This is a genomic window from uncultured Bradyrhizobium sp., from assembly GCF_964252615.1.
Classification (GTDB): Bacteria; Pseudomonadota; Alphaproteobacteria; order Rhizobiales; family Xanthobacteraceae; genus Bradyrhizobium.
This window is the reverse complement of the sequence record NZ_CAXUNQ010000030.1, coordinates 1-55,991: the sequence shown is the minus strand read 5'-3', so window position 1 is coordinate 55,991 and position 55,991 is coordinate 1. Positions and strand designations below refer to the sequence as shown.

Annotated in this window: 49 protein-coding genes; 31 read left to right on the top strand and 18 right to left on the bottom strand. The window is 62.6% G+C overall.

Going from position 1 to position 55,991, the window contains the following annotated elements:
* Nucleotides 1–553: 553 nt before the first annotated feature.
* Nucleotides 554–790 carry a hypothetical protein gene (locus ACFE72_RS15605; protein ID WP_375414018.1) on the bottom strand — a complete coding sequence of 79 codons (237 nt, stop codon included), beginning with the start codon at nucleotides 788–790 and terminating at the stop codon, nucleotides 554–556.
* 167 nt (nucleotides 791–957) lie between these two features.
* Between ACFE72_RS15605 and ACFE72_RS15600 the strand changes: the two genes are divergently transcribed.
* The 6 genes from ACFE72_RS15600 (at nucleotide 958) to ACFE72_RS15575 (ending at nucleotide 7,572) form a co-directional block, all read left to right on the top strand.
* Nucleotides 958–1,647: a GntR family transcriptional regulator gene (locus tag ACFE72_RS15600; protein WP_375414017.1), complete on the top strand. Its 690-nt coding sequence runs from the start codon at nucleotides 958–960 to the stop codon at nucleotides 1,645–1,647.
* 676 nt (nucleotides 1,648–2,323) lie between these two features.
* On the top strand, nucleotides 2,324–3,646 hold the full coding sequence (locus ACFE72_RS15595; RefSeq protein ID WP_375414016.1) for a KamA family radical SAM protein: 1,323 nt from the start codon (nucleotides 2,324–2,326) through the stop codon (nucleotides 3,644–3,646).
* 138 nt (nucleotides 3,647–3,784) lie between these two features.
* Entirely contained in the window at nucleotides 3,785–5,626 is a 1,842-nt protein-coding gene (locus tag ACFE72_RS15590) for an FAD/NAD(P)-binding protein (RefSeq protein WP_375414015.1), read from the top strand.
* Nucleotides 5,626–6,705 (top strand): methyltransferase domain-containing protein, encoded by a 1,080-nt coding sequence (locus ACFE72_RS15585; protein WP_375414014.1) that lies wholly within the window; start codon nucleotides 5,626–5,628, stop codon nucleotides 6,703–6,705. Before ACFE72_RS15590 ends, ACFE72_RS15585 begins: the two co-directional genes overlap by 1 nt.
* Nucleotides 6,706–6,723: 18 nt before the next feature.
* Nucleotides 6,724–7,116, top strand: a complete 393-nt coding sequence (locus tag ACFE72_RS15580) for a cupin domain-containing protein (RefSeq protein ID WP_375414013.1) — start codon at nucleotides 6,724–6,726, stop codon at nucleotides 7,114–7,116.
* A gap of 66 nt (nucleotides 7,117–7,182) precedes the next feature.
* Complete coding sequence (locus ACFE72_RS15575; RefSeq protein WP_375414012.1) at nucleotides 7,183–7,572, top strand: cupin domain-containing protein; 390 nt, start codon at nucleotides 7,183–7,185, stop codon at nucleotides 7,570–7,572.
* A gap of 136 nt (nucleotides 7,573–7,708) precedes the next feature.
* Here the strand turns inward: ACFE72_RS15575 and ACFE72_RS15570 are convergent, their stop codons facing one another.
* Nucleotides 7,709–8,293 carry a TetR/AcrR family transcriptional regulator gene (locus ACFE72_RS15570; protein ID WP_375414011.1) on the bottom strand — a complete coding sequence of 195 codons (585 nt, stop codon included), beginning with the start codon at nucleotides 8,291–8,293 and terminating at the stop codon, nucleotides 7,709–7,711.
* A 98-nt stretch (nucleotides 8,294–8,391) separates the two neighbouring features.
* Between ACFE72_RS15570 and ACFE72_RS15565 the strand changes: the two genes are divergently transcribed.
* The 4 genes from ACFE72_RS15565 to ACFE72_RS15550 all read left to right on the top strand — a co-directional run bounded on the left by ACFE72_RS15565 (nucleotide 8,392) and on the right by ACFE72_RS15550 (nucleotide 13,482).
* Nucleotides 8,392–9,609, top strand: coding sequence for a YbfB/YjiJ family MFS transporter (locus ACFE72_RS15565; protein WP_375414010.1), 1,218 nt, complete (start codon nucleotides 8,392–8,394; stop codon nucleotides 9,607–9,609).
* A gap of 42 nt (nucleotides 9,610–9,651) precedes the next feature.
* Nucleotides 9,652–10,056, top strand: a complete 405-nt coding sequence (locus ACFE72_RS15560; RefSeq protein WP_375414009.1) for a GFA family protein — start codon at nucleotides 9,652–9,654, stop codon at nucleotides 10,054–10,056.
* Nucleotides 10,057–10,285: 229 nt separating this feature from the next.
* Nucleotides 10,286–12,160, top strand: coding sequence for a molecular chaperone HtpG (gene htpG / locus ACFE72_RS15555; RefSeq protein WP_375414008.1), 1,875 nt, complete (start codon nucleotides 10,286–10,288; stop codon nucleotides 12,158–12,160).
* Between the two features lie 161 nt (nucleotides 12,161–12,321).
* Nucleotides 12,322–13,482: a DUF3095 domain-containing protein gene (locus ACFE72_RS15550; RefSeq protein ID WP_375414007.1), complete on the top strand. Its 1,161-nt coding sequence runs from the start codon at nucleotides 12,322–12,324 to the stop codon at nucleotides 13,480–13,482.
* A gap of 4 nt (nucleotides 13,483–13,486) precedes the next feature.
* On the opposite strand, the gene ACFE72_RS15545 is transcribed toward ACFE72_RS15550, so the two are convergent.
* The 3 genes from ACFE72_RS15545 to ACFE72_RS15535 form a co-directional block, all read right to left on the bottom strand.
* Nucleotides 13,487–13,927: a DUF2147 domain-containing protein gene (locus ACFE72_RS15545; RefSeq protein ID WP_375414006.1), complete on the bottom strand. Its 441-nt coding sequence runs from the start codon at nucleotides 13,925–13,927 to the stop codon at nucleotides 13,487–13,489.
* A 97-nt stretch (nucleotides 13,928–14,024) separates the two neighbouring features.
* Entirely contained in the window at nucleotides 14,025–15,398 is a 1,374-nt protein-coding gene (locus ACFE72_RS15540; RefSeq protein ID WP_375414005.1) for an MATE family efflux transporter, read from the bottom strand.
* A gap of 101 nt (nucleotides 15,399–15,499) precedes the next feature.
* The gene (locus ACFE72_RS15535; protein ID WP_375414004.1) at nucleotides 15,500–16,027 is read right to left on the bottom strand and encodes a GNAT family N-acetyltransferase; all 528 of its coding nucleotides are present in this window, start codon (nucleotides 16,025–16,027) and stop codon (nucleotides 15,500–15,502) included.
* 105 nt (nucleotides 16,028–16,132) lie between these two features.
* Between ACFE72_RS15535 and ACFE72_RS15530 the strand changes: the two genes are divergently transcribed.
* From ACFE72_RS15530 to ACFE72_RS15485, 10 genes are all read left to right on the top strand, one after another.
* A complete protein-coding gene (locus ACFE72_RS15530; protein WP_375414003.1) occupies nucleotides 16,133–17,374 on the top strand; it encodes an MFS transporter in 1,242 nt (413 codons plus the stop codon).
* Between the two features lie 87 nt (nucleotides 17,375–17,461).
* Nucleotides 17,462–18,061, top strand: a complete 600-nt coding sequence (locus tag ACFE72_RS15525; RefSeq protein WP_375414002.1) for a superoxide dismutase — start codon at nucleotides 17,462–17,464, stop codon at nucleotides 18,059–18,061.
* 213 nt (nucleotides 18,062–18,274) lie between these two features.
* Nucleotides 18,275–18,649: a fluoride efflux transporter CrcB gene (crcB, locus tag ACFE72_RS15520; protein WP_375414001.1), complete on the top strand. Its 375-nt coding sequence runs from the start codon at nucleotides 18,275–18,277 to the stop codon at nucleotides 18,647–18,649.
* A gap of 61 nt (nucleotides 18,650–18,710) precedes the next feature.
* Entirely contained in the window at nucleotides 18,711–18,902 is a 192-nt protein-coding gene (locus ACFE72_RS15515; protein WP_375414000.1) for a hypothetical protein, read from the top strand.
* Nucleotides 18,903–18,904: 2 nt separating this feature from the next.
* Complete coding sequence (locus ACFE72_RS15510; RefSeq protein WP_375413999.1) at nucleotides 18,905–19,663, top strand: metal ABC transporter ATP-binding protein; 759 nt, start codon at nucleotides 18,905–18,907, stop codon at nucleotides 19,661–19,663.
* Nucleotides 19,663–20,538, top strand: a complete 876-nt coding sequence (locus ACFE72_RS15505) for a metal ABC transporter permease (RefSeq protein WP_375413998.1) — start codon at nucleotides 19,663–19,665, stop codon at nucleotides 20,536–20,538. Before ACFE72_RS15510 ends, ACFE72_RS15505 begins: the two co-directional genes overlap by 1 nt.
* A complete protein-coding gene (locus tag ACFE72_RS15500) occupies nucleotides 20,535–21,431 on the top strand; it encodes a metal ABC transporter solute-binding protein, Zn/Mn family (RefSeq protein ID WP_375413997.1) in 897 nt (298 codons plus the stop codon). The genes ACFE72_RS15505 and ACFE72_RS15500 overlap by 4 nt, the downstream gene beginning before the upstream one ends.
* A gap of 49 nt (nucleotides 21,432–21,480) precedes the next feature.
* Entirely contained in the window at nucleotides 21,481–22,527 is a 1,047-nt protein-coding gene (locus ACFE72_RS15495; protein ID WP_375413996.1) for a CobW family GTP-binding protein, read from the top strand.
* On the top strand, nucleotides 22,527–23,546 hold the full coding sequence (locus ACFE72_RS15490) for a WD40 repeat domain-containing protein (RefSeq protein WP_375414021.1): 1,020 nt from the start codon (nucleotides 22,527–22,529) through the stop codon (nucleotides 23,544–23,546). Before ACFE72_RS15495 ends, ACFE72_RS15490 begins: the two co-directional genes overlap by 1 nt.
* A 79-nt stretch (nucleotides 23,547–23,625) precedes the next feature.
* The gene (locus ACFE72_RS15485) at nucleotides 23,626–23,961 is read left to right on the top strand and encodes a hypothetical protein (RefSeq protein ID WP_375413995.1); all 336 of its coding nucleotides are present in this window, start codon (nucleotides 23,626–23,628) and stop codon (nucleotides 23,959–23,961) included.
* A gap of 74 nt (nucleotides 23,962–24,035) precedes the next feature.
* On the opposite strand, the gene ACFE72_RS15480 is transcribed toward ACFE72_RS15485, so the two are convergent.
* From ACFE72_RS15480 to ACFE72_RS15465, 4 genes are all read right to left on the bottom strand, one after another.
* The gene (locus ACFE72_RS15480) at nucleotides 24,036–25,469 is read right to left on the bottom strand and encodes a homospermidine synthase (protein WP_375413994.1); all 1,434 of its coding nucleotides are present in this window, start codon (nucleotides 25,467–25,469) and stop codon (nucleotides 24,036–24,038) included.
* A 76-nt stretch (nucleotides 25,470–25,545) separates the two neighbouring features.
* The gene (locus ACFE72_RS15475) at nucleotides 25,546–26,136 is read right to left on the bottom strand and encodes a GNAT family N-acetyltransferase (protein WP_375413993.1); all 591 of its coding nucleotides are present in this window, start codon (nucleotides 26,134–26,136) and stop codon (nucleotides 25,546–25,548) included.
* Nucleotides 26,137–26,431: 295 nt separating this feature from the next.
* Nucleotides 26,432–27,574 (bottom strand): type III PLP-dependent enzyme, encoded by a 1,143-nt coding sequence (locus ACFE72_RS15470; protein ID WP_375413992.1) that lies wholly within the window; start codon nucleotides 27,572–27,574, stop codon nucleotides 26,432–26,434.
* 1,043 nt (nucleotides 27,575–28,617) lie between these two features.
* Entirely contained in the window at nucleotides 28,618–28,875 is a 258-nt protein-coding gene (locus tag ACFE72_RS15465; protein WP_375413991.1) for a hypothetical protein, read from the bottom strand.
* 285 nt (nucleotides 28,876–29,160) lie between these two features.
* Between ACFE72_RS15465 and ACFE72_RS15460 the strand changes: the two genes are divergently transcribed.
* The 3 genes from ACFE72_RS15460 to ACFE72_RS15450 all read left to right on the top strand — a co-directional run bounded on the left by ACFE72_RS15460 (nucleotide 29,161) and on the right by ACFE72_RS15450 (nucleotide 33,060).
* Entirely contained in the window at nucleotides 29,161–31,251 is a 2,091-nt protein-coding gene (locus ACFE72_RS15460) for a M3 family metallopeptidase (protein WP_375413990.1), read from the top strand.
* An 80-nt stretch (nucleotides 31,252–31,331) separates the two neighbouring features.
* A complete protein-coding gene (locus tag ACFE72_RS15455; protein ID WP_375414020.1) occupies nucleotides 31,332–31,934 on the top strand; it encodes a DUF1007 family protein in 603 nt (200 codons plus the stop codon).
* 109 nt (nucleotides 31,935–32,043) lie between these two features.
* Nucleotides 32,044–33,060: a nickel/cobalt transporter gene (locus tag ACFE72_RS15450; protein WP_375413989.1), complete on the top strand. Its 1,017-nt coding sequence runs from the start codon at nucleotides 32,044–32,046 to the stop codon at nucleotides 33,058–33,060.
* Between the two features lie 42 nt (nucleotides 33,061–33,102).
* On the opposite strand, the gene ACFE72_RS15445 is transcribed toward ACFE72_RS15450, so the two are convergent.
* Nucleotides 33,103–33,501: an MAPEG family protein gene (locus ACFE72_RS15445; RefSeq protein ID WP_375413988.1), complete on the bottom strand. Its 399-nt coding sequence runs from the start codon at nucleotides 33,499–33,501 to the stop codon at nucleotides 33,103–33,105.
* An 82-nt stretch (nucleotides 33,502–33,583) separates the two neighbouring features.
* Between ACFE72_RS15445 and hemH the strand changes: the two genes are divergently transcribed.
* The 3 genes from hemH (at nucleotide 33,584) to ACFE72_RS15430 (ending at nucleotide 36,215) form a co-directional block, all read left to right on the top strand.
* Nucleotides 33,584–34,621, top strand: a complete 1,038-nt coding sequence (hemH, locus tag ACFE72_RS15440; protein WP_375413987.1) for a ferrochelatase — start codon at nucleotides 33,584–33,586, stop codon at nucleotides 34,619–34,621.
* A gap of 147 nt (nucleotides 34,622–34,768) precedes the next feature.
* Nucleotides 34,769–35,761, top strand: a complete 993-nt coding sequence (locus ACFE72_RS15435) for an SPFH domain-containing protein (protein ID WP_375413986.1) — start codon at nucleotides 34,769–34,771, stop codon at nucleotides 35,759–35,761.
* A gap of 7 nt (nucleotides 35,762–35,768) precedes the next feature.
* Nucleotides 35,769–36,215, top strand: coding sequence for an NfeD family protein (locus ACFE72_RS15430; protein ID WP_375413985.1), 447 nt, complete (start codon nucleotides 35,769–35,771; stop codon nucleotides 36,213–36,215).
* A 108-nt stretch (nucleotides 36,216–36,323) separates the two neighbouring features.
* Here ACFE72_RS15430 and ACFE72_RS15425 read toward each other — a convergent pair whose 3' ends face one another.
* Nucleotides 36,324–37,340: an SIS domain-containing protein gene (locus ACFE72_RS15425; RefSeq protein ID WP_375413984.1), complete on the bottom strand. Its 1,017-nt coding sequence runs from the start codon at nucleotides 37,338–37,340 to the stop codon at nucleotides 36,324–36,326.
* Between the two features lie 285 nt (nucleotides 37,341–37,625).
* Between ACFE72_RS15425 and ACFE72_RS15420 the strand changes: the two genes are divergently transcribed.
* Complete coding sequence (locus tag ACFE72_RS15420; RefSeq protein WP_375414019.1) at nucleotides 37,626–39,359, top strand: outer membrane beta-barrel protein; 1,734 nt, start codon at nucleotides 37,626–37,628, stop codon at nucleotides 39,357–39,359.
* A gap of 117 nt (nucleotides 39,360–39,476) precedes the next feature.
* Here the strand turns inward: ACFE72_RS15420 and ACFE72_RS15415 are convergent, their stop codons facing one another.
* Both ACFE72_RS15415 and galU read right to left on the bottom strand, forming a co-directional pair.
* Complete coding sequence (locus tag ACFE72_RS15415) at nucleotides 39,477–39,725, bottom strand: hypothetical protein (RefSeq protein ID WP_375413983.1); 249 nt, start codon at nucleotides 39,723–39,725, stop codon at nucleotides 39,477–39,479.
* Between the two features lie 135 nt (nucleotides 39,726–39,860).
* Nucleotides 39,861–40,736 carry a UTP--glucose-1-phosphate uridylyltransferase GalU gene (gene galU / locus ACFE72_RS15410; RefSeq protein ID WP_375413982.1) on the bottom strand — a complete coding sequence of 292 codons (876 nt, stop codon included), beginning with the start codon at nucleotides 40,734–40,736 and terminating at the stop codon, nucleotides 39,861–39,863.
* 249 nt (nucleotides 40,737–40,985) lie between these two features.
* Here galU and ACFE72_RS15405 point away from each other — a divergent pair, with 249 nt between their 5' ends.
* From ACFE72_RS15405 to ACFE72_RS15395, 3 genes are all read left to right on the top strand, one after another.
* On the top strand, nucleotides 40,986–42,344 hold the full coding sequence (locus tag ACFE72_RS15405) for a lytic murein transglycosylase (RefSeq protein WP_375413981.1): 1,359 nt from the start codon (nucleotides 40,986–40,988) through the stop codon (nucleotides 42,342–42,344).
* Nucleotides 42,345–42,503: 159 nt separating this feature from the next.
* Entirely contained in the window at nucleotides 42,504–44,138 is a 1,635-nt protein-coding gene (locus ACFE72_RS15400) for a DUF459 domain-containing protein (RefSeq protein ID WP_375413980.1), read from the top strand.
* Between the two features lie 172 nt (nucleotides 44,139–44,310).
* Nucleotides 44,311–45,198, top strand: a complete 888-nt coding sequence (locus tag ACFE72_RS15395; RefSeq protein ID WP_375413979.1) for a TauD/TfdA dioxygenase family protein — start codon at nucleotides 44,311–44,313, stop codon at nucleotides 45,196–45,198.
* Between the two features lie 131 nt (nucleotides 45,199–45,329).
* On the opposite strand, the gene ACFE72_RS15390 is transcribed toward ACFE72_RS15395, so the two are convergent.
* From ACFE72_RS15390 to ACFE72_RS15370, 5 genes are all read right to left on the bottom strand, one after another.
* On the bottom strand, nucleotides 45,330–46,787 hold the full coding sequence (locus tag ACFE72_RS15390) for a glutamate synthase subunit beta (protein WP_375413978.1): 1,458 nt from the start codon (nucleotides 46,785–46,787) through the stop codon (nucleotides 45,330–45,332).
* Between the two features lie 147 nt (nucleotides 46,788–46,934).
* Complete coding sequence (gltB, locus tag ACFE72_RS15385; protein ID WP_375413977.1) at nucleotides 46,935–51,683, bottom strand: glutamate synthase large subunit; 4,749 nt, start codon at nucleotides 51,681–51,683, stop codon at nucleotides 46,935–46,937.
* 478 nt (nucleotides 51,684–52,161) lie between these two features.
* The gene (locus ACFE72_RS15380) at nucleotides 52,162–52,803 is read right to left on the bottom strand and encodes a hypothetical protein (protein WP_375413976.1); all 642 of its coding nucleotides are present in this window, start codon (nucleotides 52,801–52,803) and stop codon (nucleotides 52,162–52,164) included.
* 523 nt (nucleotides 52,804–53,326) lie between these two features.
* The gene (locus ACFE72_RS15375; protein WP_375413975.1) at nucleotides 53,327–53,623 is read right to left on the bottom strand and encodes a hypothetical protein; all 297 of its coding nucleotides are present in this window, start codon (nucleotides 53,621–53,623) and stop codon (nucleotides 53,327–53,329) included.
* Between the two features lie 241 nt (nucleotides 53,624–53,864).
* Nucleotides 53,865–54,344: an Hsp20 family protein gene (locus ACFE72_RS15370; protein WP_375413974.1), complete on the bottom strand. Its 480-nt coding sequence runs from the start codon at nucleotides 54,342–54,344 to the stop codon at nucleotides 53,865–53,867.
* Nucleotides 54,345–54,542: 198 nt separating this feature from the next.
* On the opposite strand from ACFE72_RS15370, the gene ACFE72_RS15365 reads away from it, so the two are divergent.
* Complete coding sequence (locus ACFE72_RS15365; protein WP_375413973.1) at nucleotides 54,543–55,490, top strand: alpha/beta hydrolase; 948 nt, start codon at nucleotides 54,543–54,545, stop codon at nucleotides 55,488–55,490.
* Nucleotides 55,491–55,991 lie beyond the last annotated feature (501 nt).

Sequence of the window (55,991 nt, the reverse complement as noted above, 5' to 3'; positions counted from 1 at the left end):
CGAACGCAAGGCCGGATTAGCTTAACCGGGTGTCCATCAAACCGGCAGCAGCTCAACGGGCGACATTTCAACCGGGGCCATCGCACTCCCACCAGCCGCTGAAGCTCGGTGCCTCCGGCTATGAGGGGGGTCTTCGCACGGCTTACCCGACCCCGCTATCGTGCGGCCCTGTCCGGCAACCCGCAGCGCCATTCTTACGGCTCATCTCTGTTATCATCCGCTCCGTCCACCCAACGAAATGGCGGATAACTTCAATAAGTCTCCGGTTCCCAAGTCGGATCCACTCCACTTACTATCGACCTTGCTAGTTCAGCCGATCATCGTTTGTGGATAATTGTCGCTCCCAGCAGTGCTCCGCACTTTGCGGCAAGTACGAGCGCAAATTCAGGTCGGCTGGAACGCTGACGTCTGGAGAATGTCGGTGCGGACCGTCTCCAGCGCGTCACCCGACAGCCTGTTCATTAAGCCCGGAGCCGACAATGAACATACACTCGACATCGAAGATCGACCGCGCCGGACTGATCCACGTCATGTTTCGCGATCTAGCCAAACTTCATTCGAAGAACACGGCCATAAGCTTGAGAAAATGCCCTGCCACGTCGTCGATGAGATCGGCCGTTGTCGAGCGTCGGCGCCGGAGATGATGACAGCCGAGATTCCTGGTTCGTCGACGGCAAGGCGGGCTCTTCTCGTATCCGCGGGCGAGCGCGTTGAAGATCTCCAAATCCAAGCCTGCGATCCTACGCTGCTGGAGATCGCCCCTCCGTCTTGCTGTTTCGAGGAAATCCATGGTCCTTCAGGGGCAGTTGAAATTCTGCGCGGTTCTACGAATGCAGACTAGCTGCCGTTTGGGCCGTTCCTGCGCGCAAGAAAATGGGCTTCTGGCTCTCTTTGCAGTGACTACAGAGGACTTATCTAGAACGGTCGAACTGTTCCAGGAATGCGCCGGAGGAGCGGGTGCAGAGTCCAGATAGATCGCTTTCGAAGCGAAGAGCAAAGGTTTATCCGGCGTTACGCGAGATGTGCCTCGACTATAGGTTCTGGCCGAGGCAACAACTGCACATCGAGGAACTGGCAGGCGTTCTTTCCTCGAGCGCTACTCCCGTGCGGGAAGCCTTAGCGCGGCTCGCCGGCGAAGGACTGATAGAGGCCGTGCCTAACCGCGGCTACGTTGCCAAGACGCTGTCTGAAGACGAAATGCGAGGCAGTCTTGACTTGCTGTTCACGCTCTTGAAGGAATCCATCACACGTTCTCCGCCGGAACGCTGGATATCCGGAATGGGTGGCCGACCTTCCGAATTACCGGAAGACGCGGACGCCACCTTTTCGTTCGTCAACGACACGTTCACGCTCATTGCTCAGCTGTCCGATAACGAGGTGCTGTTCGAACACATTCTACGGTTGATCGAGCTTACGCGCTTCGTTCGGCGGCTGGACATGGAAGATCCAAATGCGGTCGCGATGACGCGCCGGTCGGTTATCGGCTTGAGGGAGAACCTCGCCGCCGGGGATAGTTGTTCCGCCCTTCAAAATCTACATGAACAGAATCGTGACGTTCAGCAACGTCTTGCACATGTCGTCAAGGAAGGGCGCGCTCGATCGATATCGCAGAAGCGCTCGCTGACGCCGCGAATGTCGACGGCGTGACTTCCAGGATAGAATCGATCGAAACCGCCGGCGCGTCATGTCGGGTTGCCCTCAATGCGCCAATCCTTTGCACGAAATGTTGACTGTCGTGGCATCGATTGAAAGACGGGTGTTCGATAACGATGCGTGCAGCGGGCGAGCCCTGCGCCTTGCAGATAATAAGGACCGGATTCTGCGCGGCGGGGCTCTTTCCAGGCGCGATGAAGATAAGAAATTTTGAAGCCAAACGAAATCAAACACAAAAATATATTTGCGCAGATATGAGCGCGTAACAAAGTAATCTATTGTGCGAAATATCGCTCAAAATCGTATCGGCAAAGATAGTTTTAAATATCACTTTTGATTCAGGTCCCCCTGCCGTAGCGTCTGGCTCGTCAACCTCTAGTAGAGCAGATAAATGCAAGACGTCGTGGTTCGCAACTCCGAACAATTCAGCATGCAATTGAACAACCTAAGCTGGCCGGTATTGCCCGCTCAGCCGATTTCCCCGCATGGCACCGACGCCGGTACGGAAGGAAACGGCTTCGAACCCTCGTCGAATCACCTGGCACTCTGCGCTCCGCAGTCGTCGCTGCATCAGAGCATCTATCGCCTCGATTTTTCGTAACCCCGACTGCTTTGTCGTCCAACAAAACCCGTTCCGGTTATTGGTTGATGAGACTTAAGGGTGCGAAAAATGGCAACGAGCTATGATAAATTTGTCCCCTATACGCGTTCAACTATTCATAAAATCCCGCAATGGGAGACTTTGACTAAGGATCAGAGGGAAGCGATCTCCCTGATTTCTCTTGTTCTACCGTTCCGGGTGAATTCTTATGTCGTGGACACGCTCATCGACTGGACCAATATTCCGGACGATCCCATTTTTCAGTTGACCTTCCCGCAGCCGGGGATGTTGCACCCCGACGAATTTGAGCAGTTGCGCGCGATGGCCGATCGCGGCGGGGCGGATCTGGCACATCTGATCCGGCGTATCCGTCACCGTATGAATCCGCATCCTGCCGGTCAATTGACCCATAACGTCCCGATGCTCGACGGCAAGCTGCTCGAGGGCGTTCAGCACAAATATCGCGAGACGGTGCTGTTCTTTCCCTCTGCCGGACAATCATGTCATGCCTATTGCACGTTCTGTTTCCGCTGGCCGCAATTCGTCGGCATGAACGAATTGAAATTCGATGCCCGGTCCTCACATCAATTGGCGGCCTATCTGCGCCAACACCGCGAGGTGACGGATGTTCTGATCACGGGCGGCGATCCGCTGGTAATGAATACCCGATCATTGGCCGGCTACATTGAACCGCTGCTCAGCCCAGATCTGGATCATGTGCAAACAATACGGATCGGCACGAAGGCGTTGTCCTACTGGCCGCAGCGCTTCGTGACCGACCGAGACGCTGACGACCTTCTGCGCCTGTTCGAGCGGGTGCGCGCTGCAGGCAAAAATCTGGCGTTGATGGCTCATTTCAACCATCCGAATGAACTGGATCCGGAGATCGCGCAAACAGGTCTGCGGCGGATTGCGAACGCAGGGGCTGTGGTCCGCATGCAGGCGCCCGTCATCCGGCACATCAACGAGAACCCCGACGATTGGGCGCGCATGTGGACGTTGGGCGTACGCCTTGGCGCGGTCCCCTATTATATGTTTGTTGAACGAGACACCGGGCCGAACGACTATTTCCGGCTGCCGCTTGTACGCGCCTACGAGATTTTCCAGGCGGCATACCGCCAGGTGTCGGGTCTGGCCCGTACCGTCCGCGGACCGTCCATGAGCGCTTTCCCGGGCAAGGTATTGATCGACGGCGTCGTAAGAATCAACGGCCAACAATGCTTCGCCCTGCAGTTCCTGCAAGCCCGCGACCCCTCGATCGTTCGCCGGCCGTTCTTTGCCAAGTTTGATCGGAATGCGTACTGGCTGGACGACCTGCAGCCGGCGTTCGATGCCGAACCGTTTTTCTTTGATGCAAAGGCGGGCGAGGCCCATGACCAGGCGGCCGAATGAGCACCGCAAGCGTGCCCATGCTCCCGCACGTAAGGCGTTCGCTATGCGGCGTACCGCGCACTACGACCGCAAAAACAGCGGGAATTTCTTGGCGGGGATCCGTTTCATGCGTCCAAGATCCGGTTGAGGGAGACCCATATGAGTAGCTTTCAACTGGCTATCATTGGCGGCGGTCCCCGTGCCCTGACAATCCTGGAGCGGTTGCTGGAACACAAGGAGCGGATGCCTCGCAATGCAATGCTCAATGTGCTGGTCATCGATCCGGGTAACCTCGGCGAGGGGTCGCATCCCACGGATCAAGCCAACCATCTGCTGATCAACACCCTCGCATCTCAAGTGACGATGTATCCTCCACGCATTGCTGGCGAAGCGGATACAGGGACGTCATTGCTCGATTGGGCTGCTGCCCAAGGCTATCGGCGGTTTGCAGACGAATACCGCATCGCGAGAGAACCGCAGGAGGAATCCTTAAGCGAGCACCTGCCGCGTCTGCTCCTCGGCAGGTTTCTGGCTGCCTTCGGCCGAGAGGTGATTTCGGCGCTGCCCGGCAACATCCGCGTTCAGCACGTGCGGGCAAGGGCAACCGATATCCGGTACGAGGGCGGCGATTATGCAATCGAACTTGATAACGAACAAACCCTCCTTGCAAGCCATGTCATACTGGCAATGGGACACGGTCATCGCGCGCCGACAGCGGACGACCGGCGGCTGGCGACGTTCGCCCAAGCCGGGCGTGCCGCCAATCCCCATCTCGCTTACTATGCTTCTCCTTATCCGATCAGCGAGCTGGACACCATCGCAGATGGCAAACGCGTCGCGATTCAAGGTCTCGGCCTCACCGCTCATGACGTGGTTTCAGCGCTAACGATCGGTCGCGGGGGCGTCTATCGAGAAGACCATGGCAAAATGGTTTACCGGCCTTCCGGGCGTGAGCCACGCCTGTGGCTCTGCTCCCGACACACCTTGCCGTTCGCAGCTCGTGGCATCAACCAGAAGGGCCGAACAGGACGTCACATCTGCCAGTTCTTCACGCGTCAGGCCGTGAAGCACGTCGCCGGGAAGCGGCATGCGCAGATCGATTTCGAAAGCCAACTGTTACCTTTGGTCATCAAAGAAATGGCCTACGCCTATCGTGTCGCGGAAGGTGGTGAGCCCATCGACGCAAGAGGCTTTGAACCGACACCCGAGGAGGTCCGGTTAATAAGGCGGATTCTCTGGCCGCTGGAAGACCTGAAGTTCAGGTCGTCGACCGAGTTCCGTAACTGGTTTCTGGCCCGGATAAAGGAAGATCTCCAGGAAGCGTATCGGGGCAACTGCACCAGCGGCGTCAAGGCCGCAACCGATGTGTTGCGCGACGCCCGCGAGGGCTTTCGCGAAGCGGTGGAATTTGGTGGTCTGACACCGGCGTCGCACCGCTATTTTCTCGAACAATTCAATCCGATCATCAACCGCGTTTCGTTTGGCCCGCCATTGCGCCGCAACGAAGAATGGATTGCGCTGTTCGAAGCAGGCATCCTCGATGTCGCCGGAGGACCGGTCACCAGAATCGAGACGCCGGAAGATGATTGCGTTTTCCACGTTGCTTCCGACTGCTCCGGCTATATCGGGGTGGACGCCGTAATTTCGGCACGGCTGGACAATTACTCGCCTCTTACCGATTGCGCTCCTCTGTCGGCCAAGCTTCTGCGGCGCGGGTTGGTGAGACCGTTCATGAACGGCGAATATCATCCAAGCGGCATCGACATCGACGCGAACCTGCGCGTCAAGGATGCCGGGGGTACGGTTCAGCGCAGGTTATGGGCCGTCGGATTCGTGGTCGAGGGGCCACATTTCTATACACATGCCTTGCCGCGGCCCGGCATTGCGTCGAGACAGACGGCCGACGCCGAGCATATCGCGCTCGCGCTATACGACGACATCGTTGCGAATGCCCCCATGCGGCTGGGTGTGACGACTGATCCCCAACAGGAGGTGGCGTGATGACTACCAGTATTGCGACGGACAAGAAGATCGTGGCGAAGCTGCCGGGCACCAGACAGGAGAGACATACTATGCCAAGGCCGGTTGATAATGCTTTGTCAGGCCGCGTCTATATAGGCGACCTTACATTTGATGATTATCTGAAGGAAATTCGTCAGAGTTATCCTGGTCTATATGATCTCCTCGAACCAACGCGCATCGAGGCGGGAGCAATCGATGCATACATCAAGGAAATGGAAAGAGTGTCCTGGGAATTCGAGGACAAGGACGTAGGCGGCCGCGGCGTAGCGTACATTCGGGCGCAGGAGAGTTTCGACAACCGAAGGGTCGGGATGGAAACTCTGATAAAGTGCTTCTCTGCATCTTATAGCGACGTGCCCGGCCCTGAGTTCCGGATTCTTGACGTACTGGGCGGCGGCGGCACCGTCGCGCGCTTCTTGTCGACCTTGGAAATACCTACCCCTTCCATCATCACCGCCGATCTCTCCAAATTAATGATCGGCGCCTGCCGGGCGAAACATCTGCCCTATATCCGTCAATCCGCAGCCAGAAGTCTGTTTCGCGATAATGTGCTGGATGGCGTTCTGATTGCCTATGGCAGCCAACTTCTGAGTTTGGAGGTTCGGCAGCTCGCCGTTTCCGAAGCGCATCGTACACTCAAGCCTGGGCACCGGCTCGTGTTGCACGCCTTCGAGGTAGGTGAGCATGTCGCAAGATTTTTTGACGAGGTGGTGCATCCGTATTCGCGCACTGGCCATCCCCACGAACACTTCACTCGTCCGGGCATCCTGGATATTTTTACCCGAGCCGGCTTTCGAGATCTCAGACTATTCGAAATAAGCGATCCGTTCATTTTGCGCGGGCAGACGCCCGATGAGGCAAGACGCAACGCGATCATGCACCTGTACCGTATGTACGATCTCGTCAAGGTCGCAAATGCCGAAGCCGATATCGAGTCGGCGCTCGGGCCTCTCATTACAGATACCCTCGGGCCCATCTCGATCTCACGTGATCAGGATAATTACGCCGCCCGGATTCCGCGTACCACATTGGTAGCGGTGGGTACCAAGAGTCAGTGAAGGAGCAAGGAGAAACACATGCAAAATGTCAAATTGAGCGCAGAAGCGATCGCAAGGGCCCATGTCGAACCGACACACGTGCAGGGAGGCATCACGCGCTGGATGTTGCAGAAGGTCGACTTTCCGGAAGGGTGCACGATCGACACCAGCATCATCGAGGTCCAGGCCGGTACCAACGCGGCCCCGCACACCCATCCCGGCGTCGAGATCGGCTACGTTCTCGGCGGCAACTTCTACCTGTGCATCGAGGGCCGGCCCGATCAGCCCCTTGGCGTCGGCGATTCCTATTCGATCCCGGCCGGCGCCGTGCATTACGCCAAGGTTCCCGGCGACAAGACGCTGAGGGTGCACTGCGCCTTTATCGGGGAGAAGAACAAGCCTCTGGCCACGGTGGAGGCGCCGGCCCACTAGCGGGGAATTCGGGCGGAGATCAAAAGAGAACGATCTCCTTCCCTTCAAACGAGCAAGGAGAAACACATGCAAAATGTCAAATTGAGCGCAGAAGCGATCGCAAGGGCCCATGTCGAACCGACACACGTGCAGGGAGGCATCACGCGCTGGATGTTGCAGAAGGTCGACTTTCCGGAAGGGTGCACGATCGACACCAGCATCATCGAGGTCCAGGCCGGTACCAACGCGGCCCCGCACACCCATCCCGGCGTCGAGATCGGCTACGTTCTCGGCGGCAACTTCTACCTGTGCATCGAGGGCCGGCCCGATCAGCCCCTTGGCGTCGGCGATTCCTATTCGATCCCGGCCGGCGCCGTGCATTACGCCAAGGTTCCCGGCGACAAGACGCTGAGGGTGCACTGCGCCTTTATCGGGGAGAAGAACAAGCCTCTGGCCACGGTGGAGGGCAAGGCGTAGTACGGCCTCCGATGCATGGCCGGCGCAAGCAATTGCGCCGGTTTCGGCGCGTGGCCGGACCTGCGTAATGAACACGCTCTGTCCGTCCGAATTTGACGCTCGGACGGCATCATGTCGCCGCGCGTCACCCTTCCGGTTACGCTTCGGCACCGCCAATCAGGACGACAACAAAGGCCGCGGCGACGTCCTTCAACTGCTTGCGGCTGTATCCAGCGCGCTCCATCACGGCCAGTCCTCTCGTGAAGGTAACGACGACCCGAGCAAGTCGATTTGCGCCGAGCGCCGGCAGCCGGTCGGGGGCAGAGCTGATTGCTTCGCTGATGAGCCGCTCGAGTCGGCCGAGCATACCTTGCACGCGCTGGCGCACTGCTGTGCTCGAAATAGCCGCATCGAGCGCAGTGCGCGTTGTCAGGCAACCTCGCGGAGGTGAACCGCCGGTCATATTCACAACGATCACGTCGAAGAAATTGCGGAGCCTGTCCGCAGCGCCGCCCTCGGCCAACGCATTGCCGGCCGCTTCCAGGAATTCCTCGGCGTACTGGTCGAACGCGTGCAGGAAAATCGCTTCCTTGTCACCGTAAGCATTGTAAAGGCTGCCGCGCTGGACGCCGGTCGCAGTGGCGAGATCCTGCATGGTAGCGTCGTGCAAACCCTTCCGCCAGAACACATCCAGTGCGTTGGCGATCACGTCCTGTTCGTCAAACTGACGCACGCCCACCATCCGGCTCACTCCATCGTTTATTGTTGACATTGTTGTCAAGATTGACATTATTGTCAAGGATCGTGTTACCGCCATACCGAGCGTATCCGGGACTTGAAATGACCGATTTCATCGCGAAAGTCGACGACGCTAGAAACGATATCTGGAGGGAGATCGTCACGGCGCTGGGGTTATCCATCGCTGCAGCGGTCGCATTGGGGTTCTCTCGTTTTGCCTACGGGCTGCTGCTGCCGCCGATGCGCGCGGATCTGGGATGGACGTATGTTGAAGCCGGCGCACTGAACACCGCGAACGGAGCCGGTTATATCGTGGGCGCGCTCGTCGCAGCGTGGACCGCCAAGCGGTGGGGCACAGTGCGTGCCTTTATCGCAGGTTTCGCGGTGAGCGTCATGGTTTTGCTGCTGACCGCGGCGACCCCTAGTTTCTCCGTCCTCTTCGCATTGCGAACCGTCGGAGGCATTTCGACTGCGATCACCTTCATCCTGGGTGCCGGATTGGCTGCTGCAATCTGCCCCATGCAGGATCCTCGCCGGCGCGGCAACCTTGTCGTCCTGTATGTTGGGGGCGTAAGCATCGGCCTCGTCCTGGCAGGCGCGGCCATACCGATCATTCTGCAGGGCGGCGTGGAGCGGTGGCCCGAGGGCTGGGTTGTGCTGGGCCTCATGGCTGCCGCCGGATTGCCTCTAGCCTGGCGGGCTGCCCGCAACGTGCCCGAGCCGGTGGGCCGCAGCTTGGCCATGTTGAAAATTCACGAATTCCGTCAACTGGCGCCCACGTTTATCGGCTACGGGCTCTTCGGAGCCGGCTATGTAGGCTATATGACGTTCATCATGGCCTTGTTGCAGAAGCAAGGCGGCAGCAGCGGGCAGATGATCTGGTTCTGGCTGGTTCTGGGGCTTGTTTCGGGCGTCTCTACTCTGCTGTGGGGAAGAGTTCTTGGAACGTTTCACGGCGGTCGCGGGCCGGCCCTGGTATTCGCGACGGCCATGGTCGGCGCCCTGCCGGTTCTTGTCTACCCCGGTCCGACAGCGATGTTCGTGTCCGCGGTCCTTTTCGGGGGCAGCTTTCTGGCAGGCCCGGCAGCAATCACCATCGTGGCGCAGCGCCAGTTGCCTGCTTCGTCCTGGACGGCGGCGATCTCCCTGCTGACCGTCGGATTCGCATTCGGACAGACCGTCAGCCCGATTCTGGCGGGAGCGATTTCCGACGCCACGGGAAGTATCGCCGCAGGCTTCTGGGTCTCCCCCATTCTGTTGGGCTTGGCCGCGTGCGCAAACTTGCTGCAACGTCCGCCGCCAGCCGTAAGCGCGATGTGATGAGGTGGTTCCAATCACAATGATCGTTCAGGAGAAGACATCATGCAGGAGCGAGAAGGCGGTTGTCTGTGCGGCGCGGTGCGTTACGTATTGAAAAGCGAGCCGCGAGGCATCGCAATATGTCATTGTACGCACTGCCAGAAGCTGAGCGGAAGCTTGTTCTCCCTCAACCTCGTCCTCAGAGAAGCGGACTATGAGCAGTCCGGTGAAACCGTGACCTATGTGGACATGGGCGATAGCGGCCAGCCGGTATACCGCCATTTTTGCGGGAACTGCGGCTCGCCTATCCTTGCCAAGACCGCATTGATGCCTGGAAAGGTCGTGGTGAAGGCGGGCACTCTCGACAAGTTGGAGGGGTTACAGCCTCAAGCGGAAATATATACCGATCATGCGGTGGAATGGCTGACGCCGGTTCCCGGTGCCACGCGTTTTCCGCAGAATGTTTGATGGGGATGGCAGGTACGCGGCCGCCGCCGGCCCCGTGCCACCGCGGTTGTCCCGTATGGGTGCCGTTGAGATGCCGCCGCCAGAAGCTCGCGGAACGCCATCGAGCGGAAATTCCAAAAGCGAATAGCGCCACGGGTTGACGCGGCACGCCGGCTTGCGGCACCCGGGGCTTGCCATCGGGTACGGCACCGTTATATCGGGATTTCCGCCGCAACTTCGAGCGAGATCAATGACGTCTGCCGCCACCGCCACCGTCGAATCCCAACCATTTCAGGCCGAGGTCGCCGAACTGCTCCATCTGATGGTGCATTCGGTCTACTCGGAAACCGACATTTTCCTGCGCGAACTGATTTCGAACGGCTCGGATGCCTGCGACAAGCTGCGCTATGAGGCGATCGCCAATCCCGGACTGATCGATGACGGTTCACAACCGAACATCCGGATCGCACCTGACAAGAAGGCCAACACGCTGTCGGTCATCGACACCGGCATCGGGATGGATCGGCAGGAACTGATCGACAATCTCGGAACCATTGCGCGTTCCGGTACCCGATCTTTCCTTTCCCGCCTTACCGAAGCCAAGGACGGAGCCGGCCTGATCGGTCAGTTCGGCGTCGGTTTTTATGCGGCGTTCATGGTCGCTGACCGCATCGTCGTCACCAGCCGCCGCGCGGGAACGGATCAGGCATGGACCTGGACATCATCCGGCGGCAGCGGATTTGAAATTGCGCCCGCGAGTGAAGAGGACGCCGGGCGCGTCGCCCGCGGAACAGAAATCGTTCTGCATTTAAAGCCGGACGCGGCGAAATATCTGGAAAGCCATGAGATCGAGCGGATCGTCACCGCCTATTCGGACAATATCCAGTTTCCGATTCTCCTGGTGCCGGAAGAGGGTGAACCGCGCCAGATCAATTCCGCAAGCGCGCTGTGGCAGCGCTCGAAATCGGAAGTAAAGCCTGAAGATTACACGCAGGCTTACAGGGCGATCGCCGGCGCGTTCGACGAGCCGGCCATGACCCTGCATTATCGCGCCGAAGGCCGCCAGTCCTACGCGGTATTGCTGTTCGCTCCGTCCACAAAGCCGTTCGATTTGTTTGAACCGACCCGCAAGGGGCACGTAAAGCTCTATGTCCGCCGGGTGTTCATCGCCGACGATGCGGATTTGCTGCCGGCCTATCTGCGGTTTATCCGCGGCGTGGTCGACAGCGAGGACCTGCCCCTCAACATCTCGCGCGAAATGCTGCAGAACAATCCGCAACTGACCCAGATCCGCAAGGCGGTCACGGGCCGCGTGGTCGGTGAACTGGAAAGCCTGAGTGAGAAGGAGTCCGAAACTTTCGCAAAAATATGGGATGCGTTCGGTCCGGTGATCAAGGAAGGAATCTATGAGGATTATGAGCGGCGCGAGAAACTGCTGGCGCTGTCACGCTTCACCACGACCACAGGCGAGAAACGGTCGCTGAAGCAATACGTTGAAGATCTTAAACCCAACCAGACCGAACTTTATTATCTTGTCGGCGACAGCATTGAACGCCTGAAGTCGAATCCCAAGCTGGAATCGGCAAGCGCCCGCGGCATCGAGGTGCTGCTGCTGACCGATCCGGTCGATGCGTTCTGGACTTCGGCGCCAACCGATTTTGGCGGCAAACCGCTCAAATCGCTCAGTCAGGGCGACGTCGATTTCGGGCTGGTCCCGCTCGTCGAGGAGAGCCCCGGCGAGGAAACGTCCGGCGCCGATGAAGCCGCCACCGTCGCCGTGATCAAGGACACCCTGGGCGATCGCGTATCCGACGTGCGCGCGTCGCAGCGGCTGACCACCAGCGCGTCGTGCCTTGTTGCGGGAGGTTTTGGACGGGATCGCCAGCTCGAGCGATTATTGGCTCAACAGAATAAAGGCTTTGGCACCAAGCCAATTCTCGAGATCAACTTGCGTCACCCGCTGGTCGCCGCCATCGCGACCAAAAAGGATGCCGCCGCCGATCTGTCGTTTCTGCTGCTCGAGCAGGCGCAGATCCTCGACGGGGAACTGCCGGAAGATCCGGCCGCATTCGCAAGCCGGCTCAATCGGCTGGTTCTACAAGGCGTATCCGGGGAAAACGGCTAATTCGTCGTTCCGATCGCCTCTTCGTACGAACCCGCAATCCAGACGCCGTGCATTACCTCTGGATTCAGGGTTCGCCGTTTCGCGACGCCCCGGAATGATGGCTGAACCGGATCTCAGAACCGACCGTATCTGCTAGACTGCTTCAGAACCGGAATCATCTCATGGAGACGACCAAGCCCGGTAGCCGTGACACCTTTTATGCGAGCATTCCGGTCTTTCACGGCTTTGGCAGCCTGATGGATCCAGCGCTGTATGCGCCGTTGCCCGACGATTGGAGCATCGGAATCGCCGACATCGTGGAATCGACGAGGGCCATTGCGGAAGCGCGCTACAAGGCGGTCAACATGGCCGGCGCAGCGGTGATTGCTGCGGTCACCAACGCGCTTGATGGACGCGAGTTTCCGTTTGTGTTCGGCGGCGATGGCGCAAGCTTTGCGGTGTCGCCGGACGATCTCGACCGCGCCCGCGACGCGCTCGCCGCTACCGCGGCCTGGGTGAAAGACGACCTCGACCTCTTGATGCGGGTTGCACTGGTACCGGTGGCCAGTGTTCGGACGCAGGGCCTCGACGTTCGCGTCGCGCGGTTCGCGCCGTCGGCTAACCTGTCCTATGCCATGTTCTCCGGCGGCGGATTGGGCTGGGCTGAGACTGCGATGAAGCGCGGTGAGTTTTCTGTGGCGCCTGCGCCGTCCGGCACCCATCCCGATCTCACCGGTCTGTCGTGCCGGTTCGAGGAAATTCCCTCGGTGCATGGGCTGATCCTGTCGGTGTTGATCGTGCCTGCAACCGGCGCGGACCAAACGGCCTTTCGCAGGCTGATCGAAGATGTCATTGCGCTGGTCGAACGCAGCCCCGACGCCGGCCGGCCAGTCCCGCCGGGCGGCCCCGGCATTCGCTGGCCACCGGGCGGAGCCGAGCTTGAGGCGCGCGCAATGCGCGGAGGATCGCTGTTCAGGCGCCGTGTCATCGTGCTTGCGAACGGATTGTTCGCCTATCTGATCATGCGCTTCGGCATCAGCGTCGGCGGCTTCGTTCCAAAAACCTATGTGCGACAGGTGGTCGAGAATTCCGACTTCCGTAAATACGACGATGGGCTGCGCATGATCCTGGATTGCACGCCGGAGCTGGAGCGCGCGCTGACGCAGCGGCTGGCGTCGGCCGCCTCGGCCGTCATCATCAGATATGGGCTGCATCGGCAGGATGCCGCGATGATGACCTGCTTTACGCCGTCAGCGCTTCGCAGCGATCACGTACATTTCATCGATGGCGCACGCGGCGGCTATGCGTCGGCGGCAACGGCGCTGAAGGCCATGCCGGCTTGATTCATCAGCGCCGGGTTCGGGTCCAGGTTTCGCCGCCGCACAGTGCGCCGACGCAGCCCTCGACCCTTAGCGAGTCGGGACCCGATACCGAGACATTGCTGACATAGGTGCCCCCATCGTCGGCGTTGTAGATGTGGCCCGACCACCTGTTCGGGCCTGATGCCCGCATGTCGGTGAACAGTGGAAGGCCGATCATCGGACGCGTTGCCAAGGCCCGATTGGGATTCTTGTCGTCCACCATCGGCTGCCCGGTCGCGGGGTTGACGGGGTCTCTCAGCCAAACCACCACTCCGCAAATCTGTGCGCCACATTTGCTGACGCGTACCTTTGCGTCGCCGGCCTGGGTCAGCCAGATGCCCGACGGATCGCTTATCTGCGCGCTGGCGCCAGGCGCATTGAAGAGCGCGATCAGGAGCGTGACGAAAAAACCGAATCTTGCAGTCATGACAGTCCCTCGACAATCCGGCCTGCATAACAAACGCCCGTAATTCTGCAATGCCTATCGGCGGGCAAGGAGGAAGGTCGAATGTTGATAAACCGGCTCACTTGCCCCAGCCTGTCAGGCGAATCGACGCCGCGGTTGAGAGTCCGAACACAACCATCGCGCCGCCCACGAGTGCGAACAGGGTCCATGCCGGGGCATTCGAAGACGCAAGCCACCAGCCGCCGATTGCGACGATCAGCAGCCTCCCGGTAGACGCCAGCACCGGACCACCGACTTTCGCAGCACCCTGCGAAGAAAAATAGAGGCACACCCCCACTCCGAAAAATCCGAAGGCCGGGCCTGCCCATGTGAAATAGGAATAGGCCGCGGCAGTAACGCCGGGATCGCTGGTGAACAACGACACCCATAGCGACGGTTTCGAGGCCACGACCAAACCGACCAGGCCAACGGTCAGGCCGGATGCCGCGCCGGCAGTCCAGGCCACGCGACGGGCACGCGCGACGAGGCCGGCTCCGATCGCCATGCCGACCATCGGCACCGATGCGACGCCGAACGCGAATGCAATAGGAATCAGCAGGAATTCCAGACGCGAACCCATGCCGTAACCGGCCAGCGTCTCGTCACCGAAGCCCGCGATGATCTTCGTGAAGATCAGGATGGTGATGACGGTCTGCAGCGGCGACAGGCACGATACCGCGCCGACTTTCAAAATGTCGAAGAACATGCCGCGCTGGAACGTGAAGCCCGAGAAATTCAAGCTGAGGCGACTGCGGCCGCTGAGGAGATACCAGATCAGGAAGGCTGCGCCGAGTGTGAAGGCTATGAGTTGGCCTGCCGCGACGCCCGGCATCCCGAGCTGGGGCGCGCCGAACAGCCCGAGACCGAACGTTCCGCCCATCAGGATCTGGCAGGCAGCGACGCCGATGAGCGTCGCCGAAGGGATTCTCATATCGCCGGTGCCGCGTACCACCGAGGCCAGCGTGTTGACCAGCCAGATCGCAACGGCGCCGGAAAACAGCACCTGGGAATAGCCAGCCGCCTCCTCGAGTACGGCGCCACGGCCACCGAGGGCCGAAAAGAAGGCGCGGCCGAACAGCAGCATCATCACGGTGAAGAAAATGCCGCCGCATGCGCCGATCATGGCTGCGTGAAGTGCCAGGATTGCCGCACGGTCCCGATTGCCGGCGCCGAGCGCGCGGCTGATGGCGGACGAAACCCCGCCGCCCATCGCGCCGGCCGACATCATCTGCGTCAGCATGGTGAAAGGAAACACGAGTGCAATCGCCGCCAGCGGCACGATTCCGAGCCGGCCGATATAAGAGGTTTCGGCTACCGCGACCAAAGCGCTGCCGAACATCGCGATTGTATTGGGAATTGCAAGCTTCAGCAGCGTCGGAAGTATCGGCGACGTCAAGAGACTGTTGGCGGGAACGGCCTTGAAGGGAACGCCGAGTGGGGCATCGATGGTCATGGCGATTTTTACCGGACAGTCCGCGCAACGAATAGAGAATAAATTATGACCAACATATTATGGGTACCGGGCCTGATCCGCCAGCAGGGCCGGCGCATTCGTCACCACGGCAATCCGCATAGGTCGATAACGCCAGTTCGCGGCGAGCGTTTGATGTGGAATATAAAGGGCGACATGGCCTCGAATCGGATGCGCCCCTCCGGCTGTTCGGCGTAGACCTCTCCACCAAACGGATGCCAGCCGCGCGACTGATAAAACGCGAAATTGTGCGGCTCGCAGAACAGCAGGGCGAATTCTACCGCTTCGTGGTCGCGCAGGGTCTGGACCGCGGCATTCAGAGCGATGCTGGCATAGCCCTGGCGGCGGCGGTCCGGGCGTGTCGCCACGCCGCCGACGCCACCGATATGAAGCTTGCGTCCGTTCCAGGTTATGTCGCGAAAATAGATGCCCACATGGCACGCCAGTCCGTCGGCGGGCGTCTCAACCAGCACGCGCAGATCGGCGTTCGCCCACTTGATGTGACGCCACGGCGACGTGGCCATGATCTCCGGCGACCAGACTGTCTTGAACAGCGGTTCTGCCGCCGGCCACGATGTGCTTCCGTTTAAAACATCGATTTCGATGCTCATTTGCTCTCACTCCTGCGCACAGTGCATTCCCTTAATACGCGGCTTGCGGATGGCAAGGCATCGATTTCAATGCCAGACTGTACCAAATCGATGCGAGGGATCGCCATGACCGCGGCACCACTCGGCACGCTCCGGCGCTGGTCCATTCTGGGCGGCGTGGCCATTTTGTTGAGCCTCGCCATGGGGATGCGGCAGAGCTTCGGCCTGTTTCAACCGTCGATCATTCACGATACGGCGATTACCGCCGCCGACTTTTCGCTGGCGACGGCGCTGCAGAACGTGGTGTGGGGCGTCTCGCAGCCTTTGGTGGGATGGCTCGCCGACCGTTTTGGCGCGCGCTACGTGATGTTGAGCGGCGTTCTGGTCTACGCGGCCGGTCTGGCGATCATGATGATCGCGACGTCGGCGCTGATTTTCACGATCGGCGCCGGTCTCTGCATCGGCCTCGCGTTGTCGTGTACCGCCTCCAGCATGACGATGACGGTAACGTCGCGCACGGTGGCAGCGGCCGAACGCAGCGTCGCCATGGGCGCGGTATCGGCCGTAGGATCGCTCGGTCTTGTGATTGCCTCGCCGCTCGCGCAGACGCTGATCTCCGCGGCGGGTTGGCAAGTGGCGCTGATCGGCTTTCTCGGATTGGCCTCGGTCATGTTGCCTGCGGCAATTTTCGCCGGCCGCGCCGACGCAATAGCAATCGAAAAGTCCGACAACGGCGATCAATCGATCGGCGCCGCGATCCAATCCGCGCTCGGCCATTCCGGCTTCATCGTGATGGCTATCGCCTATTTCGTTTGCGGTTTGCAGCTTGTGTTCCTCACTACGCACTTGCCCAACTATCTGTCGATCTGCGGGCTCGATGCATCGCTCGGCGCAACCGCGTTGGCCATCATCGGCCTGTTCAACGTTATCGGCTCCTACAGCTTCGGCTGGCTCGGCGGGCGCTATCCGCGGCAAATATTGCTGGGCGGTATCTACATCATCCGTTCGATCGCCATCGCCGCCTATTTCACGTTCCCGGCGACGCCGGCCTCCACCATGGTGTTCGCTGCGGTAATGGGCTCGCTGTGGCTCGGCGTGGTGCCGCTGGTCAACGGGTTGGTGTCCCAATTATTCGGGCTGCGCTTCATGGCAACCCTGACCGGGATCGCGTTCCTCAGCCATCAGGCCGGATCATTCACTGGTGCATTGGGTGGCGGCGTGATCTACGACAGGCTTGGCAGCTATGATCGTGCCTGGCAGGCCGCGGTCATCGTCGGATTGATCGCCGGAGCATTCCAGATGCTGATGAATGTCCGCCCGCCGCGGCGCCGCGAAGCCATTGATCGTGGGCTGCCCAGTGCGGCGTGACGGTTCATATTGCTGTATGTAACGCAGATGGAACCTTCTATAAGGGTTCCTGTTAAGTTATCGTCTCCCATCATTGCGGACATTCCCATGACCTTCACGCTTCCCGATCTCCCTTATGCCCACGACGCCCTCGCGCCCCATATGTCCAAGGAAACCTTGGAATATCATCATGATAAGCATCATCAAGCTTATGTCACCAACGGCAATAACGCGATCAAGGGTACCGAATTCGAAGGCAAATCCCTTGAAGAGATCGTGAAGGGCTCGTTCGGCAAGAATCCGGCGGTCTTCAACAACGCCGGCCAGCACTATAACCATTTGAACTTCTGGAAATGGATGAAGCCCAACGGCGGCGGCGACAAGCTGCCGCCCAAGCTCGCCAATAAAATCACCGCCGACCTCGGCGGGCTTGAAAAGTTCAAAGCCGATTTCACCGCCGCCGGCATCGGTCAATTCGGTTCAGGCTGGGCGTGGCTGTCGCTGAAGAACGGCAAGCTCGAGATCTCGAAGACACCGAACGGCGAGAATCCGCTGGTCCATGGCGCCACGCCGATCCTTGGCGTCGATGTCTGGGAGCACTCTTACTACATCGACTATCGCAATCGCCGTCCGGATTACCTGAAGGCTTTCCTCGATCATCTGGTGAATTGGGAAGAAGTCGATCAGTCGCTCGCGCGTGCCAGTTGACATTCGTTGCCGGGCCTTAACCCGGCAATCCATTCGCTTGATGGTTTGCAACGGAGGCGGCCGGCGTGATACGCCTGCAACAGATACGAAGGGCGGCAGTTGCGGCTGCTGCCCTTTTCGTTTGCGCGAGGGTCTGTGACCCTTGCAGTGACCGGATGCTTGCGGCAAACCTCGACAACGGCTGACCTGCCGCTGTCGGTTGAGCAAAGCGTGATGAATTATATTCTGGTTTTTATCGGCGGCGGCGTCGGATCGACACTGCGCCACATCATCAACGTCGTCAGCGCGCGCGTTCTCGGAACGGCCTTTCCCTATCACACGTTTATCATCAACGTCACCGGATCGATCGTCATGGGCCTGATTGCAGGCTATCTGGCGTTCAAGGGCGATGCGGCGCAGCCCTGGCGGCTCTTCCTGATGACCGGCATTCTCGGCGGCTACACCACGTTTTCGGCTTTCTCGCTGGACGCAGCGCTGCTTTATGAGCGCGGCGAGGTCGGGCTTGCAGTGTTGTACGTGCTTGGATCGATGGCGCTGTCGATTGCAGGCCTGTTTGCCGGCCTCGCACTGGTACGGCATTTCGCTTGACGTGTCCGTACCTCGGACCTCCTACGTGGACATGCGTTATGTTATAATATAACATTTACAGATGGCTCGCCACTCTCATCGCCGGGGAGGTGATAACCGGCACGCCCATGGTCATACCCATGGGCCAACGGTGCCGCATCCGGCGCAAACGGCATCGTGGTCGATTCTGCGCATGACGCTGGTTACGCGGCTTGGCGCGGCGCTTGCGGTCAGCGCCGGCCTGTGGGCGGTCGTGCTGATGGCGATGAGGTAAGCATGGCCGCGGAACTGCAATTCCGCGACGTCACGCTGGGCTACGACCGGCACCCGGCGGTGCATCATCTTGACGGCGAGATCGCATCGGGCACGCTGCTCGCGATTGTGGGTCCGAACGGGGCCGGCAAATCCACGCTGTTTCGCGGCATTGTCGGCATTCTCAAGCCATTGGCAGGCTCGATCGGGCTCGGCGACATCGAGGCACGCGACATCGCTTACCTGCCGCAGACGGCGGATATCGACCGCAGCTTTCCGATTTCCGTATTCGATTTCGTCGGCACCGGGCTGTGGCGCAGCACCGGCCTGTTCGGCGGCATGGGCAAGCATGCGCAGCAGGGGATCACCCAGGCGCTGGCGGCGGTCGGCCTCAACGGCTTCGAGAATCGCAGCATCGGCACGCTGTCCGGCGGGCAGATGCAGCGCATGCTGTTCGCGCGCGTGCTGCTGCAGGATGCGCGCGTAATCGTGCTCGACGAACCGTTCAACGCCATCGACGCAAAGACCTCGGCCGACCTGCTGGCGCTGGTGCGGCGCTGGCACTCCGAGAAACGCACGGTGCTGGCGGCGCTGCACGACATGGATCTGGTGCGTGCCAATTTTCCCGACACCCTGCTGTTGGCACGCGCGCCGGTGGCATGGGGTCCCACCGCGCAGGTGCTGACGGCGGAGAATCTGAAGGAAGCGCGGCGGATGTGCGAAGCCTTCGACGACGGCGCCGCCGCATGCGCGGTGGACGCCGCGGCTTCGCAGGCCGCCTAATGCCGGCGATTTACGACGCGCTGATCGCGCCGTTTACCGAGTTCGAATTCATGCGCCGCGCGCTGGCCGGCATTGTCGCGCTGGCGCTTGGCGGTGCGCCGATCGGCGTATTCCTGATGCTGCGGCGGATGAGTCTGGTGGGTGACGCCATGGCGCACGCAATCCTGCCCGGCGCCGCGATCGGCTTCCTGCTCTCTGGACTGAACCTGTTTGCCATGACATTCGGGGGATTGATCGCTGGCTTTACCGTAGCGATCCTCGCCGGCGTGGTCGCGCGCACGACCGAGTTGAAAGAAGACGCGTCTTTGGCGGCATTCTATCTGGTATCGTTGGCGCTCGGCGTCACCATCGTGTCGATCAAGGGCACCAACATTGATCTGCTGCACGTGCTGTTCGGCAACATCCTGGCGATGGACGACCAGACTTTGCTAATAATCGCGTTCAACGCCACCATCACGCTGATCGTGCTGGCGGTGATTTACCGTCCGCTGGTGATCGAATGCGTCGATCCGGTGTTTCTGCGCACGGTGAGCGGCGCCGGCGCGCCGGCGCATCTGGCGTTTCTCGCGCTCGTCGTCATCAACCTCGTCAACGGTTTTCACGCGCTCGGCACGTTGCTGGCGGTGGGCCTGATGATCCTGCCTGCCGGCATCGCGCGGTTCTGGTCGCGCGACATCACCGGCATGATCTGCATCGCCGTCGCAAGCGCGATGCTGTCAGGATATGCGGGCCTGGTGCTGTCATTTCAGACCAAAGTGCCGTCGGGTCCCGCGATTATCCTGGTTGCGGCTGTATTCTACGTTTTTTCGATTTTGTTCGGCAATGTCAGCGGCTTACTGCGGACAATGTTTCCCCGCCGGCATCTTGAGGCATGACAAGGGCGAACTGGCGGCGGTTTTGTGTCCTGGCAATCGGCGCGCTCGCGATTTCCGTCGGCGCTGCGATCCCCTTACAGGCGCAGGACAAAATCGATGTCATCGCGAGTTTTTCGATTCTGGGCGATTTCGCAAGCAACGTCGGCGGCGACCGCACCCGCGTCACCACCCTGGTCGGCGCCGACAGCGACGTGCACGTCTACACGCCGGCGCCGGCGGACGCAAAAAAAATTGCGGGTGCGAGGCTCCTGATCATCAACGGCCTCGGCCTCGAAGGCTGGCTGCCGCGGCTGGTGCAATCGTCCGGAGGCAAGGCCGCGATCGCCACGGCGACCACGGGCATTCCGGCGCGCAAGTCAGGCTCCGGCGCCGACCCGCACGCGTGGCAGTCGGTCGCCAATGCGAAGATATACGTGACCAATATTCGCGACGCGCTTGCAGCCGCCGATCCGGCAGGTGCGGAAATCTACCGCGCCAATGCCGACGCCTATCTCGCCAACCTCGACGCGCTGGATCGCGAGGTGCGGGAAGCGATAATGCAAATCCCCTCGGCGCGGCGCAAGGTCATTTCCACCCACGACGCGTTCGGTTATTTCGCCGATGCCTACGGGGTCGCATTCATCGCGCCGCAGGGTGTTTCGACCGAATCCGAGGTCAGCGCACGCGACATCGCGGCCGTCATTATTCAGATCAGGGCGGGAAAAATCCCAGCGGTCTTCCTTGAGAATATCGTCGATGTCCGGCTGATGCGCCGGATCGCCGAGGAAACGGGCGCGAGGATCGGCGGAAGGCTCTATTCCGACAGCCTGACCGGTGAAAAGGGCGATGCCCCCACTTACATTGAGTTGGTCAGGCACAATATAAAGGTGCTGACGAGCGCGCTGACGAATTAGGGCAGGGGCCTCCCTGCTGCCGGTGCGTTCCATCCCGCCCGGAGTGATCATGCCCGAACTGACGTCCCAGAAAATTCCCGTGACGGTGCTGACCGGCTATCTCGGCGCCGGCAAGACCACGCTGCTCAACCGCATCCTGTCGGAAAACCACGGCAAGAAATACGCCGTCATCGTCAATGAATTCGGCGAGATCGGCATCGACAACGACCTGATCATCGGCGCCGACGAGGAAGTGTTCGAGATGAACAACGGCTGCGTCTGCTGCACGGTGCGCGGCGACCTGGTCCGTATCCTTGACGGACTGATGAAGCGCAAGGGCAAGTTCGACGCCATCATTGTCGAAACCACGGGCCTGGCCGATCCGGCGCCGGTGGCGCAGACCTTCTTCGTCGATGAAGACGTGCAGAAAAACGCGCGGCTCGATGCCGTGGTGACGGTGGCGGACGCCAGATGGCTGAGCGAGCGCCTGAAGGACGCGCCGGAGGCCAAGAACCAGATCGCATTCGCCGACGTGATCGTGCTCAACAAGACCGACCTCGTCTCCAAGGCGGAACTCGCCGAAGTCGAGGCGCGGATTCGCGGCATCAACCCTTACGCGAAATTGCACCGCACCGAGCGTTGCCAGGTCGCGCTGTCCGACGTGCTGGAGCGCGGCGCATTCGATCTCGACCGCATTCTCGAGATCGAACCGGATTTTCTCGAAGCCGGAAACGGGCACGATCATGACCACCATGGCCACGATCATCACCACCACGATGACGGCCATGCGCACGGCGGGCTGAAGCACTACCACGACGAAGACATGCAATCGCTGTCGCTGCGCTCGGTCAGGCCGCTCGACGCCGCCAAATTCATGCCATGGCTGCAGCACCTGGTCGCCAGCGAGGGCCAGAAGATCTTGCGCTCCAAGGGTATCCTGGCCTTCCGCGGCGACGATGACCGCTATGTGTTTCAGGGCGTTCATATGATGCTGGAAGGCGACCATCAGCGCGCCTGGAAGGACGGCGAGCCGCGCGAAAGCCGCCTCGTCTTCATCGGCCGCGAATTGCCCGAGCAGATGATCCGCGAGGGCTTTGAGAACTGCATCGCCGCGTGATGACAGCGTTCGATCCGCCCGGACAATCCGCCTCCATCGTTTCGGTCACCGACCGGGTGCGGCCGGTTGCGATCGGCGCGGCTGTCATTGCCGTGTATTTCCTGGGCGAGAAGGCGGTCTTTGTCGGCGCCGAGGAAAGCGTCGCGCTGGTCACCGCCGCGGGCGAAATCTCCCGCGTCGCGGTGCATGGCGGCGGTATCTTATGTGCAGCGTCGGATGGCGGCCGCATCGTCATGGGCGGCGATGACGGCAAGCTCGTCGGGTTTGACCATCAGAGCGGTGTAACGACGCTCGCCATCGACGGGAAACGCCGCTGGATCGACAATGTCGCGGTCCATCCCGAGGGCGCCGTGGCATGGTCGGCCGGCAGGACCGCGGTCGTGCAAAACCCCAAGGGCGAGCAGAAATCCTTTGAGGTCCCCTCGACCGTCGGCGGGCTTGCGTTCGCGCCGAAGGGCATGCGGCTTGCGATCGCGCATTACAATGGCGTGACGCTGTGGTTTCCCAACATGGCGGGAAGTGCGCAATTCCTGGAATGGGCCGGCTCGCATCTCGGCGTCGTGTTCAGCCCGGACAACAAGTTCCTGGTGACCGCAATGCACGAGCCGGCGCTGCACGGCTGGCGGCTGGCCGACAACCGTCACATGCGCATGACCGGCTACCCCGGCCGGGTGCGTTCGCTGTCCTGGAGCGCGGGTGGAAAATCGCTCGCCACCTCCGGCGCCGACACCGTCATCGTGTGGCCGTTCGCCGGCAGGGACGGCCCGATGGGCAAGGAGCCCACGATGCTGGCGCCGTTGCAGGCCCGCGTTACTGCGGTCGCATGCCATCCGAAGCAGGATATTCTCGCCGCCGGCTACAACGACGGCACGATCCTGATGGCGCGGATGAACGATGGCGCCGAGATCCTGGTGCGCAGGAACGGCAGCGAGCCGGTGGCGGCGCTGGCATGGAATGCCGCGGGTACGATGCTGGCGTTTGCCGCCGAAGACGGCGATGCGGGGTTGCTGGAACTGTAGCGGGATCTGGCTGGCGTCGCGCCGGGAACTTTGTGTTCCCGCCTCCGTTGAATCCGCGGACAAGATCAGGGTGAGAATCATGACCCCGGACCAAAAAACACGCGCTTACCGGAAGGAATTGCTCCTCGCGGGCGTGATGGTCACGGCGGGGCTTATTATGTCGGGAGCCTCGCTGGTGGCATTGGCGAAGCCCCACCACGCGCAGATAGCGCAGGCCACGCAGCCGCTGCAGTCCACGCCGGGCGCGGAAAGCAAACCGTCGGCGCCTGCCGAGCCTGCAACGACCGGCACACGGCCGGGCGACGTTTCACCGGAGCCAGCGCGTCCGGTTCCCGAGGCGCAGAAGGCCGGAGCAAATCCGGCGCTGCCGCCCGCGCCGGCCGAGAAAACCGCCGCGCCGATCAAGGAAAGATAGCAGGTAGGGCAATAGCGAAGCGTAGTGTGCCGCTTTCGGGTCGCAACGGGCGGATTACGCCCCGCTGATCGGTCTTATCTGACCAGCACGTTTTTGAACTGCCAGGGATCGCTGGTATCAATGTCTTCCGGAAACAGTCCCGGGCGATCGGTCAGCGGCGTCCAGTCGGTATAATATCCTTTTACCGGCCCTAGATACGGCCGCTGGATTTCAAGGCAGCGCCGGAAATCCATCTCGTCAGCTTCGACGATGCCTTCGTTCGGATTTTCCAGCGCCCACACTATGCCGGCCAGCACCGCCGAGGAAACCTGCATGCCGGTGGCGTTCTGGTAGGGCGCGACCTGCCGGGTTTCCTCGATGGAGAGCTGCGAGCCATACCAGTAGGCATTCTTGGCATGGCCATAGATCAGCACGCCGAGTTCGTCGATGCCGTCCTCGATCTCGTTCTCGTCCAGGATGTGCCAGTCCGGCTGCATCCGCCCCGTAGCGCCGAACATCTCGTGCAGCGACAGCACGGCGTCGTTGGCCGGGTGGTAGGCGTAATGGCAGGTCGGGCGGTAGACCACGTGCTGGCCGTCGCGCACGGTGAAATAATCGGCGATCGAGATCGACTCGTTGTGGGTGACCAGAAAGCCGTATTGCGCTTTTGGTGTCGGACACCACGAGCGCACGCGGGTATTGGCGCCGGGCTGCAAGAGGTAGATCGCGGCCCCGCAGCCGTGCTCGTGCGTGCGGCCATTGTCGGGCATCCATTTTTCATGGGTGCCCCAGCCGAGCTCGGCCGGCTGCATGCCCTCGGAGACAAAGCCTTCCACCGACCAGGTATTGACGAACACGTTCATCAGCTTCGGCTTCTTGGAGCGCTGGGTGTCGCGTTCGGCGATGTGAATGCCCTTGACGCCGAGCCTGTGCGCAAGCTGGCCCCAGCCTTCGCGGCTCTTCGGCTCGTTGAACTCGGTATCGGTGTCACGGGCGATGTCGAGCAGCGCCTGCTTGACGAACCACGACACCATGCCGGGATTGGCGCCGCAGGTAGACACCGCGGTCGGCCCGCCCGGGCTCTTGTGCTTGGCGGCGAGCAAGGTTTCGCGCAGCGCGTAATTCGAGCGCGCCTCGGGGCCGGCGCTCCTGTCGAAATAGAAGCCGAGCCAGGGCTCCACCACGGTGTCGATGTAGAGCGCGCCGATCTCGCGGCACAGGGTCATGATGTCGACCGAGGAGGTATCCACCGAGAGATTGACGCAGAATCCTTGGCCGCCGCCGGCGGTCAAGAGCGGCACCAGCACTTCGCGGTAGTTATCCCTGGTGATCGCCTGCTTGATGAAGCGCACGCCGTGCCTGGTCGCGATCTCGCCATCCTCATGCGGATCGATGATGACGAAACGCTGCGTGTCGTAATCGAAATGCCGTTCGATCAGCGGCAGCGTGCCTTTGCCAATCGAGCCGAAGCCGATCATCACGATGGGGCCGGAAATCTTCGCATGGATTTGCGAGGCGGGGATGGGCATCGGTGATATCTCCGGGGAACGATAAACATGGCCGCGCGGGACCGCGTGGCTTCAAGACTATACTTGGAGGGCTAAATCAAGCCGCGTGTGCGGCAACCCGGCGCTGTTTCGCGATCCGGCGCGGCGCCGCCGCCCCGGTAGGCACGATCAGACCGGACGCCCCGTCGAGCGCGCCCGTGCGCAGCTCAAGGCCGAGCAGCCGGTCGCGTTCGAACGGGCCCGGCAGCGACAGTTCGGCGGTCTTCGCCGCGGTGAATCCGAAGCGGACGTAATAGGTCGTGTCGCCGAGCAGGATCACCGCGCCATGGCCGCGCGCGGTCGCCGCGGCCATGGCGTGACGCATCAACGCGGCGCCGATGCCGAGCGCGCGGCAGGACGGATCGACCGCGAGCGGTCCGAGCACCAGCGCAGGCTTGCCGCCGGCGCTGACGTGCCACAACCGCACGGTGCCAACGAGCTTGCCGTTGCGCACCGCCGAGAAGGCAAGGCCTTCGGCCGGCGCGCGCCCGGCGCGCAGGCGCTGGCAGGTGCGCAAGGCGCGGTTCGCGCCAAAGCACACGTCGAGCAGCGCTTCGCGCGCGGCGGCGTCCGAGGCGCGCTCGCCGCGGATCGCGAACGGGGCGGCGTCGAGATGGAGGGCAACGGGTGTCTTCCGGAAAGCAGTCATGGCACGTCAGTCTCTCTACATTCTCGATCGTCGTTGCCGGGCTTGACCCGGCTGGATGCACACATCTCATCGTCATTGCCGGGCTCGACCCGGCAATCCATCCGCTTCGAAACGACTCTTGCGAAGATGGATGGATACGCGGGTCAAGCCCGCGTATGACGAGATGTGTGATCGAGCCCGGGTATGACGCCGTTTTCATCCTTCGAAGGCGCGCAAGCGCGCGGCTCCTGAGGATGACGGTCCCGTTCTTGTTCTTGGGAGGAGAGGGGGAGCCGGCGCGCCGGCTCCCGGTCGTTCAGATATGATATGTCTTCAAGGGCGGGATGCCGTTGAAGGCCACCGACGAATAGGTCGAGGTATACGCCCCGGTGCCCTCGATCAGCAGCTTGTCGCCGATCTCGAGCGTGACCGGCAGCGGGTACGGCGCCTTCTCATACAAGACATCGGCCGAATCGCAGGTCGGACCGGCGAGAATGCAGGGCGTCATCTCCGCGCCGTCATGCGGGGTGCGGATCGCATAACGGATCGACTCGTCCATCGTCTCGGCGAGGCCGCCGAACTTGCCGATGTCGAGATAGACCCAGCGCGCGTCGTCCTCGTCGCTCTTCTTCGAGATCAGCACCACCTCGGTTTCGATGATGCCGGCGTTGCCCACCATGCCGCGGCCCGGCTCGATGATGGTTTCGGGAATCGCGTTGCCGAAGTGCTTGCGCAGCGCGCGGAAGATCGACCGGCCGTATTGCACGACCGGAGGAACGTCCTTGAGGTACCGCGTCGGGAATCCGCCGCCCATATTGACCATGGTGAGGCTGATGCCGCGTTCCGCACAGTCGCGGAACACCGTCGAGGCCATCGCCAGCGCGCGGTCCCACGCCTTCACCTTGCGCTGCTGCGAACCCACGTGGAACGAAATGCCGCAGGGCTCCAGGCCGAGACGCTTGGCGAGGTCGAGCACGTCGACCGCCATCTCCGGATCGCAGCCGAACTTGCGCGACAGCGGCCACTCGGCGCCGGCGCAGTCGTACAGAATGCGGCAGAACACCTTCGATCCCGGCGCGGCGCGCGCGATCTTCTCGACCTCGGCGGAGCAGTCGACCGCGAACAGCCGGATGCCGAGCGCGAACGCGCGCGCGATATCCCGCTCCTTCTTGATGGTGTTGCCATAGGAGATCCGCTCCGGCGTCGCACCGGCGGAAAGCGCCATCTCGATCTCGGCTACCGTCGCGCAGTCGAAGCAGGAGCCCATCGAGGCCAACAGGTTAAGCACCTCCGGCGCCGGGTTTGCCTTCACCGCGTAGAACACGCGTGAATCCGGCAAGGCCTTCGCAAAGGTCTGGTAGTTGTCGCGCACGACGTCGAGGTCGACCACGAGGCATGGCTCGGTGTCCTGGCCCTCGCTGCGGCGGTTGCGCAGGAATTCCTGAATACGGTCGGTCATGGATAGCACCTCCCGAACGGCCTTTGCGACAAGGACACGTTCAAAAACGATCTCGGACCTAAGCGCTGGCGATGCCGCACGATGGAGACGCGACAACGCCTTGAACTCAGACCGACTGTGCTGCCGTGGATTGGTTGGGAGTGATCCCGCCCGCACACCTGGCAATGAAGGACAAGCCTCTTCGGTATTCGCGCTGGCTGGTGGAAAGCCAACAGAGACCAAAAAAGCCCGATCCGTCGTTGCTTTAAGTCGCGTCCCCCGTTGAGAACGAGGTGCGCCGGTTCGCCTCCGGCTGCCAGTCACGGTTGCAAGGAGGTGAAGTCGCCTTCAACGGCATCTCTGGAGAGAGATGCTGGCCTCCCAGTCTCGGTCGACCCGACCGACTGAAGCGACCCTCGGCTTCTTCATCCCTTGGCGGCTGTCCGGCCTCTTGTCCGGATACCTACCGACTGACACACGACCACAGGCACGTGCGAAATTGGGCAAGAGTGCACATAGGTGGTTTGAGTCTGCTTCGCAACGTTTTTTTTAAAGAGCAGGCCGTTTTCTTCACAACGTCATTCAGACGACACAGCGCGCGCGCCGAACGTGAACGGATGTTAAGCTTCTTTAACGAAGCGTAACCGGTTCGCCGCGACGGAGATTTGTTTGACGCCTGTGCCGCAGTGGTTTCTCTCGCGCGCCAAACTCCATCGTTGTCCACGCGGAGGCGCGAGGCGTGCACATAGCTCTGGCGTCACTGCCGGGCTTGACCCTACTGGATTCACACATCTCATCATACGCGGGTCAAGCCCGGCCATGACGGCCAAGATGGGTGCATATGGCCGGGCTCGTCCCGGCCATCCACATCTTTGCTCCACATCAGAAAGAAAGACGTGGATGCCCGGTACAAGGCCGGGCATGACGGCGAGATGTGTGCATCCAGTAGGGCTGACCTGATCCATCCGGTTGGAGAAATCCTTCCGAAGATCGATGGATACGCGGGTCAAGCCCGCGTATGGCAAGATATGTGGATGCCCTGCGCCTGCGCAGGGACGACAAATTCACGCCCGCCGCGTGAACGGTTCGATGCGCTGGGCGGTGCGGATGAAGGCGGCCATGATGACAACGCCGAGCGCGAACAGTACCGCCTGCAGGATGTGCGCGCCGAAGTCGTCGAGCCCGAACAGGATCGCCAGCGCCCAGCCGCCGGCGAAGGCCGCACCAAACACCTCGGCGCCGATCAGGATGGCGGCGGAGATCACGGTGATGACCGTGGGCCACACGATCTGGCGGGCGGTCGGGCTGGTTTGGGCGCTCATGGGTCAGGGGTCCTGTTGCGGGCGCAATCTCTATGAAAAGCCTGACCTGTTCAAGGCCGGTTTCGTGCCTGGACGCAGCTTTGACCGTCATTGCTTTGCTTGACCCGGCAATCCATCCCCTCCGAAAGGACTCTTCCGAAGATGGATGGATACGCGGGTCAAGCCCGCATATGACGCCACATTTTCGCGCTGCATCGCGCCCGGGACATGGGGAAACGGGCGCAAAAAAGCCCCATCGCGTGCTATATGTTCCCCGCTGAATCTGCCGGTGAAACAGGATTTTTCATGTCTGACGCACGCGAATCGACCGCCACGGTTTCCGCTTCCGAAAATCCGCTGCTAAAACCCTGGCAGACGCCTTTCGAAACGCCGCCGTTCACCGAGTTTGCGCCGGAGCATTTCCTCCCTGCCTTCGAGCAGGCCTTCGCCGACCATGCGGCCGAGATCGCCGCCATCACCCACGATCCGGCGGCCCCGGATTTTGCCAACACCATCACCGCGTTGGAGCGCTCGGGAAAACTGCTCTCGAAAGTGTCGGCGGTGTTTTACGACCTGGTGTCGGCGCACTCCAACCCGGCGCTGCTTGAGATCGACAAGGAAGTAAGCTTGCGGATGGCGCGGCACTGGAACCCGATCATGATGAACGCGGTGCTGTTCGGCCGGATCGCCTTGCTCCGGGACAACCGCGCCACGCTCGGCCTGACCGGCGAGCAGGCGCGCCTGCTGGAGCGAACCTACACCCGCTTCCACCGCTCCGGCGCCGGTTTGGACGAGGCCTCGAAAGCGCGGATGGCGGAGATCAACGAACGGCTGGCGCGTCTCGGCACGGCGTTCGGCCACCACTTGCTCGGCGACGAACAGGACTGGTTCATGGAGCTCGGCGAGACCGATCGCGACGGCCTCTCGGATTCGTTTGTCGCCGCCGCCCGGGCCGCGGCCGAGGAGCGCGGCATGGCCGGCAAGGCGGTGATGACGCTGTCACGCTCCTTCGTCGAACCGTTTTTGAAAAGCTCTACCCGGCGCGATCTGCGCGAAAAGGTGTTCAGGGCCTTTACCGCGCGCGGCGACAACAACAACGCCAACGACAACAATGAAACCATTGTCGAGATTCTCAGGCTGCGCGAGGAAACCGCCAAGCTGCTGGGCTTCCCGACCTTTGCGGCCTACCGGCTGGAAGATTCCATGGCCAGGACGCCGGAGGCGGTGCGCGGCCTGCTGGAGCGGGTGTGGAAACCGGCCCGCGCGCGGGCGCTGGCTGACCGCGACGCGCTGCAGGCGCTGGTGGCCGAGGAGGGCGGCAATTTCGCGCTGGCGCCATGGGACTGGCGCTTCTACGCCGAAAAGCTGCGGCAGCGCCGCGCTGATTTCGACGACGCCGCGATCAAGCCTTATCTCGCCCTCGACCACATGATCGACGCCGCGTTCGACTGCGCGCATCGGCTGTTCGGCCTCAGCTTTGCCGAGCGCCGGGATATTCCGGTCTGGCATCCCGACGTCCGGGTCTGGGACGTCAAGGACGCCGCGGGAAACCACAAGGCGCTGTTCTATGGCGACTACTTCTCGCGGCCTTCGAAGCGTTCCGGGGCCTGGATGACCTCGCTGCGCGACCAGCAGAAGCTCGACGGCGATGTCGCGCCGCTGATCATCAACGTCTGCAATTTCTCGAAGGGCGCGGACGGCGAGCCCTCGCTGCTGTCGCCGGACGATGCGCGGACGCTGTTCCACGAATTCGGCCACGGCCTGCACGGCATGCTGTCGGACGTCACCTATCCGTCGCTATCCGGCACCTCGGTATTCACCGACTTCGTCGAGTTGCCGTCGCAGCTTTACGAGCACTGGCAGGAGCAGCCGCAGGTGCTGCGCCGGTTCGCGCGGCATTACCAGACCGGCGAGCCGCTGCCCGACGACCTTTTGAAGCGTTTCATTGCCGCGCGAAAATTCAATCAGGGTTTTGCCACCGTGGAGTTCGTCTCGTCCGCGCTGATCGACCTCGAATTCCACACCCAGCCGGCGAGCGCCAGCCGCGACGTGCGGGCGTTCGAGCGCCGGGAGCTTGAAAAAATCGGCATGCCGGCGGAGATTGCGCTGCGGCACCGGCCGCAGCAGTTCGGGCACATCTTCTCCGGCGATCACTATGCGTCCGGCTATTACAGCTACATGTGGTCCGAAGTGATGGACGCCGACGCCTTCGGCGCGTTCGAGGAGGCCGGCGATATCTTCGATCCGGCGGTCGCCAAACGTCTGCATGACGACATCTATGCGTCCGGCGGATCGCGCGATCCCGAAGACGCCTACATCGCCTTCCGCGGCCGCGAACCGGAACCCGAAGCGCTGCTGCGGCGCCGCGGGCTGCTGGATGTGCCGGAGGCGGCATGATGTCGTCATTGCGGGCGAAGCGAAGCAATCCAGCGGGCCGCAAGCGAAGGCTGGATAGCTTCGCCGCTGCGCTCCTCGCAATGACGGTGGCGCTTGCCGCAGGTCCCGCCTTCGCCCACCCCCATGTCTGGGTCACCGCGGCGAGCGAATTGATCTATGCCGCAGATGGCTCGATCTCGGGCGTGCGCCATGCCTGGACCTTCGACGACATGTTCTCGACCTATGCGCTGCAGGGCATCGAGAGCAAGACCAAGGGCGCCTATACCCGCGCGGAACTGGCGCCGCTGGCGCAGACCAATGTGGAGTCGTTGAAGGAGTTCGGCTTCTTCACCTTCGCCAAGGCCGACGGCAAAAAGGAAAAGTTCCTGGACCCGGTCGACTACTATCTCGAGCATAAGGACGGCGCGCTGGTGCTGCATTTCACGCTGCCGTTCAAGACGCCGTTCAAAACCAGACAGCTCGCGCTCGACGTGTACGACCCGAGCTTCTTTGTCGACTTCTCGCTGGCCAAGCAGGATCCGGTCCGGCTGGTCGGCGCGCCTTCGTCCTGCTCGCTTGCGATCCAGCGGCCGAATGACGGCGCGGCCGGAGCGCAGAAGCTCAACGAGCAGACCTTCATGAACGGCGAGAACTCGAACTACGGCGCGATGTTTGCCAACAGGATCACGGTGGATTGTCCATGAGTGAAGCGCGGCCGACAGTCAGGTTCGTCATGCCCGCGCTTGTCCCGGGCATCCACGTCTTGACGGGGCCGCCGCAAGAACGACGTGGATGGCCGGGACGAGCCCGGCCATGACGAGGCAAAACGGGATCGCACTAACCGCTGCCGCGATTGTAGTGCTGGCATTCGTCTTCGGCTCCGCCTCGCACCCTTCGTTCGCCCAAAATCCCTTCGGCGCGCCGCGCACAGCGCCCGATGCGCAGCTCGGCGGCATTCTCGGCTGGCTGCTTTCAAAGCAATCCGAATTCTATCGCGAGATGTCCTCGACCATCCGTGCGGCAAAATCCGACGGCAGCGCGGTGTGGAGCTTGCTTGCGATCTCGTTCGGTTACGGGATTTTCCACGCCGCCGGACCCGGACACGGCAAAGCGGTGATCTCGTCGTATCTGGTTGCCAATGAGGAGACCGCAAGGCGCGGCATCGTGCTGTCGTTTGCGTCCGCGCTGCTGCAGTCGCTGGTCGCGGTGGCGATCGTCGGGGTCTGCGCCTGGCTGCTGAACGCCACCGCGAAAACCATGTGCGGCGCCGAGCGCGTCATCGAAATTTCGAGCTACGCGCTGATCGCGGCGTTCGGCGCCCGCCTGGTCTGGACCAAGGGCGGCGGTTTTTTTCGCGCGCTGCAGGCGCGGCATCCGGCGGCGCGTCATGACCGTCATCACGGGCGTCACCACCATGCTCACGATGACCACGTGCACGACGCACATTGCGGCCATTCCCACGGTCCGACGCCGAACGAACTCGCCGGTCCCGGCGGATGGCGGCGCGGGCTGGGCGCCATTGCCGCGGTCGGCATCCGGCCCTGCTCGGGCGCGATTCTGGTGCTGGTGTTCGCGCTGGCGCAGGGGCTGTTCTGGGCCGGCGTCGCCGCCACCTTTGCGATGGGGCTTGGCACCGCCATCACGGTGGCGACCATCGCCGTCATCGCGGTGTCCGCCAAGGATCTCGCGCGGCGATTGAGCGCCGGCAGCGAAGGCGGCGGCGCGCTGGTGGCGCGCGGCGTGGAATTCGGCGCCGCAGGACTGGTGCTGCTGCTGGGAGCGGGGCTGCTCGCGGGCTATGTCGCGGCGGAACGGGTGACGTGCTTCTAGAATTTGCGTCATACGCGGGGCTTGACGCCGCCACAGAACGGGTCAGACGGGCACCGAGCTCCTTATCATCGGCAGAAAAAATATCCCCACATTGATCACGAACCCGATGCCCCACAGGATCGAGCGGAGCGTCGGCCGGTCGCCGAGATAGGTGAAGACGTAGGCGATCCGCACGATCAGAAACAGTACCGCCAGTTCATTGACGAGGTTCTGCGGGCTGCCGCGAAATTCGGCCAGCAGCACGGCGACGGCGAAAAACGGGAACGCCTCGATGCCGTTCTGATGCGCGCCGAGCGCGCGGGCCCGTAGCGGCTCACTGTAAAAGGCGGGGTCGCGCGGATTGGCGTTGTCGAAGCTGCGAAACCCGAGCCACTTGATCGGCGCGATCGTCGCGAGATAGAGCATCACGCTTGCAAAAACGCACCAGTCGGCGATCGTCATGGCTCCCCCCGGGACCGCGTGACCTTAGCGAAACGCGCGTTATCTTGACAAGGTCGGCGCAACGCGCGAAGCCATTGAAATCATGAGCGTGGTCGTGCCCATCGGAAAAGCTTTGACCGCGGCCGAGACGAGGCCGGAACGCGTCGGTGTGCTGCTGGTCAATCTCGGCACGCCGGATAGCGCCGACACGCGCGGCGTGCGCGTCTACTTGAAGGAGTTCCTGTCCGATCCGCGGGTGATCGAAAACCAGGGCTTGCTGTGGAAGCTGACGCTGAACGGCATCATCCTGCGCACCCGCCCGAGCCGCAAGGCGCGCGATTACCGGAAAATCTGGAATACCGAGAAGAACGAATCGCCGCTGAAGACCATTACGCGCGCGCAGTCGGAAAAACTGGGCGGCGCCATTGCCGGGCACGATCACGTCGTCGTCGACTGGGCGATGCGCTACGGCAACCCGTCGATCAAGTCGCGGATCGACGCCTTGACGGCGCAGGGCTGCAGCCGCCTTCTGGTGGTGCCGCTGTATCCGCAATATTCCGCGGCGACGTCGGCCACCGTATGCGATGAGGTGTTTCGCGTGCTCGGCGCGATGCGCGCGCAGCCGACCTTGCGGGTGACCCCGCCGTATTACGACGATCCCGGCTATATCGAGGCGCTGGCGGTTTCGATCGACGCGCATCTTGAGACGCTCACCTTTAGGCCCGAGATCATCGTGGCGTCGTTCCACGGCATGCCGCAGAAATATATCGACCAGGGCGACCCCTATTCTGCGCAATGCATGGCAACCACCGCGGCGTTGCGCGCGCGCATGGGGCTCGACGCGTCGAAGCTGATGCTGACCTTCCAGTCGCGCTTCGGCTTCGACCAATGGCTGCAGCCCTATACCGACAAGACCATCGAGCAACTGGGCAGAGATGGCGTGCGCCGCATCGCCGTCATCACTCCCGGTTTCTCGGCGGATTGCCTGGAGACGCTGGAAGAGATCGCCCAGGAAAATGCCGAGATTTTCGCGCATGCCGGCGGCGAGCAATTTGCCGCCATCCCCTGCCTGAACGACAGCGATTGCGGCATGGATGTGATTCGCCGGCTGGTGCTGCGCGAACTGCAGGGGTGGATTTAGCCGCCGCCCTCACGGCGTCGGCATTGCCGCGCTGACGGCACTGTGGTGAGAGCGTCTCGAACCTTGCATTCCGAATCGGCGACTTATGTTAAACCGCGCGGCGGCAACTCGCGCCGGCGTCCAACAGGTGTGCCCCGGGGGAATTAGATGACCGGTTTCGACATTTTCGCCATCGCTTTCGTGCTCCTGATCATCCTGACGCTGTTTGCCGGCGTCAAAACCGTGCCGCAGGGGTATGACTGGACCATCGAGCGGTTCGGCAAGTTCACCCGCACGCTGTCGCCGGGGCTGAACATCATCATCCCGTATTTCGACCGGGTCGGGCGCAAGATGAACATGATGGAGCAGGTGATCAGCATTCCGGAGCAGGAGGTGATCACCAAGGACAACGCCACGGTGACGGTCGACGGCGTGGCGTTCTTTCAGGTGTTCGACGCCGCCAAGGCAAGCTACGAGGTGTCGGATCTCAACCAGGCCATCATCGTGCTGACCATGACCAACATCCGCTCGGTGATGGGCGCCATGGACCTCGACCAGGTGCTGTCGCATCGCGACGAGATCAACGAACGCCTGCTGCGCGTGGTCGATGCGGCGGTGTCGCCGTGGGGACTGAAGGTCAATCGCATCGAGATCAAGGATATCGTGCCGCCGGCGGATCTGGTGGAAGCCATGGGCCGCCAGATGAAAGCCGAGCGCGTCAAGCGTGCGGATATCCTGCAGGCCGAGGGCCAGCGGCAATCGGAAATCCTGCGCGCCGAGGGCGCCAAACAAGGACAGATCCTGCAGGCGGAAGGCCGCCGCGAAGCCGCATTCCGCGACGCCGAGGCGCGCGAACGTTCCGCGGAGGCCGAAGCCAGGGCGACGCAGATGGTTTCCGAGGCGATTGCGAAGGGCGACGTCGCCGCGTTGAACTATTTCATTGCCGACAAATACATCAAGGCATTCGGCCAGCTTGCGGATTCGCCGAACCAGAAGATCATCATGCTGCCGGTCGAGGCCATGAGCATGCTGGGTTCGCTGGCCGGCATCGGCGAAATCGCGAAAGCGACATTCGGCGAAAGCGCGGCATCGGCGCAGGCCGCGACGCGGCGCGGATCGGTGCCAAGCGCGGGCTCGCCGCCGATACCGCCGCAACGCTGAGGATAACATGGCCGGGATGTTCGTGACCCTTGGCGGCTGGAACTGGCTGATATTCGGCCTGCTGCTGATGGGCCTGGAGTTGCTTGCGCCGGGCGTCTTCATGTTCTGGCTTGGGCTTGCCGCATTGCTGGTCGGGCTGTTGTCGTTCGCCATCGCGCCGTCGTGGCAATTGCAGCTGTTGATGTTCGCGGTCTTCGCCGCAGCCGCGGTGCCGCTGTGGCGCCGCGTTGCGCGCAATCCTACCGCCGCGAGCCCGAGCAATCCGTTCCTCAACAAGCGCTCGGATGCGCTGGTCGGCCGGGTGTTCACGCTGGAAAAACCGATCGTCGACGGCTTGGGCACGGTGCGGATCGACGATACCGTCTGGCGCATCGCCGGCCCCGACGCGCCCGCCGGCAGCCGCGTGCGGATCGTGCATGCGGATGGCGCCAGTCTGACGGTGGCGGCGGCGTAAGGCCGCAGGGTGGGTCGGCGCCGAAGGCGCGTAACCCACCAGTTGGCGCCAGGTGCAAGTCGCTCCGGCGGGTTACGGCGCTGCGCGCCTGACCCACGCTACGATTCCCTAAGCTACCCCGGCCCTCAGCACGTCGTGCACATGCACGATTCCCACCGGCTTGTTGCCGTCGGCCACGATCAGCACCGTCACCGCCGGCTTGGACGAGTTGATCGTATCCAAAAGCTCGATCGCCAGCGTATCGGGCGAGGTGGTCTTCGGATTTTTCGTCATCACCTCGTCGACGGCGGCGGCCATCAGATCGGGCCGCATGTGGCGGCGAAGGTCGCCGTCGGTGATGATGCCGACCAGGTCGCCGCTCGAATCGACGATGCCGACGCACCCGAAGCCCTTCGACGTCATCTCCACCAGCGCGTCCGACATCCGGGTGCCCAGCGGTTTGAGCGGCACGGCGTCACCGGTGTGCATCAGGTCGCGCACGAATTTCAGCATCGCCCCCAGCTTGCCGCCGGGATGCAGCACGCTGAAATCTTTTCGCGTAAAACCGCGGCCTTCCAGCAGCGCGATCGCGAGCGCATCGCCCAGTGCCAGCATCATCACCGACGACGTCGTGGGGGCAAGGTTGTGCGGGCAGGCCTCGGGCGCCTTGGGCAGGGTCAGGGCCACGTCGGCCGCTTTGCCGAGGGTGGAGGAGGAGTCGGCGGTCATCGCGATCAGCCGGATACGGAATCGTTTGGCGTAAGTGATGAGGTTTTTCATCTCCGGCTGGTCGCCGGACCAGGACAGCGCCAGGATGACGTCGTCCGGCGTGATCATGCCGAGGTCGCCATGGCCGGCTTCGGCGGCATGGACAAAAAAGGCCGGCGTTCCGGTGGAGGCGAAGGTCGCGGCGATCTTGCGGCCGATGTGGCCGGATTTGCCCAGGCCCGTGATGATCAATCGCCCCTTGGCATCGCGGATCAGGTCGGCGGCGCCGGCAAAGGCGGGGCCAAGATCGGATTGCAGCGCTGCGGCAAGCGCGGTGATGCCGCTGCCTTCCGCATCCAGGGTGCGCAGCGCCGACTGCACGGCGGCGTCGGGTTCCGTCGCGGCGGATGTCGCGGCTCGCGATTTCGATGTGGCCATGCCTGGTTCCAATAGTTTGCCGCGTCATGCACGGGCCTGATCCGCGCATCCATCCTCTTCGTGAAGCCCTTCTTACGAACGGGCTTGACCCGGCATGACGGCCCTCGGGGTTCGCCTCGCGGCCGTTCTAGCACGGCCGCACATCCGATGCGACGCGAGGCCGGGGCTCTCAACGGCTCATTAACCATAATTGTTTTAACTCCATTAACGACGATTTCGCGGGCGTGTTCGCGCGCATCCCGGACCCGTCGGCATTTGATTGATTTCGTTGGAGTATTTGAAGCCGTGATGTCGGGTCCAGCAGCGAGCCGCCACCAGCGCGTAGCAGCCCTACGCACGCTTTTGCCATGCCTTGTGGTGATCGCCCTGCAAACCGGCCGCGTGGAGGCGCAGACCCTGACCAGCGATCTCTTCCGTCCGGTGCGCGACGGCTTCGTGTCGCCGCAGGATTCGCCGCTGCGCAAGACCGGCTATAATATCGCACAATCCACACCCGACGATCGCAACAACTCGAGCGACAACCGCCTGCGCAATCCCGACGCGCCGGCATCCTCGCGGATCGGCAATATTCCGAGCTATGGCCTGCCCGCGGCGAGCGGCGCCTCATCGTCCGGTTACGACTCGCTAAACCGCAAGCGGCAAAAGGCGAAACTCTATCCGGGGCAGCCGAAGCCCAAGCTGGCGGGCCCCGGCAATCGCCCGCCGGTAGGGCCGGTCCCCGATCCCCGATTGCCGCCGCCGCGTTTGCCGCAGCCGCCATCGGCGACCGCCAACCGAACGCCGATCCCGCCGGCGATGGCCGGTACCGTGCCCGGTCAACCCACCCGCAAGCGGCTGAAGGTCGACGACGATCCGTTCGGCGCGGTCGGCGATTACTATGGCAGTTTTCTGGTCAAGACCGCGGTCGAATTCATGGGCGGCTACGACAGCAATCCCGGCCGCACCTATGTGCCGCGCGGGTCGCCGCTCTACGTGGTGGCGCCGGAATTGCTGGTGGTTTCCGATTGGGAACGCCACGCATTGATAGCCGATCTCCGCGGCTCGTTCACCGGCTACAGCCAGACCTTTCCGCCGGCCGACGGCACCGTCTCGTCCGCGCCCGTCAATGTCGACCGGCCGGACTTTACCGGACATGTCGATGGCCGTCTCGACGTGACGCGTGACACAAGGCTGCTCGGCCAACTGCGCCTGCGCGTCGCCACAGACAATCCCGGCAGCCCCAACATCCAGGCGGGCCTCGCCAGATACCCGATCTATACGACGCTCGGCGGCACTTTTGGGGTCGACCAGAATTTCAATCGGCTGCAAGTGTCGGCGGGCGCCACCGTCGATCATACCACCTACCAGAATTCCGTGCTCACCGACGGCTCCATCGCCAACAACGACGACCGCAACTTCAATGCCTATGGCGGCATCGCCCGCGTCAGCTACGAGGTGATGCCGGGCCTTAAACCGTTCGGGGAGATCCAGGGCGACACCCGCGTGCATGAGCTAATGGTGGATCGCGCCGGCTATGCGCGCGACTCCAATGGCGGTTATATCAAGGGCGGCACCAGCTTCGAATTCACCCGGCTGCTTACCGGCGAAGCCTCGATCGGATGGGCCGAGCGCAGCTACACCGATCCGCGGCTGAACCGGCTGCAGGGATTGCTGACCTCGGCATCGCTGGTCTGGGCGGCGACCCCGCTTACCACGGCGAAATTCTATTCCGACACCGTCATCGGGGAGACCACGCTGCCTGGCGTCTCCGGTGTGCTGACGCATCTCTACACGTTCGAAGTCGATCACGACTTCCGCCGCTGGTTGACCGCGGTCGGCAAGTTTACCTTCGGCACCTCGGCCTATCAGGGCGACGCGCGTTTCGACCATCTCTATTCGATCTCGGGCGATCTGATCTACAAGCTCAGCCGTGACGTCTGGGCCAAGGCCACCGTGCGACGGGATATCCTGGACTCCAACCAGCCGGGATCGAGCTCGGCGTCGACGGTGGTAATGCTGGGGGTAAGGCTGCAAAGGTAGCCCCCGTCATTGCCGGGCTTGACCCGGCAATCCATCCCCTTCGAAACGACTCTTCCGAAGATGGATACGCGGGTCAAGCCCGCGTATGACGCGGCGTATGGTGCTGCGCCTGCGCTGCTACTTCATCCGTCTGAACCGCACCTGCTTGCCGTCCGCCAGCCGAGTCGCGATGTAGCCCGCTTCGATGCAGGCCTCGCGCTGCGGCATTTTCTCCTGCGGGCTGCGCAGCGTCTCCCACCACGACGCGCGATGCGCCGCGCGGGGCAATGCGGCGTCGATGATCTCCTCGATCTGATCGAAGGAGAGTGTGAATTCGGGCAGCTTCCGGGATTTGAGGTAGTCGCGCAGGGCGGAGTAGTCGTTCACGGGTGCGTCTCGGTAATGTTCAATCCCGTCATACGCGGGCTTGACCCGCGTATCCATCCTTCGGAAAGAGCCTTTCGAAGAAGATGGATCGCCGGATCAAGTCCGGCGATGACGCATCATGCGGACATCTCCACGTCACTTCTCCAGATATCTCTTCATCTCCTCGCGCAACCCGTCGCGCAGGTCCGCGCGGGCCATGCCGAAGGCGATGTTGGCGCGCAGGAAACCCGCCTTGGAGCCGCAGTCGTGCCGCTCGCCTTCGAATTCGACGCCGTAGAATTTCTGCGTCCTGGCCAGTCCGATCATGGCGTCGGTGAGCTGGATTTCGTTGCCGGCGCCGCGCTCCTGGGTTTCCAGGATCCTGAAGATTTGCGGCTGCAGGATGTAGCGGCCGGTGATGGAGAAGTTGGACGGGGCGGTGCCCTGTTTCGGCTTCTCAACCATGCCGTTGATTTCAAATGTCCTGCCTTGGCGGGCGCCGACGCCGCAGATGCCGTAATTGTGCGTCAGATGACCGGGCACTTCCTCTACCGCGATCAGGTTGGAATTGCCGCCGAGCTTTTCCGCGGCCTCGATCATCTGCTTGAGACAGCCCGGCCTGTTCAGCACCAGTTCGTCGGGGAGCACCACGGCAAACGGCTCGTCGCCGACGATGTCGCGCGCGCACCACACCGCGTGTCCGAGGCCGAGCGGCGCCTGCTGCCTTGTAAAACTGGTGGCGCCGGCGGCGGGCTGGTCACGCGCCAAGACCTCCTGCTCGGCCGTCTTGCCCCGCGCGCTGAGCGTGGCGTCGAGTTCGTACATCCGGTCGAAGTGATCCTCGATCACGCTCTTGTTGCGCCCGGTGACAAAGACAAAATGCTCGATGCCGGCTTCCTTCGCTTCGTCCACCACATACTGGATCAGGGGCCTGTCGACGATGGTCAGCATTTCCTTCGGCATCGCCTTGGTGGCGGGCAAGACCCGGGTGCCGAGGCCGGCGACCGGGAAAACGGCTTTGCGAATTTTCATGGGATCGTGGAACCTTGAATGGATCGCATGTGGTAGCCCGTTTGCAGCCGGGAGCAAAGGCGGATGTGTGGTCCACCTGCGAAAGAGCAGGGAGAGGCAAGAACCACAAAAAACCGCCTTGTTAAGCTGATGGAAACCGTGACAAGGCCTCCTGAAGACCGGATGTTTTTTAAGGCGGGGATCGGACCAGGGATGAGGGCAGGGATCGGCAGTCGGATAGGAACGGCGCTCACGGTGTTGACCGCGCTCATGCTTGTGCAAACAGCCTCGGCCCAGATTTCGGTCGGCGGCGCTCCGCTGAAACCGCACAACGCCACGGGCTCGATCCCGCCGAATCAAGTAAGCCAGCCCGCGCCCGGCTTCGTGCCGCGGGCGATGGTGCAGGCGCCGCCATCGCCGCCTTCCGCCCCGGCGCCGCCGTGGAGCGGCGAGGACGGCGCCTCCGGCCATCCCTTGATGATTGCGAGCGCGATCCGCGAGGCCGCGGCGAATTTCGACTCGTGCGTCGGTAGCATGTGGCCTGACGCCGCGCGTCGAAACATCACCCGCGCCAATTTCGAGCGCTTTACCGCGGGCCTGCAGCCTGACTTGCGCATCATGGACCTGATGGATTCGCAGCCGGAATTCACCAAGTCGATCTGGGATTATCTCGACATCCTGGTCAACGACACCCGCATGGCCAAGGGCCGCGAGGTGCTCGCCAAATACAAGCCGCAGTTCGACGCGGTGGAGAAACTCTATGGCGTCGACCGCTATATCATCGCCTCGATCTGGGGCGTCGAGTCGAACTATTCGACCATGATGGGGGACCGCAGCGTGCTGCAGTCCACCGCGACCCTGGCCTGCATCGGCCGCCGCCAGAAATATTTCAGGGATGAATTTCTCTCGGCGCTGGAAATCCTCAACCGCGGCGACCTTCGCCCGGAACAGATGCGCGGCTCATGGGCCGGGGCGTTCGGGCCGACCCAGTTCATGCCGACCGCGTTCAAGCGCTATGCCGTCGATGCCGATGGCGATGGCCGCCGCGACGTGGTCGACGATGCCGCCGACCTGATCGCCTCCACCGCCAACAATTTGAAGAAAGACGGCTGGCAGAGCGGCCAGACCTGGGGGCTCGAGGTCGTGGTACCGCAAGGTTTCAATTACATGCTGGCGGACCGCGCCAAGGCGATGACACTGGCGCAGTGGGAACATCTGGGCGTCAAACGCGCCGGCGGCCAGCCGTTTCCGTATCCGAACGAAAAGGCCTATCTGCTGGCCCCCGCCGGCGCCGAGGGTCCCGGTTTCCTGATGCTGCAGAATTTCCGCGTCATCATGAAATACAATCCGGCGGAAGCCTACGCCATGGCGATCGGGCACTTTGCGGATCGATTGCGTGGCGGCGCGCCGTTCGTGCAGCCCTGGCCGCGGCAGGAACGCGTGCTGTCGCGCGCCGAGCGGCTCGAATTGCAGCAGCTGCTGGCGCAACGGGGCTTCTACCGCGGCACCCCCGACGGCCAGCTCGGCGGCCAGACCCGGGAGGCGCTGCGCGGCTTCCAGGCCTCGATCGGGACGCCTGCGGACGGATTTGCTTCCTCCGACGTGCTGGACCGGCTCAGGGGCCGGTAAAACGCTCCTTACGGCGCGAAAGTAACCCTGAAACCCGGATTTTTGCGGCGCACTTGACGGCGGCGGCCGCGGCCCGGTTTATGGCTGCAAAAGCTACCCGCTTGCGGCCCGATTCCGCTAGTATAGCAACGCCTGACCCATTGATTTGCAACAACGCCCATGCCGAGCCCGAAATCCTTTCTGCGCATCTTTACCGAAAGCGGCCCGCTGATCGCGCTGGCGGTCGCGGGGGCGCTGTTGGTCGGCATTGCCGGCCCCGCGTCGGCGCAGTTTTTCAATTTCGGCAATTTCGGCGCGCCGCCGCGGCCGTCGCAGCCTATCCCGCGCGGCGGCGGCGGCTGGTTCGGCAACGACGTGTTCGCGCCGTTCCAGCAGCAGGCGCCCCGGCGGGCGGCCCCGCGGGAGGATTTTTCCAAGGCGCCGGCGCCGGAAAAGCGCGACAATGCGGCAGAGCGCAACATCCTGGTGCTCGGCGACGCCATGGCGGACTGGCTGGCCTACGGCCTCGAAGACGCTTATTCGGAACAGTCCGACATGGGCGTGATCCGCAAGCACAAGACCGGGTCCGGGCTGATCAGGTATCAGCCCAAGGGCGACCCCGCCGACTGGGCGGCGGCGGCCAAGGGCATCCTCGCCGTTGAAAAACCCGACGCCATTGTCGTCATGCTCGGCCTCAACGACCGGGGTTCGATGCGCGAGCCGGCTGCCGACAAGAAGGTCGACAAGAAGGATGCGAAGGCCAAGCCGGATGCCAAACCTGCCGACGGCAAGCCCGCGGCCAAGCCGGACGGGGCCGCCGATGCCAAACCCGAGGACAAGCCGGCCGATGCCGACCTGGCGTCCGACGACGCCGATAACGCCGATGCGCAGCCGGCCGCTCCGGAGAAAAGTACGCGCTCGCCGAACGGCGTCTATGAATTTCGCGAAGACCGCTGGGTCGAGCTCTATTCGAAGAAGATCGAAGAGATGATCGGCGTGCTGAAGGCCAAGGGCGTTCCGGTGCTGTGGGTCGGGTTGCCGGCGGTGCGGGGTACCAGGGCCACCGCGGACATGCTGTTTTTGGACTCGCTCTATCGCGACGCCGCGGGCAAGGCCGGGATCACCTATGTCGACGTCTGGGACGGATTTGTCGACGAGGCCGGCCGGTTCCTGCAGAGAGGTCCCGATTTCGAAGGCCAGCCGCGAAAGCTGCGCTCCGATGATGGCGTGTTCTTCACCAGGGCCGGCGCGCGCAAGCTCGCGCACTATGTCGAACGCGAGGTGACGCGGCTGATGACCGGCCGCTCGGCGCCGATCGCGCTGCCGAGCGAGCCTGCAACGCCCGATGCCAATGCCGAGCCCGGCAAGCCGGCGCCGCGGCCGCTGGCGGGACCGATCCTGCCGCTGGTGGCATCGTCGGTCGGCACCGATCAATTGCTTGGCGGCCCCGGCTCGCGGCCGGCGGCGGTCGATGCGCTGGCGGCACGAACCCTGGTCAAGGGCGAGCCGCTGTCGGCACCGGCCGGGCGTGCCGATGATTTCGCCTGGCCGCGCCGCGAAGTCGGCCGTGAAACGGCCAAAGGCGATATTCCGGTGGCCGCGGTGTCGCCGGAAGGCGCGACGTCCGTCATGGCCCCCCCGGTGCCGAAGCCGAAAAAGCTGCGCCCGATCCAGCCCGCAGCGGCGCCGGCGTCGGCGTCGGGTGATTTCTTCAGCTTTAGCGGCGTACCGCAGCGGCCCCGCGCCGTGCCGCCGCCTCGCCCGCCCGGCAGCGTCGGACGCGCGGCGTCGGTGCCGAATTTCTTCATGCGGTGACCGAGCGCGTCGTTTTGGAAAGCGTGCGCGGCACGCAGGCCCGGTATCCTGCAAACCCTGCGATGAGCGGCATGCGTGGCGCCGTGCCGGAGCATGTTGACATCGTTGTTCGCCGGAGTAGCATTTTTTGCAATCGGCGCGGATCAACCGCGCGACGGTCCGGGAAAACGCCATGCCTGTTGCAATCAAGCAGCTCCATCCGCATTTCGTCGGCGAGGTTTCCGGCATCGATCTCACTAGGCCTCTGACCAGGGATCAGGCGCGGACGATCGAGGACGGCATGGACAAATACGCCGTGCTGGTGTTTCACGGCCAGGACATCACGGACGAACAGCAGCTCGCGTTCGCGCTGAATTTCGGCGAGCGCGAGAATCCGCGCGGCGGCAATATCGTCAAGCCGCAGGACGCGCGGCTTTCCACCGGCCTGAACGACGTTTCCAACCTCGGCAAGGACGGCAAGCCGCTGCCGCATGACAGCCGCGTCCATTTGTTCAACCTCGGCAACTGCCTTTGGCATTCCGACTCCTCGTTTCGCCCGGTCCCGGCAAAATTCTCGCTGCTGTCGGCGCGCGTGGTGAACCCCAGGGGCGGCAATACCGAATTCGCCGACATGCGCGCGGCCTATGACGCGCTCGACGACGAGACCAAGGCCGAAATCGAGGACCTGGTCTGCGAGCACTCGCTGATGTATTCACGGGGATCGCTGGGCTTGCTCGATTACACCGAGGAAGAGAAGCGGCTGTTCAAGCCGGTCAGGCAACGGCTGGTGCGCACGCACCCGGCGCATGGCCGCAAGTCGCTGTATCTGTCCTCGCATGCCGGCGCGATTCTCGGCATGACGGTGCCGGAAGCGCGGCTATTGCTGCGCGATCTCACCGAGCACGCCACCAAAGCGGAGTTCGTCTACGTCCACAAATGGACGCTGCATGACCTCGTGATGTGGGACAACCGCCAGACTATGCACCGGGTGCGCCGCTACGACCAGTCGCAGCCCCGCGACATGCGCCGCGCCACCGTGGCCGGCACGCAGCCTACGGTAGCGCAGCAGGCGGCGGAGTAGTTTTTGTCGTCCCCCGCGCAGGCGGGGACCCATCACCCTCCGTCCTTGCCGGGGCGGAAGGTGTCAGCGGCCTGCCACTTCATAACCGTCGGTGGTGATCGGTCCCCGCCTTCGCGGGGACGACGACACCGTCACCGCGGCAGCGTCGTCGATCCCATCAGGAACGTATCGATCGCCCGCGCGCAGAGCCGGCCTTCGCGGATCGCCCAGACCACCAGCGACTGGCCGCGGCGCATGTCGCCGGCTGAAAACACCTTTGGCAGCGAGGTCTGGTAGTCGCTCATATTGGCGCGGACGTTGCCGCGCTGGTCGAGGTCGACGCCGAGCGTCTTCAAGAGGCCTTCATGCACCGGATGCACGAAGCCCATCGCCAGCAGCACGAGCTGCGCGTCGAGATCGAACTCGCTGCCCGGAATCGGCTTGAACTTGTCGTCGACCTGCACGCAATGCAGCTTTTGCACGTGGCCGTCTTCGCCTGAAAATCGTTGCGTCAGCACGGCATATTCGCGGCGCGCGCCTTCGGCCTGGCTCGACGAGGTCCGCATCTTCAGCGGCCAGTTCGGCCAGCTCAGCGCCTTGTTCTCATGTTGCGGAGGTGCGGGCATGATCTCGAGCTGGGTTACTGACGCCGCTCCTTGCCGGAACGAGGTGCCGATGCAGTCCGAACCGGTGTCGCCGCCGCCGATCACCACCACGTGCTTGCCGGTCGCCAGAATATCCGGTGCGCTGCCGAGCGGCTCTTCGGAAACGCGGCGATTCTGCTGCGGCAGAAAATCCATCGCAAAATGGATGCCGGAGAGTTCGCGGCCGGGAATCGGCAGGTCGCGCGCGGCTTCGGCGCCGCCGGTCAGCGCCACCGCGTCGTGGGTCTTCAGCAATGCCTGCGGATCGATCGCGCCGGGCGCGCTGCCGCCGACCGCCGACCCGTAATGGAAGGTGACGCCCTCGGCCTCCATCTGCGTCACGCGGCGATCGATGACGTGTTTCTCCATCTTGAAATCGGGAATGCCGTAACGCAGCAGGCCCCCGGCCTTGGCGAATTTCTCGAACAGGTGCACGTCGTGGCCGGCGCGCGCCAGCTGCTGCGCGCAGGCCATGCCCGCGGGCCCCGAGCCGATCACGGCGACCTTCTTGCCGGTCTTTACCGACGGCAGTTCCGGCTTGACCCAGCCATTCTCCCAGGCGCGGTCGGCGATGGCGCATTCGATGGTCTTGATGGTGACCGGATTGTCGTCGATGTTGAGCGTGCACGATGCCTCGCACGGCGCCGGGCAGATGCGTCCGGTGAATTCCGGAAAATTGTTGGTCGAATGCAGGTTGCGCGCGGCCTCTTCCCAGTTGCCGGCATAGACCAGATCGTTGAAATCCGGAATCTGGTTGTTGACCGGGCAGCCCGGGGTGCCCGGCGCCACCGAGCCGGTGCCATGGCAATAGGGTATGCCGCAATTCATGCACCGCGCGGCCTGGTCGCGGGTTTCCTTCTCGTTCAAGGGAATGACGAACTCACGATAGCTTTTGACGCGCTCGGCGACCGGCGCGTATTTGCGGTCGCGGCGGTCGATCTCGAGAAAACCTGTAATCTTGCCCATTAACGCCAGTGCCCCCGCAACCTGTCTCTCCGTCATCCTGAGCAGCGGCGGTTTCGCCGCGTCTCGAAGGATGAGTGTTCGCCTCTTTCGATCCTTCGAGGCCGGCGCCACGCGCCGGCACCTCAGGATGACGGTGTCGCTTGTACCCTAGGCTCCGATCGCGATTTTCGGTTCGGCGTCGGCGTTGGCCTTCATTTCCTTCAGCGCGCGGCGGTACTCTACCGGCATCACCTTGCGGAATTTCGGCAGCCAGGTTTTCCAGTTCGCCAGAATCTCGGCGGCGCGCCGCGAGCCCGTCAGCCTTGCGTGCCGCGTGATCAGGATATGCAGCCGCTCGATGTCGGAGTTGAGCAGATCGGCAAATACGTCGACCCGCCCATGCGCTTCGAGATCGCCGGCCTGGTGATAGGTATTTTCGTTGATCATCTCTTCCGACAATACCGGCTCGAGCTCGACCATCGCCATGTTGCACAGTTTCGGAAAATCGCCGGCCTCATCGAGCACGTAGGCGATGCCGCCGGACATGCCGGCCGCAAAATTGCGTCCGGTCCTGCCCAGCACCACCACGATGCCGCCGGTCATGTATTCGCAGCAGTGATCGCCGGCGCCTTCGACCACGGCGACCGCGCCGGAGTTGCGCACCGCAAAACGCTCGCCGGCGATGCCGCGGAAATAGCATTCGCCCTCGATCGCGCCGTACATCACGGTGTTGCCGACGATGATGGAATCCTCCGGCACGATGCCGGAGTTGCGCGGCGGCTTGACGACGATGCGGCCGCCGGACAGGCCCTTGCCGACATAATCGTTACCCTCGCCTTCGAGATCGAACGACACGCCGCGGCACAGCCATGCGCCGAACGCCTGACCCGCAGTGCCCTTGAAGCCCACCTGGATCGTGTCGTGCGGCAGGCCGGCATGGCCGTAAATCTTCGCGATGGCGCCCGAGAGCATGGCGCCGGCGCTGCGGTTGGTGTTGTTGATCTGCATCTCGAACTTGACCGGCGCGCCGCGATCGAGCGCCGCCTGCGATTGCGCGATCAGCGCGCGGTCGAGCACGGCCTCCAGATGATGGTTCTGCGCCTCGGCATGGAAAACCTTCTGGCCGGGCTGGGCCTCCTGCTTGAAGAACAGTTTTGAGAAATCCAGCCCCTTGGCCTTCCAATGCGCCACCAGCTTCGACTGGTCGAGCATCTGCACCTGGCCGATCATCTCGTCGAACTTGCGGAAGCCGAGCGCGGCCATGATCTCGCGCACCTCTTCGGCGACGAAGAAGAAATAGTTGATGACGTGCTCGGGCTGGCCCGTAAAACGCTTGCGCAGCACCGGGTCCTGCGTCGCTACCCCGACCGGGCAGGTGTTGAGATGACACTTGCGCATCATGATGCAGCCGGCCGCGATCAAGGGGGCCGTGGCAAAGCCGAATTCGTCGGCGCCGAGCAGCGCGCCGATCACCACGTCGCGTCCGGTGCGGAAGCCGCCGTCCACCTGCACCACGATGCGGCTGCGCAGCCGCTCGCGCACCAGGGTCTGATGGGTTTCGGCAAGGCCGATTTCCCAAGGACTTCCCGCGTGCTTGATCGAGGTCAGCGGCGAGGCTCCGGTGCCGCCTTCGAATCCCGCGATCGTGACATGGTCGGCGCGCGCTTTCGCGACGCCCGCCGCAACCGTGCCGACGCCGATTTCGGACACCAGCTTTACAGACACCTGCCCGTCCGGATTGACGTTCTTGAGGTCGTAGATCAGCTGCGCCAGGTCCTCGATCGAATAAATGTCGTGGTGCGGCGGCGGCGAGATCAGGCCGACGCCGGGCGTCGAGTGGCGAACCCGGGCGATGACGGCGTCGACCTTGTGGCCGGGCAGCTGACCGCCTTCGCCGGGCTTGGCGCCCTGCGCCATCTTGATCTGCATCATGTCGGCATTGACGAGGTATTCGGTGGTGACGCCGAACCGCCCCGATGCGACCTGCTTGATCGCCGAGCGCATCGAATCGCCGTTCGGCATCGGCTTGAAGCGGTCGGCTTCCTCGCCGCCCTCGCCGGTGTTGGACTTGCCGCCGATCCGGTTCATCGCGATCGCCAGCGTGGTGTGCGCCTCGCGCGAGATCGAGCCAAACGACATCGCTCCTGTCGCGAAGCGCCGCACGATGTCCTTGGCCGGCTCGACTTCATCGAGCGGAACGGGCTTGCGCTTCTCGTCTTCGGCGGTCTTGATCTTGAACAACCCGCGCAGCGTCAGCAGCCGCTCCGACTGTTCGTTGAGAATCCTCGCGAACGCCTTGTAGCGCTCCAGCGAATTGCCGCGCACCGCATGCTGCAGCGTGGACACCGATTCGGCGGTCCATGCGTGGTCCTCGCCGCGGGTGCGATAGGCATATTCGCCGCCGATGTCGAGTGCGGTCTTGTACACCGGCGCTTCGCCGAACGCGTCGGCATGGCGGCGCGCGGTCTCCTCGGCGATTTCGGCAAGCCCCACGCCTTCGATACGGGTGTGAGTGCCGACGAAATATTTGGAGACGAAATCAGCCTTCAGCCCGACGGCGTCGAAAATCTGCGCGCCGCAATAGGACTGATAGGTCGAGATGCCCATTTTCGACATCACCTTGAGCAGGCCCTTGCCGATCGACTTGATATAACGCTTGACGATCTCGTAGTCCTCGAGTGCGACCGGCAGCCGATCTTTCATCGCGATGATGGTTTCGAAGGCCAGATAGGGATTGATCGCTTCGGCGCCGTAACCGGCCAGGCATGCGAAGTGATGCACCTCGCGCGGCTCGCCCGACTCCACGACAAGCCCGACCGAGGTGCGCAGCCCGGTGCGGATCAGATGATGGTGCACGGCCGCGCAGGCCAATAGCGACGGAATCGGGATCCGGTCCGAGCCCGCCATGCGGTCGGACAGGATGATGATATTGACGCCTTCGCGGACCGCGCCTTCCGCGCGCGCGCAGAGTTCGTCGAGCACCTGCTCCAGCCCGGCCGCGCCGAACCCGGCATGGAAGGTGGTGTCGAGCGTGCGCGACCTGAAATGGCTGGCCGCGATGTCGGAGATCGAGCGGATTTTCTCCAGGTCGGCGTCGGTGAGGATCGGCTGACGCACTTCGAGACGCTTGGTGCCGGCCACGCCCTGCAGATCGAACAGGTTTGGCCGCGGCCCGATGATCGAGACCAGGCTCATCACCAGCTCTTCGCGGATCGGGTCGATCGGCGGATTGGTGACCTGGGCGAAATTCTGCTTGAAATAGGTGAACAGCGGCTTCGGCTTGTCCGACAGCGCCGAGATCGGCGTATCGTTGCCCATCGAACCGTTGGCTTCCTCGCCGGTCGAGGCCATCGGCGTCATCAGAATGGTGACGTCTTCCTGGCTGTAGCCGAACGCCTGCTGCCGGTCGAGCAGCGGCAGGTTGGAACGCATGCCCTTGACCGGCGCGTCCGGCAGTTCCTCCAATACGATCTGGGTGCGATCGAGCCACTCGCGATAGGGATGGCTCTTGGCAAGCTGCGCCTTGATCTCGTCGTCCGGAATGAGCCGGCCCTGTTCGAGATCGACCAGCAGCATCTTGCCCGGCTGCAGCCGCCACTTGGTGACGATATCCTGTTCCGGAATCTTCAGCACGCCCATTTCGGACGCCATCACGATGCGGTCATCCCTGGTGACGAGATAGCGCGCCGGGCGCAGCCCGTTGCGATCCAGCGTGGCGCCGATCTGGCGGCCGTCGGTGAAGGCGATTGCCGCGGGACCGTCCCAGGGCTCCATGATGGCAGCGTGATATTCATAGAAGGCGCGGCGCTGCTCATCCATCAGCGGGTTGCCGGCCCACGCTTCCGGAATCATCATCATCACCGCGTGCGGCAGCGAATAGCCGCCCTGCACCAGAAATTCGAGGCCATTGTCGAAGCAGGCGGTGTCAGACTGGCCTTCATAGGAAATCGGCCACAGCCTGGAGATGTTCTTGCCGTACAGCTTCGAATGCACCGAGGCCTGCCGCGCCGCCATCCAGTTGACATTGCCGCGCAGCGTATTGATTTCGCCGTTATGCGCGATCATCCGGTAGGGATGCGCCAGCGACCAGGTCGGGAAGGTGTTGGTGGAGAAGCGCTGGTGCACCAGCGCCAGCGCGCTCTCGAAATCGTCCTCGTGCAGATCGGGATAATATTTGCCGAGCTGGTCGGCGAGGAACATGCCCTTGTAGATCACGGTGCGGCACGACATCGAGCAGGGATAATAACCGGCGAGACCGCGGTCGCGGCGCTGATAGATCGCCTGCGAGATCGACTTGCGCAGGATGTACAGCCGGCGCTCGAACTCGTCGTCGTCTCTGGCCGCGCCGTTGCGGCCGATGAACACCTGCATGTTGGCCGGTTCGGTCGGCTTCACGCTCTCGCCGAGCGACGAGTTGTCGGTCGGCACCTCGCGCCAGCCGAGCAGCATTAGTCCTTCATCCCGGATCTGATCGGCGATGATGCTCTTGATGACGTTGCGCCACGCCGTGTCGCGCGGCATGAACAGCGCGCCGATGGCGTAGTCGCCGGGCTCCGGCAATTGAAAGCCGATCTCGGCGGCCTTGCGTACAAAGAAACGGTGCGGGATCTGCACCAGGATGCCGGCGCCGTCGCCGGCGCGCGAATCGGCGCCGACCGCGCCGCGATGTTCGAGATTGCAGAGGATGTCGAGCGCATCCGAGACGATCTGGTGCGACTTCCTGCCCTTGATGTTGGCGATGAAGCCGACGCCACAGGCATCCTTTTCCTGGCCCAGGTCATACATGCCTTCGGCGGGAGGCCGCCAGGTATGCTCGCGCAGCGTGTGCTCACGCGCGGCCGCCGGCGGTTTCGCGAGCGGATCCGCCGGCAGCGCTTCCGTCACGATGGTCTCGCTTTCCAATCCCGACCTGCTCATCTTCAAGTCCTCCCACCCCGGCAAGGGTGTTGCCTCCGCCTCGGCGCACCTTGGGCGTTCACGGTCCCCCTGATTCAAACCCTGGGGCCCACCGCTCGTCCTTCGCGAGCCGCAATTTCAGAATTCAGGTTTTGGCGTTCAACGTCCCCGAGGAACGGCCTTGCCTGCAATTTCCCAGCTGCTTCAGCTAGACTTTCGTTGCAATCCCTATGCCGGGATTACCCGCCGCAATTGAGACAGCCATGCTGTCCTAACCCTGACATTGCCAAATTTTTTTCTAACACACAAGCGTGTGCGAGTCCCTGTTTGCATAGCTGATCACCGCCTGCCGTCCGCGCCGGCGGCGCCGGAACTGAGGCAATCTGCTGCGACCGGGCCGGCGTACCGGATGGGCGACGAACCAGCCGGCCGCCGGCAGTGCCGACATCACCACGGCCCCGCGTGTCGGGAGGGGTAAGGGAGCGCAAGCGTCCTTCGGCTACAGACCTCCGGGCGGATCTTCCGGGACGCTATGCGTTGGCACGCGTGCCTCGATTGCGAAAAACCCGGGATCGCCGGTACCGTACACGCTCGCGCTCACTTTCATCGGAGCAGCGGCTGCCGCAAGGCCGAAAAAGAACGTGGTTTTCTTGACGTCCGGCGGCCCGTCCGCGCAAACTTCGCCCGCGAACGTAAACATGATGATATCGCCATTCCGCTCGGCAGATTTCAGGCCGATCGTCCCGAGGCCGCCGGTGGTGACGACGTAGACATCGGCCAGCTCGTTGTTCGCATAGGGCAATTGCTTGTGCGGACCGAAATTGAGGTTGAACCCGAAGATGCATCCCGGGGCTGACGCCTGGGTCATGCTGAGGCGATACTCGTAGCCGGTGGTGCCCGCGCCGGGCGCGCCGGCCTCGCCCGCGAACGTGCGCGACTGCATCCATGCGGTGCCCGGATCCGCCAGAAATGGCGGCGAAATGTTGCTGGAAGTGTCGGTGACCGGAAGTTTGCAGTCGGTTTGAAAGACGCAGTTTACCTTCGGCGCGTTGACCTCGACGACCTTGAGCAACTGGGCCTGGGCGGCGCACGGAATCGCAAGCGCCGCGATCGCACCGGAAAGAATCGACTTCCCGAACATCGTCTCCTCCCTCAGATTTGCTTCAGCGGTCGCACTTGAAGGCGGGGACCTGCACGCGGTCGGCCCGGTACCTGACAAAGGTCGGCAATATCAAATTACGATCCAGAGGGTCAAAACAGGCGAGTTTTGCCAAGCCCGCGCAATTAATTTCGTTTCACTTCGATGTTACGATGGAGGCTTTTCAACCTGTCCTCCTTCGCTTTTCGGAGTTTCGGGTGAGATAGGACCAGCTTCGTGCGGCGAACTGCCATGGGTACTTGAGGAGGGTCGCTCCGGACCAGACAGGGGTTTTTCCTGTGGGAAACGCGTATTCTGGCCCTGCACACCCGTGCTGACGGTAGGATCGGCCGCGTCCTTCTCCATGCCCGCTGGCACGTCTCCGTATGGGTGGTATCCGCATTGTCCGCACGCGATCAGTGCGGGATTGATAGCGCGGACCTCAATCGTTCCGCCGCACTTCGGACACACCATGGTCGTCGCGCTTCCGGGTAGGTTCTTGTCGTTCGCCATTATAATCCCTCTCTCAAAGAGAGGACCCCTTGCTAAGATCGTTTGTCGTGATCCTCCGGCATCGATCATTCAACATAATCGAATTAAAGTCTAGATTCCTCTGCCTGATGGGTGCAGCGCCCTCGAAGCTGTAAGCTTCCTGATGGTTGATGCGCTTCATTTCGAAGCGTGCAACCTTGCCTTCACCGCCGACGACGCGGCCTTTCATTTCCTCTGCCATCGCTTCGCGAAGCTCGTGCAGCAACACGAATGCAGACTTGTAAGACAGTCCACAATCGCGGCTCAGCGCCGGTGCGCGCTTGCCCTTCACTCGTTGCAAAACACGGCAACGGCGGAATCCGAGCGAGTCGGGCTGTAGCCGCCACTACTGGTTGCTGGTCTCCACCGCTCATTCCTCGGGCCTGGTGGCGTTTGCGCCATACTACCGGATCATCGTGCCTGATCGCTATGACGGCGGCATGGGTCTCCGGCCTTTGCGGAATGCCGAACGAAAAAAAGCGCCCCGGGGCACCGGGGCGCTTTCGTAAGAAGCAACTTGCCGATAGCCGCGCTTACGCGGCGACCTTCTCGGCCGAGCCGTCGACCACTTGCGGAGTGACCGCATTGCTGACCGCAATCGGAATACTGCGGGGCTTCTTGGCCTCGGGGATTTCGCGGACCAGATCGACATGGAGCAGGCCGTTCTCGAGCGAAGCGTTTTTCACCTGAACGAAATCGGCGAGCTGGAACGCGCGTTCGAAGGCCCGCGCGGCGATGCCGCGGTACAGCACTTCGGACTTGTCCTTGCCGTTTTCATTGGCGGATTTCTCGCCCTTGATCGTCAGCGTGTTTTCCTTGGCGACGATGGAGAGTTCACGCTGCGCGAAGCCGGAAACCGCGACCGAGATGCGGTACGCATTCTCGCCGGTACGCTCGATATTGTAGGGCGGATAGCCAGGGCTGCCGTCGGCGGCCGCCTGGTCGAGCAACGAGAAGAAACGGTCGAAGCCGACGGTGGAACGATAAAACGGGGTGAGGTCATAGCTACGCATAGGATAGTCCTCCATTGAGCGACTGGTTGAGTGTCCCGCCCGCCATCGGGCCGGGCTTTCGTCTGCATGCAGCCTAGTAGAGGCCTGCACGAAGGTGATATGGGAGGGTCCCGCCCGTGTTCAAGAGGGTGAAAACGTTGCCTTTTTTGAACGCTCCGCTCTTGATTCCAGACCATTTCCACCTATCCGGTCCCGGCCATGACCCTCGTTTCAATTCCCGCCAATCCGGTTCCGGACGACGTCGTCAGCGGCACCATCAAGACCAGGGACGGCGCGGAACTGCGCTTCGCGCGTTGGGCGCCGCCGCCCGGCCGCAAGGGCACGGTGTGCGTCTTCACCGGGCGCAGCGAATCGATCGAAAAATATTTTGAAACCGTGCGCGACCTGCGCGATCGCGGTTTTGCGGTGGCGATGATCGATTGGCGCGGACAGGGCCATTCGTCGCGGCACTTGCGCAATTCTCGCAAAGGCTATGTCCGCGATTTTTCTGATTTCGAGATCGACGTCGAAGCCTTTGTGCAACAGGTGGTGCTGCCGGATTGCCCGCCGCCGCATTTCGCGCTGGCGCATTCGATGGGGGGTGCGGTGATGTTGCGCGTCGCCCATGCCGGCAAGCGATGGTTCGACCGCATCGTACTGTCGGCGCCGATGATCGACCTTCCCGGCCGCACCACCTCGCTGCCCGCGCGCGTCTTGTTGCGGGCGATGCGATTGGCGGGGCAGGGCGGCCGCTATGTTCCCGGCGGCAGCGACGAACTGACCGGGGCGACGTCATTCATCAACAATCCATTCACCAGCGACCCCGTGCGCTTCGCCCGCAACGCGGCGATCCTCGACGAAGACCCGACGCTTGGTCTGGCGTCGCCGACGGTGGCGTGGGCCGACACCGCGTTCAAGGCGATGCACGGCTTTCGCGCCTCGAACTACCCTTCCGAGATCCGCCAGCCGATCCTGATGATGGCCGCCAGCCACGACACCATCGTCTCCACCGCCGCGATCGAGGAGTTCGCTTATCATCTGCGCGCCGGCTCGCATCTCGTCATCGCCGGCTCGAAACACGAAATCCTGCAGGAGCAGGACCGTTTTCGCGCCCAATTCTGGGCGGCGTTCGATGCCTTCGTGCCGGGCACGCCGCTGTTCGGGTAAGGGCAACGGTTGTCCCTGACACAACAGTTGAACCGTTTCCGCGCAGGCACTAGGAGATGCACATGCTCCGCGTCATGGCCGGCTTGACCCTACTGACGCACACATCTCATCGTCATTGCCGGTTTTGCCCCTACTGGATTCACACATTTCGTCATACGCGGGTCAAGCCCGCGGTTGACGCGGCGTGTGTTGCAGCGTCTTGCAATATCGCGCTCCAGGGGCGCGTTCCCCGGACGCAGCGCAGCGCGCAGCTTTTGCGGAGCGGTGCGCTGCAGAGCCGGGGTCCCGGTTGCTTGCGACGCGAAGAAACCGAGGTCCCGGTTCTGCGAAGCGGCATGAAGAATGCCGCATCGCGCCCGGGACACGGGGAGGCCGTCATGGCCGGGTCAAACCCTACTGGATTGACACATCTCGTCATACGCGGGCTTGACCCGCGTATCCATCCGTCTTCGCAAGAGTCGTTTCGAAGCGGATGGATTGCCGGGTCAAGCCCGGCAATGA

Coding starts and splice junctions, on each gene's coding strand:
- ACFE72_RS15530 (WP_375414003.1), top strand. CDS start 16,133: ATGACCGCGGCACCACTCGGCACGCTCCGGCGCTGGTCCATTCTGGGC.
- ACFE72_RS15505 (WP_375413998.1), top strand. CDS start 19,663: ATGCCGGCGATTTACGACGCGCTGATCGCGCCGTTTACCGAGTTCGAA.
- hemH (WP_375413987.1), top strand. CDS start 33,584: ATGAGCGTGGTCGTGCCCATCGGAAAAGCTTTGACCGCGGCCGAGACG.
- ACFE72_RS15380 (WP_375413976.1), bottom strand. CDS start 52,803: ATGTTCGGGAAGTCGATTCTTTCCGGTGCGATCGCGGCGCTTGCGATT.
- ACFE72_RS15480 (WP_375413994.1), bottom strand. CDS start 25,469: ATGCCCATCCCCGCCTCGCAAATCCATGCGAAGATTTCCGGCCCCATC.
- htpG (WP_375414008.1), top strand. CDS start 10,286: ATGACGTCTGCCGCCACCGCCACCGTCGAATCCCAACCATTTCAGGCC.
- ACFE72_RS15540 (WP_375414005.1), bottom strand. CDS start 15,398: ATGACCATCGATGCCCCACTCGGCGTTCCCTTCAAGGCCGTTCCCGCC.
- ACFE72_RS15370 (WP_375413974.1), bottom strand. CDS start 54,344: ATGCGTAGCTATGACCTCACCCCGTTTTATCGTTCCACCGTCGGCTTC.
- ACFE72_RS15570 (WP_375414011.1), bottom strand. CDS start 8,293: ATGGTGGGCGTGCGTCAGTTTGACGAACAGGACGTGATCGCCAACGCA.
- ACFE72_RS15445 (WP_375413988.1), bottom strand. CDS start 33,501: ATGACGATCGCCGACTGGTGCGTTTTTGCAAGCGTGATGCTCTATCTC.
- ACFE72_RS15390 (WP_375413978.1), bottom strand. CDS start 46,787: ATGGGCAAGATTACAGGTTTTCTCGAGATCGACCGCCGCGACCGCAAA.
- ACFE72_RS15585 (WP_375414014.1), top strand. CDS start 5,626: ATGACTACCAGTATTGCGACGGACAAGAAGATCGTGGCGAAGCTGCCG.
- crcB (WP_375414001.1), top strand. CDS start 18,275: ATGAATTATATTCTGGTTTTTATCGGCGGCGGCGTCGGATCGACACTG.
- ACFE72_RS15460 (WP_375413990.1), top strand. CDS start 29,161: ATGTCTGACGCACGCGAATCGACCGCCACGGTTTCCGCTTCCGAAAAT.
- ACFE72_RS15405 (WP_375413981.1), top strand. CDS start 40,986: ATGCTTGTGCAAACAGCCTCGGCCCAGATTTCGGTCGGCGGCGCTCCG.
- ACFE72_RS15485 (WP_375413995.1), top strand. CDS start 23,626: ATGACCCCGGACCAAAAAACACGCGCTTACCGGAAGGAATTGCTCCTC.
- ACFE72_RS15495 (WP_375413996.1), top strand. CDS start 21,481: ATGCCCGAACTGACGTCCCAGAAAATTCCCGTGACGGTGCTGACCGGC.
- ACFE72_RS15575 (WP_375414012.1), top strand. CDS start 7,183: ATGCAAAATGTCAAATTGAGCGCAGAAGCGATCGCAAGGGCCCATGTC.
- ACFE72_RS15465 (WP_375413991.1), bottom strand. CDS start 28,875: ATGAGCGCCCAAACCAGCCCGACCGCCCGCCAGATCGTGTGGCCCACG.
- galU (WP_375413982.1), bottom strand. CDS start 40,736: ATGAAAATTCGCAAAGCCGTTTTCCCGGTCGCCGGCCTCGGCACCCGG.
- ACFE72_RS15560 (WP_375414009.1), top strand. CDS start 9,652: ATGCAGGAGCGAGAAGGCGGTTGTCTGTGCGGCGCGGTGCGTTACGTA.
- ACFE72_RS15605 (WP_375414018.1), bottom strand. CDS start 790: ATGGATTTCCTCGAAACAGCAAGACGGAGGGGCGATCTCCAGCAGCGT.
- ACFE72_RS15425 (WP_375413984.1), bottom strand. CDS start 37,340: ATGGCCACATCGAAATCGCGAGCCGCGACATCCGCCGCGACGGAACCC.
- ACFE72_RS15470 (WP_375413992.1), bottom strand. CDS start 27,574: ATGACCGACCGTATTCAGGAATTCCTGCGCAACCGCCGCAGCGAGGGC.
- ACFE72_RS15490 (WP_375414021.1), top strand. CDS start 22,527: ATGACAGCGTTCGATCCGCCCGGACAATCCGCCTCCATCGTTTCGGTC.
- ACFE72_RS15565 (WP_375414010.1), top strand. CDS start 8,392: ATGACCGATTTCATCGCGAAAGTCGACGACGCTAGAAACGATATCTGG.
- ACFE72_RS15400 (WP_375413980.1), top strand. CDS start 42,504: ATGCCGAGCCCGAAATCCTTTCTGCGCATCTTTACCGAAAGCGGCCCG.
- ACFE72_RS15545 (WP_375414006.1), bottom strand. CDS start 13,927: ATGACTGCAAGATTCGGTTTTTTCGTCACGCTCCTGATCGCGCTCTTC.
- ACFE72_RS15590 (WP_375414015.1), top strand. CDS start 3,785: ATGAGTAGCTTTCAACTGGCTATCATTGGCGGCGGTCCCCGTGCCCTG.
- ACFE72_RS15475 (WP_375413993.1), bottom strand. CDS start 26,136: ATGACTGCTTTCCGGAAGACACCCGTTGCCCTCCATCTCGACGCCGCC.
- ACFE72_RS15550 (WP_375414007.1), top strand. CDS start 12,322: ATGGAGACGACCAAGCCCGGTAGCCGTGACACCTTTTATGCGAGCATT.
- ACFE72_RS15525 (WP_375414002.1), top strand. CDS start 17,462: ATGACCTTCACGCTTCCCGATCTCCCTTATGCCCACGACGCCCTCGCG.
- ACFE72_RS15595 (WP_375414016.1), top strand. CDS start 2,324: ATGGCAACGAGCTATGATAAATTTGTCCCCTATACGCGTTCAACTATT.
- ACFE72_RS15510 (WP_375413999.1), top strand. CDS start 18,905: ATGGCCGCGGAACTGCAATTCCGCGACGTCACGCTGGGCTACGACCGG.
- ACFE72_RS15450 (WP_375413989.1), top strand. CDS start 32,044: ATGACGAGGCAAAACGGGATCGCACTAACCGCTGCCGCGATTGTAGTG.
- ACFE72_RS15395 (WP_375413979.1), top strand. CDS start 44,311: ATGCCTGTTGCAATCAAGCAGCTCCATCCGCATTTCGTCGGCGAGGTT.
- ACFE72_RS15580 (WP_375414013.1), top strand. CDS start 6,724: ATGCAAAATGTCAAATTGAGCGCAGAAGCGATCGCAAGGGCCCATGTC.
- ACFE72_RS15435 (WP_375413986.1), top strand. CDS start 34,769: ATGACCGGTTTCGACATTTTCGCCATCGCTTTCGTGCTCCTGATCATC.
- ACFE72_RS15455 (WP_375414020.1), top strand. CDS start 31,332: ATGACGGTGGCGCTTGCCGCAGGTCCCGCCTTCGCCCACCCCCATGTC.
- gltB (WP_375413977.1), bottom strand. CDS start 51,683: ATGAGCAGGTCGGGATTGGAAAGCGAGACCATCGTGACGGAAGCGCTG.
- ACFE72_RS15500 (WP_375413997.1), top strand. CDS start 20,535: ATGACAAGGGCGAACTGGCGGCGGTTTTGTGTCCTGGCAATCGGCGCG.
- ACFE72_RS15515 (WP_375414000.1), top strand. CDS start 18,711: ATGGCTCGCCACTCTCATCGCCGGGGAGGTGATAACCGGCACGCCCAT.
- ACFE72_RS15535 (WP_375414004.1), bottom strand. CDS start 16,027: ATGAGCATCGAAATCGATGTTTTAAACGGAAGCACATCGTGGCCGGCG.
- ACFE72_RS15365 (WP_375413973.1), top strand. CDS start 54,543: ATGACCCTCGTTTCAATTCCCGCCAATCCGGTTCCGGACGACGTCGTC.
- ACFE72_RS15430 (WP_375413985.1), top strand. CDS start 35,769: ATGGCCGGGATGTTCGTGACCCTTGGCGGCTGGAACTGGCTGATATTC.